Here is a 57,462-nt window from a genome sequence, read left to right on the forward strand (position 1 = left end):
TGATCACCTACGCTACAATCTCCTGACCGCGCAGTACCACCTTCCTTCCCTGATCACGTTCGCCGAAACCGCTGATCACCTTCACCGAAATCCGCAGCACAATCCGGTAGCCAAGCGGAAACGGCCGCACAAACCACCGCCTGATAGCACATGCTGCGCGAGACGCTGGAATACTGGCGGCATAGAGCCCCTCCTCCTGCAAGTGCCGACAATTGCCTACGCTCAGCTCTCTTGATCCGCGAAGCACGCGGGAGGTACGTAATGCGGTCTTTCGCTACCTCTCTTGTCCGCCAACTTCAGAAGTTCGAGCAATGGAGGCCAATAGGGAGAGCCGCGATATGTTGGAATGAACGCAATCCGGCCGCGTGCCGCAGGCTAGAGGTCTGGTGTCTCGCCATGGGTGTATGGCGGTACTTCTGCATCATCATTCGTGGCGGCCACTTGTTATCTCTCCACTTCGGTGCAAGAGTACACATTCACGATGTCTCTCCGTGGCTGCTTATCGCCGGAATGAAATGTAGGTGCGCCTGATTGCAGCGCATTTGTATCCTGGCGGTCACTGAATACCAAGGGTTGTCACCCTGCGAGTAGCGCGCATGAATGCTCGTCGACGACGCCGAACCCCCGCGGCCACCTTGCTGAGGTGCCTTGCAGTGCATGTACACGTTCGGGGACATGAAACATGAGTCAGCACGAGCAAACGATCAGGATCTTTGACCATCCCGGCGCCGGAGGACGCAAAGCCAGGGCAACGCCGAAAGGTCGAGCGATCGATCCAAAGGCGGCCCTCGACATTGCGCTATTGCTTGGCGAAAAGTCGCGGCGACGGGATCTGCTTATCGAGCATCTGCATCTGATTCAGGACACGTACAAGCAGATCTCGGCCGCTCACCTGGCGGCGTTGGCAGACGAGATGAAGCTGGCGTTCTCCGAGGTGTTCGAAACAGCCACCTTCTACGCGCACTTCGACGTCGTCAAGGAAGGTGACCCGGCGATTCCCCCACTGACTATTCGCGTTTGCGACTCGCTTACCTGCGCAATGTTTGGAGCGGAGAAGTTGCTGGCGGAACTGCTCGTCGCATCTGGACCCGGCATTCGCATCGTTCGCGCACCATGTGTCGGTCGATGCGACACGGCTCCCATGGCAGAAGTCGGCCACAATTTCGTCGATCACGCGAACGTTCATGACGTGATGGAAACCGCCAGACGCAATGACGCGCACGTCCGCTTGCCAACGTATGTTGAGTACAAGGAGTATGTATCAGCAGGCGGATACCAACTGCTGAGCCGGCTGCGTTCGGGTGCGCTTGCGACGGAAGACCTGTTGAAAGTGCTCGACGATTCGAGTTTGCGCGGCCTGGGCGGCGCGGGCTTTCCTGCCGGCCGGAAATGGCGTTCGGTTCTGAGCGTCCAGGGCCCGCGCCACATGGTGATCAACGGCGACGAGAGCGAACCCGGTACCTTCAAGGATCGCTACTACCTGGAACGTGATCCTCACCGTTTCATTGAGGGCACACTAATCGGTGCCCATGCTGTCGAGGCAACCGAGGTGTACATCTACATCCGGGACGAGTATCCGGCGGTGCGTGAAATCCTCGCGTGTGAAATCGACAAACTCCCACCCGGTGGTCCGGTGCTGCATCTTCGACGCGGTGCGGGCGCCTACGTCTGCGGTGAAGAATCATCGCTTCTGGAAAGCATTGAAGGCAGGCGGGGATATCCGCGCCACAAGCCCCCATACCCCTACCAGGTTGGCCTCTTTGGCCGCCCCACGCTTATCAACAACGTCGAGACCCTGTTCTGGATACGCGACATTGTTGAAAAAGGTGCCGACTGGTGGAAAGCCCACGGTCGCAATGAGCGCCATGGGCTGCGCAGCTATTCAGTATCCGGACGCGTGAAGAATCCCGGGGTCAAACTGGCCCCCGCCGGCCTCACCATTCGCGAACTGATCGATGAATGTTGCGGCGGCATGGCGGACGGGCACACCTTGCGGGCCTATCTTCCCGGCGGAGCCTCCGGCGGCATCCTGCCCTCATCCATGGACGATATTCCGCTCGATTTCGGCACGCTGGAGAAGTACGGATGCTTCATCGGCTCTGCGGCGGTAATCGTTCTCTCCGAGCACGACGACATCAAGCAAGCCGCGCTCAATCTCATGCGGTTCTTCAAAGACGAGAGCTGTGGCCAGTGCACCCCTTGCCGGGCAGGTACGCAGAAAGCGGCACTACTCATGTCCGAAGACGTCTGGAATCAGGAGTTACTGGGCGAACTGAGCCAGGCGATGCGGGACGCATCCATTTGTGGATTGGGGCAAGCGGCCTCGAATCCACTAACGAGCATCATCAATTATTTCCCTGAGTTGTTTCCGGCCCGGGAGCGCGCGCCATGAAGGCCATCCAGTTTGAGCTCGACGGGAAGATGGTTGAAGCGGCGCCCGGTGAAACGATCTGGCAGGTCGCCAATCGACTTGGCACTGAAATCCCGCATTTGTGTTACTCGCAGGAGCCTAATTATCGTGCGGACGGCAACTGTCGCGTCTGTATGGTCGAGATTGAGGGCGAGCGCGTTCTGGCTGCTTCCTGCATGCGTGCCCCCGCGGTTGGCATGAAAGTGAAGTCCGCAAGCACGCGTGCGGTGTCTGCCCGGAATATGGTGATGGAACTGCTGCTCGCCGATCAGCCTGCGCGCGTCACGTCGCACGATCCGGACTCGAAGTTGTGGCAATGGGCGGACAAGATGGGCGTTGGCACGAGCCGGTTTCCGGGATCGAAACGCTGGGAAGGCGATGCCAGTCACCCCGCCATGCGCGTCAATCTTGATGCTTGCATCCAATGCGGCTTGTGCGTACGCGGCTGCCGCGAAGTTCAGGCAAACGATGTCATCGGCATGGCTTACAGAAGTAGTGGAGCAAAGGTCGCTTTCGACTTCGACGACCCCATGGGCGAGTCCACCTGTGTCGCCTGTGGCGAATGCGTCCAGGCCTGCCCTACCGGTGCATTGATGCCCTCCGCCCTGCTGGACGAGCATCAGACGCGCGTCAATTACCCGGACAGGCACGTCGATTCCTTGTGCCCTTTCTGCGGCGTTGGCTGTCAGGTGACGTACCAGGTGAAGGGCAACAGGATCCTATATGCCGAAGGCAAGGACGGCCCGGCCAACCACAATCGGCTATGCGTGAAGGGCCGCTTCGGATTCGACTATATCCATCATCCACATCGGCTGACGACGCCGCTGATCCGCTTGCCGAACGCGAGAAAAGACTGGACCGATCAGGTCGACCCCGCCAACCCGCATACCCACTTCCGCGAAGCGACGTGGGACGAAGCGCTCGACGTTGCCGCGCGTGGCCTCGCCAATATTCGCGATACGCAAGGCGCCAAGGCACTGGCCGGTTTCGGATCGGCGAAAGGTTCCAACGAAGAGGCCTACCTGTTCCAGAAGCTGGTACGCACCGGCTTCGGATCAAACAACGTCGATCACTGCACGCGACTGTGTCATGCGTCGTCGGTCGCAGCGTTGATGGAAGGATTGAACTCCGGCGCAGTGTCTGCGCCGTTCGAAGCGGCGCTCGACGCGGAAGTCATTATCGTTATCGGCGCCAACCCAACGGTGAACCACCCGGTTGCGGCGACGTTCATCATCAACGCCGTACGACGGGGCGCCAAACTGATCGTCATTGACCCGAGACGGCAAAGCCTGTCGCGGCATGCACATATGCACCTGGCGTTCAAGCCGGGGAGCGATGTGGCGCTGCTTAATGCAATGCTTTACACGATCATCACGGAGGGCCTGACCGATGACCGGTACATTGCCGACCACACTGAAGGCTATGAAGAGCTGAAAGAACGGATGCTTGCGTTCTCGCCGGAGAAAATGGAACCGATTTGCGGCGTTCCGGCCGAGTCACTGCGAGAAGTGGCGCGGCTCTACGCCAGGGCGAAGGCTTCCATCATCTTCTGGGGAATGGGCATCAGCCAACACGTGCACGGCACGGACAATGCACGATGTCTGATCGCACTGGCGCTGGTCACTGGTCAGATTGGGCGACCGGGAACAGGGCTGCATCCGCTGCGGGGACAGAACAATGTTCAGGGCGCATCCGATGCGGGGCTGATCCCGCTGTTCCTGCCAGACTACCAGTCCGTTGGACGGGCGGATCTGCGAGCACCGTTCGAGCATGTCTGGCACCAGGAGATCGATCCCAAGCCAGGGTTGACCGTGGTGGAAATCATGGGCGCGATTCATGCGGGCACGATCACCGGAATGTACATCGAGGGAGAAAATCCGGCGATGTCAGATCCGGATCTGCAGCACGCACGGCAGGCCCTCGCAATGCTCCAGTTCCTTGTGGTGCAGGACCTGTTTGTGACCGAGACTGCGTTTCATGCAGACGTGATCCTGCCGGCCTCCGCGTTTGCCGAAAAGGTTGGCAGCTTTACCAGTACGGACCGCCGCGTTCAACTGGCGCGCCAGGTCCTCGAGCCGCCGGGCGATGCGCGCCAGGATCTCTGGATCATTCAGGAGATTGCGAAGCGCATGGGGTGCGAGTGGAAATATCGTGGACCTGCCGACGTATTCTCGGAAATGGCGCAGGTAATGCCCTCGTTGAAAAACATCACGTGGGAACGCCTTGAGCGCGAGGGTGCAGTGACGTACCCGGTAGAGGGACTGGCAGTGCCGGGAAACGACATCATTTTCACTGGCGGTTTCCCGACAGCTAACGGCCGGGCAAGAATCGTCCCAGCCCACATCCGGCCACCAGATGAAATCCCGGACGCCGAGTACCCCATGGTGCTATCCACAGGTCGCATTCTTGAGCATTGGCATACAGGTTCGATGACTCGCCGTTCGAACGTGCTCGATGGCATCGAGCCTGAAGCCGTCGCCCTGATCTCGCCAGATGATATGCGCCGCCTGAGACTGCAGCCTGGCGAGTTCGCCCGCCTGTGGACGCGCCGGGGCACCATCGAAGTCAAGGTTCGCGCCGACAGGGACGTACCGGAGAACATGATCTTCATGCCATTCTGCTATGCGGAAGCGGCCGCAAACCTGCTTACGAATCCGGCACTTGACCCCATTGGCAAGATTCCGGAGTTCAAGTTTTGTGCGGTCCGAGCTGAACGTGCCAATGCTACGTGAGCGAACCGCGAGCTTCTAGCGTTCTTGACGTTCGCTGACGGCTCGTGGATGAACTCATAAGCATACAAACACCCGCTGATGGGTCTAGGCCGCCTGTGCTGATTGCACGCGTCAGCCGACCCGTAGGGAATTGCAAATCTGCGGCAGTATGCCGTGTCGCTGCACTCGCACCGTCAGCCCATGCTGCGCTGCTGTCTATCACCATGTGGCAGGGAACCCATCAACCCCAGGCAAGGGTACCAGGGACGGCGGGATTTCTTGGGCAAGATGCTACGAGATCCACCGTCTTTAAAGTCACCGTGTCAAGATGACCTCGCCGGCCGAGCTTGTGCCACATCAAAGAGCTAGGTCGTACCGTTCTTATATTGGATGAAGCGGTCGACCACACCAAAGGAGCAAGCAATGAGAGCGGACACTGAGTTCAAGAAGCTCGTGAGCGACGAGTTAGAGTGGGAGCATCGTGTCAGCGCCCCAAGCATCGGCGTGGAAGTTAATCAGGGAATCGTCAGCTTGTCAGGAAACGTCGAGAAGTATGTGGAGAAGCTTGCGGCTGAAAGCCCCGCCGAACGCGTCAGCAGAGTAAAGTGCGTCGTTCCGAAGGTTTCAGAAACGAGAGTGGTGGAACAGGTCGAAGCCGCCTTGCGTCCGCGGGCCGAGCGGGAGGCCCATCGTATCTCCGTTGAGGCCCCGTCTGGCGTCGTAACTTGGCGGGTACAGTCACGCCGCGTTGCGGCAGGCGCCGCGTGGTCCGGCCTCGGGCGTCGGCAATGTCATCAGTAACGTTCGGGTCCGATAGGTCTGCCGCTGCCGACTGGATGCGCGCCTGCGCATACTTCTATTGGTTTGAGTCGTATTTGGGTGCGCCGGAATTCCCTACCTCAGACGGCCTACTGCCTATGGAACCCAAGTTGCGTCAACGCGCAACTGCACATCAGTTGCGCTGCAAGGCGCGCTGGCTGGGCAACGCAAAGGCCCTCGGCGGTACAGAGGAAGACTTCAACAGCGCATGCATTGCTGTTCGTGGCGCATGGTACGGTCGCGACGACATCTTCATGCGCATTCGCGGAATGGCCTGCTCGATTTCGGAGCCAAACGTCGCAACCGTGATTGATGAATCACGAAGATTGGACGAGGAGGACAATTATGATCCCCTCTTTTGAGCCGGCTTGCGGAATTTCGCAAACTGGGGTCGGCAAGAGTGGCTTCCTACCGACATCATCACTGATGACAGAATCATCGGTAGGCGCCCGCTTCCCAGCCTTGATGGTCTACCGTTCCCCCGCAAAAGTCAGGCGCACGATGACCTGATCTACCTAGGTGCGCGCTCGTGCCCGGAGACGCGGGGGCAAATCTACCAGCTACGAATGTCAAGCAAAACTGGCACTTGTCTCCTTTCCTAAATTCTGCACGGCCTGCCCTCACCGCTCATCCATCGATCACATCCTTGATCACGCGGGGCCGAATCACGGCGTCCTTTAGCTCCATCTCGGTGTCCGCCGAGCCCGGCCTAGCGGCTTTCTCGGCCGGTGCGTCGGTGGGCAACCCAACCTTTCCCGCAACCTCGTTGAAGTGCGATACATCCTCTGCGTGCTGGGCATGCCGGCGCGCCGCCATCTTGACGGTAGCCGCCCCCGCCGTCGGGGGACTACCAACGGCTGCCAAGATCCGTTTACTGGCCTCCTGTGCCGTCCGGCCAGCCATGACAGGTGGCTTTGGATCGCCCTTGATTTCGTACGCCCGTTTCTCGCTGTTGAAATCGAGGTTCAGGAATTCGATGATCTCCAGATCGACGTCCTCGCCATAGCATTCCCTGGCCTGTCCACGCGCAGGTATCACCACGACCTCCTCGCCACGCACCCACAACGCACAATTCCCATAGGGCGGAATCAGGATCGGCGCCACCGTTGGCGATTGTAGGTCATTCGGATGCTCCAGTTGCCATTGCTTGGCGTACTCGGCGAGCGCGGCGGCCGCCTCGCACCCACAGTCGTCTTCGCGATTGCCACCATAGACGACATTGTCCTTGCGTATCACGCCGCGACGCAGCTTGCAGTGATAGTGCTTCGGCAGTGTGGCCCACAGCAGCGAGGTCTCGCTCCTGGGCGCACGGGCGTTGCCTCGCCTCGCCTCCTGCATGGCGGTGTGAATACCAACCCGTGTATTCGGAACCCGCCGCACCTGCATGCCCAATGTCAAGCCCGACCGGTCCGACTTCCACGCGGCGTTGATCTGCGCGATGGCGTCCACGACCATGCGCTCACAGCCACGCAGGGTCGCTTCGATTCTGTCGGGCGCCTTTCCGTGCCGTCTTTCCGTGCGATTGGCGATGAGTCGCTCCGTCGTAATGACACCGGTCGGGAACATCGCCGTCTTCGCTTTCACTGCCGCTCGCGTCTGTTGAATCAACCAGGTGTTTTCAAGGTCAGTCTCCTCGTCACGCACCCGCCGCTTGACCAGTCCGCCGGCCTCCTCCACATCCCCCTTGTCCTCCGGGACCCTCGTTCTGCCCCACGTCAAATCAATGTCCAGTTCATCTGCAGTCATCCTGACGAACTGATGGCCGCGTCCGGGCCCGCGGTCGATGAACGCTCCGTCGCAATCGCCAGAGACAATGCCTTGCGGTGTCTCCTCAAAGCCAAGCTGGCGCAGCCTCGGCCCTTTATCGGTCAACGCGTTATAGAGGGCATAGCAGTAACACAGGCTACTCTCCGGCCGGACCGTCAGGAACCACCCCACGATGCAGTTGCTGCGACGTTCGACCACGAGAATGAGCGTGGGCGGCCCCACAACGATCCGTTTTCCGTCTGCCTCCACGACGATATCAATAAACTCGAGCACGGTTGCGTCCATGTCCCAGATCACGAGACGCCCGTTGCACAGATCCGTCGCGTTGCCCCCCGTCGGTGAATGCGTCGCGGGCGGGAAGATCTCCTCGCGAAGATCTTTCAGCATCGCGCGCTTGTGCCGGTTGAGGATGTCTGCGGAGGGCAGCCGGATGGCGGCGATGCGCGGTGGGTCAGCGTCGTCGAGATGCCCCGGCACGTGACTGAAGCGACTGCGCATGTCGGCATAAAATCGCTTGCATTGCCGCAGCCTGATCCAGGCTTTTCCCCATGTGTCAGACTCGACGCGCGCCACCACAATAGCGGCCATGACTCGCGCTCGCCAGAACTCGTTGAACCGGCCCAGCGTGCATTGATGCAGGATCTCGTAGGCCGATCGTCGGCCCGGGCGCTGCTTTAAGCGGTCGTTCCTGGGAATCAACTTGCTGGCCTTCCGCTGTCCCGTACGGGGTATGATCGCCAGGTCGTCCGCGCCCTGACGGAGCCACTGCACAACCAGTCGCTTGACCCGGGCTGGGCGCTGCCTGAAACGATCGCTCACGAAGGCCACGGTGGCGGTGAATAGCGCGGGCTCAAAGAATAAGGCATTGGTATCGGGGATGCCCATCCGCCGGCTCTCGGCCTGCCCGATCTCCAGCAGCGCCGCAATCATCGCGCGACGCGTTGCCCAACGTTCGACATCGGCTGGTGCCAGTTTTGCGGCATGGCGTCGCGTGCAGGCCACCTCCTCCGTCTCGGGAATCTCGACGAGCCTTCCGCAGGCCATTTCCCGCGCGATCTGGTCGACCGGAAACGCGACCAGCGGAAAGCTGTCGTCTCGTGTCGCACCCTTCGCATCCAGCGGGGAAAAGGCCAGTCGGCCGCGGCGCGCGTCAAACGCCACCAAGCGATAGCGTCTGTCTTCGCCATTGCCGTCTGTCCATTGCAGCAGCCGATTGAGTTCGATCGGGCAAAGGGGCGTTTTCATGATGACACCTCCACCCTGACCAAATGCAACGCCCGGTGGGGCGCCAGTTCGTAGCGCGGGTCGATGCGGACAAGGCCCAGCGCAAGACTCGCGGCAAGCAGCTCGTAGGCGGCATCGAGACAGCACGGCAGCGCCGTTGCGATCCGCTGAAGGGTCTCCTCCAAGGTGCGGTGGTTGCGCGCGTCACGCAACCTCGCGGCGAACTGCACTGCATGGGGCCGCAGGGTATTGAGGTCACTGCGATGCAGCCACTGATAGCAGGTCATGGCGTTCTTGATTTCGATATTGGGCAGATCTTGTGGATGGAAGTACTCGAGCGTGACGTCGGTGTCGCGTAGCAGCGCTCGCGCCCGCAGCCATTCGCGGCGGTGGTAGCACAGTCCGTGCAGGTGCACGTGACCAGGCTTCGTCTTGAGTTCCACGCTGAGCATGCGGTGCACGACCGCGTAATCGTCGGCATACACGATCGATTGGCGCCCCTCACGCTGCAACCTCGCCACGTCGATCAGGGGATAACTGCAGCGGATTTCGCACACATACGGGCACATCTTGAGATGGAAATCGGCGCGCCACTGCGACGCGCTCTGAAAATAGAAGTGCTGTCCGCCGCGCAGATCGACACTGAAGCCCTGCAGGCCAATACCGACACGCTTGCCCTTGGCAAACAGATCGTGCTGGTAGGCGCTGCCCGTCAGCACGCCGAAGCGGTCGCGTTCTGGCATCTCGAGAATGGGATCGCACACACAGTACGTGGCAAGGTTCTGGTAACGCAGCGCCGGCACGTCCTCCCCACTTGGCCCGTCGCCGGTCCGGTCCTTGGCGCACGACCCGTCCCGCTGGTCATCGCCTGCCATGGCCAGCTCGCGCGGGCGATTTCTGGGATGGCGTGGCGGCGCCCTTCCTGGCTCCACGCTCGGTATTGGCCTCGCGGATCCGTCTCGTAATCCAGATGAGCTTGCTCTCCAGCTGGGTGGGGGTCAATGCATCAATCTCGCTGGACGAGAGATCCAACGCACCGGTGGCCAGCGCGGGATGGTCGGTCAGCTTGATCAGCAGATGGCGACGCTTCCACGCCTCTCCGGATTCCGCCTCGGCCTCCAGGGCTGCGACGAGTTTCGGCAGACGCGCCCGTTGCGTCGTATAGGTGGCGTAGCGAACGACCCCTTCGAGCAGCAGTTTCATGGTGATGGGCGGTGCATGCAAATCCCGATGCAGGGCCGCCGCCTTGTCATGTACGTGCTGTGCGTAACGCGCGTCGGTGACTTCCCAGCGTGCCTGCCGGCGCTCCGTACTGGAGAAATTCGCCGTCAGCCACGGCGACGCGAACAGGGTCAGGTACGTCAGCTCGTCGCGCCATGCGAGCTCGAGATCCGAAAGCCGCAGATGCGGGGCGCGCGCCTTGAGCGCCAGCGCCATGGCCTGATCCAGCGCCAGCCGCTCTGCGTCCGGGGTCAGCGTCTGCTGCAAGGCGGCTGCGGGCAACTTGCCCGGGTCGCTCGCCGCGCCGGCGACCGGCAGCAGGGCGAGCGCCGCTCTCGCCGAACCGAAAAGGGTGCGCAGCGCCATGATGTTGACAAGCGGGCTGCCCGACAAGCCATGCCCATGGACCACGCGGGCGCGGCTCGTCTCCCCCGCCCCCCGCAAGTGCAGCCTGTTGCCGGCCCCCAGATCTGCGTCGGGCTCGCGGTGGCACGAGCAATGGCCCGGGGCGGTGTCACACGACGCCAAGCTGCGCCCGTGCTGACAAATCAGGCTTTGCAGCGCCGGGCCGTTGACCCGCATCGGGTCGGCGGCCAGGACGGCCTGGAGATCCTTGGCCACCTCTAGCCACTCCGACTCGCGGGCCGCCACATGTCGGTCTACGCGCAGAGACTTGCCACATAGACAGCGTGCAGACGGTGCAAGGGGCAGACGGCGCGCGCGGTCGGTCCGCGCGCAGTCGGGGCACAAGCGCTGGATCGGCTCCTGATGGATCAGGCACATCTCCCACCCCAACAGCATGCCTTGGCGCAGCCAGATGCCCATCCCCAGGGACTGGAGCTGTTCGCGCAGGCACGACCGGCAGACGCCCGGCTTGAGGATGAAGGCATGCAGACTGGCCCGCAATAGCTTGACCGCCTGGTGGTCAGGCCCCAGGAGGGCATCGCGCAACAACAATTGTCCGACGTGGGGCGCTTCGAACGCCATCGCCAGGGGCAGAAAGCTATGCTGATAGGCCAGTTGGAGGGGCGGCTTTGCCTGTGCCTGCAAGATCGCGGACACCGCTTCGAGTTCCGTGCCGAACAGCGGCGCATCGGTACAATGCGCCAGCGTCGCAATCTGCGCCCGTCCGACCTGGCTCGAGGCGAGCAGGATTTTGGCGGCACGCGCCGCAAACGCGCTGCATAGCTCCTCCGGCTGGATGGGCAGCAAGGTCCCGAGCAGATGCTTGCTCATGGCGATCTCCGCGGCGGGTGATCGGGCACGTCACGCACACCAGTGCAACCGGCGGCATCGAGCAGGCGACGGACCCCCGGCCATCGCGTCATCCGCGCCAACGCGTACTCGTCGATGCCCATCAGCCGGCAAATCGCGCGCCGGGTGCACCGCCGCCGCAGGCCCGCGCGCACCTCGGCTTGCAGATGCGCCAGCGCCTGGCGCAGCCGTGCCGCTACGGCACGGCCCTGGCCCTTGGGTCCGGGATCCACCGTGCGGCTCCGCCCGGCCGGCCAGGCCACGGGCCGCTGGGTGGCCAGCCACTGCGCGTCATGCGCGCGCAGCCACGCCAAGGCATTGGGCTCGTAGCGCTGCAGCTGATTCGTCGACATCCACGGATAGCGCCATTGCACGCTCAGCCAGGCCGCCCGTGCCCGCTGGCGCAACCGTTCGGCGAACCCCGCGTCGCACAGCCCGCGATAGCCCCGCTCCCGGACAATGCGGTGCACCGTGGCCTGGCTGGTCCGGATCAGCGTCGCAATCTCCGCGCAGGTGCAGCCCCGCCCCAGCAACGCGGGAATCTCCTCGCGCTCGTAGTGCCGGCGGCGGTCGACCGGACAGGGCCCCGGACCACTGGCCTGCTTGACCGCCCATCCCGCACGTGCGTGGCCCGGCGCACGCAGGCAGACCGGCGATCGGCCGGCCGCCATCGTCCCGGCCAGAAAGCCATCCAGGAGCACGATGTACAACGGGTGTAGGCGTCGCTCCTCATCGTCCAGCCAGGCGCATATCCTTGCGCACCGCGTGGGGAGTGTCGCCAAACGCGTCAAGGGCGGTGGCAGCGCCGCCTGCGCGACAAATGCCTCGAAGTCGCGGCGCAATGGCCTCGCATGGTAGCGACCGTCGGGTCGGCAGTAGCCGGCCTGCGCCATCCGGGCCCGAAAGACGCCACGGGCCTGCTTTGGGTCCATCTGGGCCACAACGAAGCTGGACCGGGCAAAGGCAATCTCGGACGCCGAGGCGTCACGTGGGCGGCGATCGAGAAACCCGGGGCCCATTTCGGTCGCCAAGTGTAACGCTGTCTCGTGCTGCCAGCACACGGTGACACCCGGTGCATAGTGCGGATAAAAATCGGCCTCGATCCCGAACGTGCGCCACGCTTCGCCGCTGCAGGTGCCGCAGAGTTTGCGGGCCACCAGACCGCCGGCAAACCACGCGGGCAACTGCCAGTGCCGCACCGGCCCGCCCCCATCCAGCACCCGACTGTTGAAGGCGTCCAGCTCCCGACGCGCCAGCCCGATCGCGCAGAAGGCGAACAAGGTCCGCGTGTCACGCAATTGCTCGCCGGATCCCACCAGCCCGGCATACAAGGCCGCCAGCAGGCGCAAGGGGCAGTCCACCGTGCCGAAGGCCAGCCGCGTCATGCCCTGCGTGCGGCCCACGCCGGCGGCCTGTGCCAGCGGCGCGCGCAGCGCCCGCGCCAGGCTACTGGCCGACTCGAACGCCGGGCGTGGGCCCAGGGGCACGAAGGTCTTCTGTGAGGCCATCTGCACTATCGCCCCTTCTTGCGCTTCGGCAATACGAAGGCCAACTCGGGATCCTTGGTCATCGCCACCGGAAACCAGTCCCGCAACTCGCGCGCCTGCAAGGACTGCAGGGGCCGTTCATGGGTCGCGGTGAAGTGGGTCCAGCAGGCGAAGGGAACGGCCGCCGCGCCCCGACAGTTCACGAGGTGCAAGTCGTGCAATGCCCGATCGGCGGCCGCTCGCGACTCATGATGCAGGAGGCTCAGGTACTCGGTGAGCGCCGCCTCGATCCAGTCCCGCTGGCCAAAGCACTGGCGGGCCACGTCGAGCATCTCGCCCGGCACTTCGCCGGCCAGCCCCAGGGCGGACCAAGCCTGCGCGATGGTCGCGCGGGCGTCGGCGGGACCGAGCCTGGGAATCTCGTAGCACGGCTCCGGGAAAAGATGGCAGTACGCAGCCGTGAGCGGGCTGTGCAAAATGGCCGACGTGACGAACACGGCGACGGGGACGCCCCAGTCGCGAATCTTCTCCAGCAACCCCCACACTGCCGTCAGGCCAGTCGACAGATGCTGGCTGTCGACGCCATAGACCGCCAGCAGGCCGACATGCAAGCCGGCCAACACCTGGCGCAGGTGGCCTTCCTGCGCGCGCAGGTTGGTAAAGCGCTCGCTGCGATAGAGTTGCGTGTCTTCGAGGTCGTCAATCGCGTCGCAGATGTTCAGGTAAAGATCGGCCGGGTACGGCCGCTCTGGCATACGCACCGGCAGCAGCCCAATCTGCTCGATACTGGCATCCGTCTCGTGGATGGTGCCGTCGGCCAGTCGTTCGAACACATGCTTGTGTTCGAAAAAGGGACCAATCATGGCCTGCATGGCCCGCAACAGCTTCGCCACCTGCATGGTGCAGGGCGCGCTGACGAGGAGCGACTGGGGGATGGCATGCGTGGCGTTGCTGCGCGCCAGCTCCCGGTGGCCCCAGCCGTCCCAGCCCACCGCACGCAGATAGGTCCGGTTGATCTCCGCCAGCGATTCGCCGTAAGCCGCCGTGGCAAGCCAGATCATGGTCAGCATGCGCTCGGCCACCTCCTGCTCGGCCGCCGTGGGCACAAACACGCGGCCCAGGGCATAGCGCTGCCGCACCCATGGCGGCAGGCAGGCGCTGACGGCCTCGGGCGGCTCGACCTGCGCCGCGTCGATCAGGCGTGCCGCAAGCGTCTTGCGCGGCTGGCCCGGAGTCGGCAAGCGATCCAGCAAAAAGCTGCGCGGCGTGAGATCGGTGAAGAGCCGGGATGGCGGCAGCGGCGCGGCGGGTATCGCCACGTCGATGCGCCCGCGCGTGTTCATGGCCCTCCTCTGCCAGTCAAAAGCGCCGGCACGGTCTGGGAAGATCCTCGCTCCAGCTTAGTGCAGCCACGGCGCGAGGCCCGAATGGCACCACCACACAGGCGGGTAAGGCGGCTGTAGCGCATCGCTACCGGCGGCGTAGCTCCCGCTAGTGGGGCGCACTGGCCCACCAGCGCCGCATCGCCCCGTGTCGCCGAACGGCTTCCGCGCGCACGTAGCGCGATGTGGTGGCCAGCGACGCGTGGCCCACGTTCTGCTGCACCACTTCGATCGGGACGCCCCCTGCCAGGGCATGGCTCACATGGGTATGCCGCATCCAGTGCGTACTGGCGCGTTGCAGGCGGGCGGCCGCGGCGGCATCGGTGGGTGCAAGATGCGCGGCACACTGGGCGAAGAACCGCTTGATCTGGCGATGAAACGTGCTGGCGGCGATCGGCGCGGCCGGATCGAAGGCCCCCAGGCGCGCCCAGGGCGTGCGCTCCGCCCGGTCGGTCGCCGCCCCCAGCAGCGCGGCCCCTGCTGCTTGCTGGGGGTCGTCGGGCAGGCCGCGGGCGCGCAGATAGGCGCGGAGCTGGGCGATCCGGCAGGCCGCCACGGGCACCTCGCGCAGGCGCCCGCCCTTGCCGATCACGCTCAGCCACCACGCGTCACCGGCATCCGCGCTCCGCTCGCAGTGCAGGTCATCCGTGGTCGCCGCAACCAGTTCCGACAACCGCAGGCCCGTCTCGTACAGGAACGGCAGGGCGAACTGCAGCCGCTGATTGACCGAGGAGGCCGGCAAGGCCGCCAGCTCTCCCCGCACAAACACCCACTGGTCCGTGGCGAAGCTGCGCCCCGGATCCAGGTGCGGACGCACCGCGCGTGGCGCCCGCACCGCGCGCCACGGGTTGCCACTCAGATACCCCTGGTCGACCAGGAACGCATACAGGTTGCCGAGCACGGCGAGCGCATAGGCACACGAGGCGGGCGAGAGCGGTCCGGCCAGCGGCCGCCACCGCGCGCTCCAGCGGGGCTGGGCATGCGTGCTGCACCAGTCGGGCGGCGGTGCGAGCAGGAAGGCCCGATAGGCCACGGCGTCCTCGATCGTCACGGACGACAGCGCGCAGCGCCGCGCGAGCACCGCCCACAGCAGGAATCGCTCGGCCTCCTTGCGGTACGCCCGTTGCGTGCAGGTGAGCGAACCGCTCTGGCCGTCGCCCTTGCTGGCGAGCCACGCCAGCACCGCGTCCCGGTCGTTATCGGCCGCCAGCCGGCACTGCGCGCGCGGACAGCGGTAGGCCCCGGCGCGCCCGTCGAGGGTCACGGGCGGCGTGAACCGCTCGAGCGGCACGAATGGACTGCACGCGTGCTCCGCCAGCGGCGGCGCGGCGCCATCGGCCACGGGGTCGGGGTCCGGTACCTCGCCTAACGTGTCCGCGTGCGCGCGCAGGAACGCGGTGATCGCCCGGGCCTTGCGCGCGCCGATGCCGCGCAGCGGACGCCACCAGCCGGGTCCCCGGGTCCGCAGGCAATGCACCAGGTCCCCCAGGGTCGCGAGGCGCGCCCGGTGCAGCCGGGCGGCCACGGCGTCGACCAGCCACGCCTCGCAGCCATCGGCGGGCGACACCGGCTGGGCGACTTGCGCCTCGAGCGCGTGGATGGCGTCAAGCTGGCGCTGCAGCAGATGCAGGCGCCGCCGCTCGCGCGAGCGCATCGTGCCCCCGGGGGGTGCGGAGGGCGAATAGGCCGCCGCCCACGCCGCCAGCTGCTCGGCCTCGCCAAAACCGTCGAGCCCCTGCGCGGCCACGAAGGCGGCCAGGGTGGGGGGAGCATCCGGCGATGGCGGCGGTGCGAGCTCCAGGCGCAGCAGCCGGGCCCGGGCGAAGTCGCCGCCGCGCGCCGCCGCCGCGCCCAGTTCGGCACGCACCCAGGCTGCCATGCGGTGTACGCGCGGGCCGTCGTCGAAGGCGCCCGCGTCGCCCAAATAGCGCGCCCACATGGCACGCGGCGACAGGCCCTGCGCCACCGCACGCAGGAAGGCGAAGTGGCCGCGGTGCAGGCGCGGGCGCAGCACGCTGTAGGGACCACGCGGCGGTGCGGGCGCAGGCGAGTCAGGGGGCACAGACGCGGCCATGGCAACTCCAGGCGTCGGAGAGCGCACGGCACGGGCGGGATAAAGCACGCAGGCCGCAAGTGTCGGCCAATTTACGATAGCAGATAAGCAGAGTTATCCTGCAGTGGACCCGCGCATTTTGGGGGCCGCGTTGCACCCCAACCCGTTAGAGGTGATTTGAGAGTTTTTGCGGCAGAGTTTTTGAGCGCAGCAACCCTGCGCGAACTGTAGGTTGTTGCATTTATTTCGTCGCCGATGGCCTCACGTCGCGCTGTACGGTACGCGAGATTCTCTTCGTGAGAGCTGACGTCGGCGCAGCCTCCCGTCGCCGTTTAAGTCACCGCATCTTGGTGCTGACGGTGCTGACGAACCCGATAGCCATCGGGTACAGGGAACGACGCTGCCTACGTTAGCAATAAGGTTCAAAGCGCCTGGGTTCGCTCAGCACTGTGCCGCCGGTGACCGCTTGAACCGCAAGGTAGTACTCCGTCACCGCCAGCATTTGGAGTCCACCTGCTTCCTTTACGAAACCCTCAGGCACATCCGGATCAGACGTCAGACACCTCTTCTCCGCTTTCATTTCTTTCATGCCCCAGTTGACATAGAAGCGGAGTCGATCGGCCTCCTCCTTGAATCCGGTGAGTGCTGTGACCAATGCGTCCGAATCCAGCTCGAAAAGCGGTACCTCATCAATACGGTGAAGCGCCCGGCTGAATCGATCCGCATCGTAACTCTGGGCAAAGGCCACAAATCTAAAATCTGGACTTTCGCCCTCGAACTCGACAGACACGTCCAGACACTACTGGTAGAGGGCGTCCGCGATCGCCTTGACGGACGACCAGCGTCGCTTGAGCCGATCGCCTTCCAGTTGCCCCGCCAGTCGTCTGCTTTCGTTCACTTGACGCATGGCGAAGTAGCTTGCACCCAGTATGGTGGCGACCGAGCCCACAGCCTGAAACCAGGCGGCGACGGTCTGGCCGTCTTGACTACCGGGAAAGAACGCGGCGAGTTGGAGCGAAATAAGCGTCAAGGCCATAACGGCAGAGATAGCCATGAAGGCGCTACGATTTGCAGACACCCAACGTTTAGCCCCTTCAAGTACGGACATCTGTGATCTCTCCTATTTGTTCGCGGCAGCCACGCTAGGCCCCTCCCGACGATGGCGATAGACCACACTCACGGCGACGGCCGATCATGAAATCTCGTCGGACGCCGCAAGTGCGCCGATACCGGGAATTATCCTGCAGTGAATCCGTGCATGTCGTCAGGCTGGTCACGCCCAATGCTAGATCTCTCGGAGCTGTCCGAAGTCCAAACTTTCGATGCGCTGCTTCGTTTCAGCTCAATAGTCAACGGTCAGGGATGGTTGCACGTGGGGCGAGAGCATATAAGCGACTTTATCGGCGCTCTCTTGCCGCTGGGCGCAAGTTGGCACGTCTTCTGCAGCGGAGCTACCGGTCAACGACTTCAAAACACCCTACAAGAACTCTGCGTGTCCCACCATCAGCTGCTTGCTCACGAAGCGAGCGGACCGACATCGCTCCACGTCATCACGCCTCCCGACTTGACCGCGTACAGGACTCCGAATCCATGATGACGGTAGCGGAGTAAGACAACGGCCGATTCACCACCAAGTGAACTCACGCAAAAACGACCCGGCGTCGACGCCTAACGCCTGCAGCCAGTCGTGGAGTTCGACGACATCTAGTCGACGCTCCAGTGACTCGACCTTTGAGACGAATGATTGCGGTCGACCTAGTGCATCCGCCATGGACTGCTGGGTGGTCCCTGTAGATTTCCGGAGTTCAATGAGTTTGCGAACTATCGCTTGATAACGATCGTCGTGGATGGTTTTCATCCCCGCGATGCCATCATCTAATTAGAAATATCCCAAAACGGGATAATGTTCGCAGATTCCGGTAGAATGCACACTCACCAATGGCTTAGAGCAACAAGCGCTCACAACAGTCCACGTACCAGAAAGATATGCTACTGCTAGATTCCACTTGGACTGATCGAACGCCGGCCCTGCGCACGATGGCGTACCCGTTCATTCCCTTTCGCTATGCTGCGCTGTGTGGCCGCCTGCCGTGCTTTCTCTTGAAGCTGCGAATCGGTCCCAAGCACGATTCTGTCATACAGGCTCTTTTGATTTCCGGCGTTTCTGATTTGTTTGTTGTGCTTGAAGACCCTGCGTACTGCCGCGAAGGGAACACACTTTCGATACTCCATTTCCCCGAGCCCATGGAAGGAGAGTCGCCGCACCTCGAGCACGTTGCCGCCCTCAGGGTTTACTTGGCAGACGGTCGAGAAGTCGTTTGCTACGAAGACTTTGAGGGTCTGGAGCACTATCTGTTTCCGGAGGACACCGGCTTGCTCTGTCGCGACGGAACGGTGGGCGAGTATTTGTTTGCTACCGGGAAGGCCCAATAGCCTGTCGCGCCGCGCCGGCGTAAGTTCAATGAGTGGGACTGCCTACGCATGGACAAGCTAGATCGCCGTCAATTGAGACACTGCGTACCAGTCATCAATTCGGGTGGCCGCCCGGCCTATGTGCCACTGTCTTCGGTACCTCAACCTTGGCAAGATGAGCTTAGGGACATCATAAGGCGTGAACAGGTACCCATATTTTCCCTAGAGGGTCGCGGCGACTGCATGTTCGTTTGGGACTGGTCAAGCTGGCTCGATGATGAACTCTTCTGTCCTTTCTAGCGATGGTTAAGCGCCGCTGGAAGCAAGAGTTCCGTGAGAGGGACAGCCTACGCATGGACAAGCTAGATCGCGATCGTTTGGGATGCTGCGTACCGATCATCAGCTTTGAGGGCCGAACCGCCTGTGGGACTAGTTTGCCTGACTAAAAGGACCTCGTTGGAACCCAACGTGTGAACGCTCAGGCGCAATCCGTAGCAATCTCAGTAATATCAGCGCCCGGTGATATCAAAAAGAGCACAGATGGACACATTTTACGTTCCTTTAACAAGGTGCGAACATAATGAATTGGTGATGTCGGTACTCGAATGCACCAATCATTGCCAACAATGATGTGTGAAATTATTGGCATTTTTGTCGTTGTGCGTGACAAATAATCGGCGACAAAAAATGGAGAAGGTCGGTACGGCCGCCTCCAGCAAGGCGTGGCGGGCGATTGAACACCCTCCGTACCGACCTCAATGTCGCGACGTACCAACCTTATTGTCGCGATACACCGCTCATGGCGAGCGGAGCCCGAATCACCTCAAATACTGAAACAGGTTCATCCCCTGGATCTGCATGAACGATTGCTGGGCGCCCTGGAGTGCAGTCTGGCGCTGGTAGTACTCGGTGATGGCCGACGCGTAGTTCAGGTCCTGCAGGTCGGACAGCGCGGACTTGCTGTTCAGGTCGCGGTTCTGGCCGATCGTGTCCAGCGCGTCGAGTTCCTGCATGCGCGAGCCCACCGACGACCGGACCGTCAGCACGTTGTCGAGCGAGTTGCCCATCTGGCGAATGCCGGTAGCCAGCACGTTCTGCAGGTTGGCGTTGGCGGCATCCGTGTTCGCGCCGGTGTCGATCGGCTTCTTCAGCGCGCTGATGACGTTCTGCAGGTTCGCGAAGATGTCCGCGCCGGCCTGTTGCGCGGGCACGGCCGTTAGCGAATCGCCAGCGGCCGGCGTGCCCTTGACCGTGAACGATACGCCGCCCACGTTGATGGGCGTGCCATCAGAGTAGGGCTGCGCCGTGCCAATCGCGGTGCCCGTGGTGGCGTTCGACACCTGGTACTCCATTGCCCCGGTCGTGGCATTGGGCTGGAAGGTCAGCTTCAGCGGCGTGCCATAGAGCGGGTTGGTCGGATCCGAAACGGAGATCGGCCCATACGTGGCGGTACCGGCGTTGCCGGCATTGCCATTGAGCACGTAGCCGGCGTTGGTCGTCACGCTCATGAAGACCTCGGCGCCGGTGTTGCCCGATTCCATCTGGCGCGCGACGTCAACCTGCAGCAGCTGATGGCTGTTGTCGCCCTGGTACACAGCCGCGCCGGCGGCGTTCTTCGCAAACGGTACCGTGTTGGCCTGCAAGCCCGCGAACAGGTAGTTGCCGTTGCCGTCGTCGGCGTTGGCCAGGCCCATAAGCTGATCGTACTGCCCCTGCAATGCCGTGGCCAGCGACGCGCGGTCGGTGTCACTCATCGTGCCGTTACCGGCGTTCACCAGCAGCGACTGGATATTCTGGATCGTGGTCGTGACCGACTGGAGCGTGTTCTCCTCCAGGCCCAGCGATGCATTCGCCTGCTTGCGGGTCGTGGCGTACTGCCCGTTCACGGACTGGGCCTGGGCGACACCCAGTGCGCGCGTGGCAGCCACGGGGTCATCAGACGGTGTCAGGATGCGGCGGCCGGTGCCAAGTTGCTGTTGCACATACAGCAGCTTGGACTGCTGGTTGTTCATCGAGGCCAGGCCTTGCTGGTACAGGGTGGAGGTAGCGACGCGCATGGCGTGATTCCTTCGTATCCGTTTGAACTAACTGTCAGTGGAGAACGTGGCCCGGTCAGCCGATGCTGAGGAGCGTGTCGATGATCGTGCTGGCCGTCTGGATGACCTTCGCATTCGCCTGATAAAGCTGCTGGAACTTGAGCAGGTTCACCGTTTCCTCGTCCATGTTCACGCCGGACACCGACTGCTGCGCCGACGTAACCTGCGTGGTGATGCTGTCCTGCGACTCCGAGGCAATGCTTGCCGACTTGGCATCGCTGCCCACCTGGTTGACCAGCGACGCATAGGCGTCGTTGAAGCTGGACGTGCCGTTGATCGTCTTGGCGGTCTGCAGCTTGGCCAGCGCCAGGGCGTTGCCGTTGTCAGCCGTCGCGCCGGAGTTGCTCGACAGCGTGAACGTGTCGCCCGCCTTCGGCGTGCCGTCGAAATGGAAGGTCAGCCCACTGAAGGTGTAGTCGGTGCCGGTACCGCTGGCGGCAGTGCTGGTCGGGGTCACTACGTTACCCAGGGCATCGGTGAACGTGTAGCCGGCGCCCGTGTAGGTCGCCGTGATCTTGCCCGACAGTTGCGTGAAGCCCTGCGCCACGCCGCTGAGCTTGGCCGTGCCGGATCCGGTGTTCTGCGTGCTGGCGTCGGCGCGTGCCGGCGAAGCGGCGGCCACCTTGGCCGGGTCCGTGATCAGCGTGCCGAAGCCTGCCGCGGCATTGCGTGTCGGCTGGATCAGGAACGAATCGTTGGCGCTCATCGGTCCGTTGAGACTGACGGAAATGCCGTCCGCGGAAATGCCGCTCAACGAGGTCGACGTCGCCACGACGGTGTTGTCCGACAGACGCGTCAGCGAGTAGTTCGTGCCGTCGAACTTCAACGAGTAGTCGCTGGTAGTCAGGCTGCCGGCGTTGGTGATCGTGGCCGTGGCGACCGCGTTCGACTTATTGTTCGCGTTCGCGTACGTCGTCGGCTGGCCCAGCGAGAAGAGATCGGTGCCCGTTGCGCCGTTCAGGTCGATACCGAGCTTGTGCTGGTTGTTGAACACCTGGCCAATCGCCAGCGACAGGCGGCCGATGGCGTTCTGCGCCTGGTCGAGCGACTGGCTACGGAAGCGCAGCAGCCCGCCAATCGAGCCACCTGTCACCGAACCATCTTCCGACTGCACCGTGTTGCCGTTGGGCAGCGTGTAGCCGATCGTGATGCGGCTCGGGTCCGCGGCCGACGGCACTGCGGTCATATCGTACGATTCGGAGCCCATCACCAGCGGCTGGCCGTTACCGACGAAGACGTTATACGTATTGCCATCCTGCACCACGACCTTCGCGCCCACCAGCTTGGTCAGCTCGGACACGGCCTGGTCGCGCTGGTCCAGCAGGTCGTTGGGAGGCTGTCCGCCCGATGCGGCGGTCAGTTGCGAGATCTGCTTGTTCAGGCTGGCGATCTGCTTGGTGTAGTCGTTAACCTGACGCACCGACGACGTGAGCTGCGTGTTGATGCCGTCCTGAAGCTGCTTGAAGTAGTCGCTCGACGCCTTGACCTGGCCGCTCAGTGCCTGGGCGGCGGACAACATGCCTTGCCGCGCCGCGGTGTCGCCCGGCGTGTCCGATACCGTCTGCACGGCGGCAAAGAACTTCTGCATCAGCGGGGCCAGGCCCGCGTTCTGGTCAGCCAGCAGGTTGTCGATCTGGGATATCTGGCTCGAGAACGTGGACAGCTCGCTGCTGGCCGATGTGGCCGTGCGAAGCTGGCCGGTCAGGAAACCGTCGTAGACGCGCTGCACGGTAACAGTGCTGGAGCCCTGGCCGAAGAATCCGGAGCCCGTGAACTGGCCGCCGGCCGACGCGATGATCGTGCTCTGGCGCGTGTAGCCCGGAGTCGCGGCATTGCTGAAGTTGTGGCCAGTGGTCGTCAGCGCGTTCTGCGCCACGTTCAGGCCCGACAGACCGATATTAAACAGAGACATGTTTGTCTGACTCCGGATCGAATGGCAAGCCGGCGGCACACGGCCGACGGCGGTGGATGTGCTGAATAACGGCCGGAACGTCGCTCAACTTTAGCGCTGTGAATCGTGAAGATGCGGGGTAGTTGTGAGCGCGTACTCTCGTGAAGAATTGCTTCCACAAACGCCAATAGCGCGACTGACAAGCGCCGCGCCATGCAGGTTCACCGATTGTTTTCTCCCCTCGCCCACAACGCGGCATAGGGGACCAACCCGCTATCGCAATGCTTCAGGTTGAAACCTTCTTCATGATCCGGACGAGCTTCTCGCCGTAGGCCGGATCGGTGGCATAGCCCGCGCGCTGCAAGCCGTGGGCGGCCTCGTCGGCGCTGTTTGCCGCCACCACGCCCGCGTAACGCGGGTTGGAGGTCAGCAGCCGCGCATAGTCATTGCAAGCCTCTTCGTACGAGCCATAGGCTCGGAAGCGGGCACGCACCTTCTGCGGCTGGCCATCGACGTATTCGGTGGTCAGTATCTCCGTCGTCGGGCCCTTCCAGTTCGCACCGGCCTTGATACCGAAGACGTTGAACGACGTCGAGCCATCCGCATTAAGGATCTCGCGACGTCCCCAGCCCGATTCGAGCGCGGCCTGGCCAACGATCAGCTTGGCCGGCACGCCCGATGCGCGCGACGCGACCATGGCCGGGCCCGCCATGCGGTTGACGAAGCTGCTGATGTGTTCGGGTGTGTCGTTGGGCAGTTGTCCCAGTTGGGACTGGCCATTGCCCTGCCAGTCGGCCTGATTCTGGTACTGGCGCACGCCGGCGGTCGGGTTCCACGCCGGGCCGGGCAACGTCGTGCCCACCGGCAATGCCGGGCCATCGGCATCGGTCGCGCCACGGCCGTCAAGCAGCCCGGCCATCTGGGCATCCTGGATGCTTGCCGCGGTGACCCCGCCAGCCGTAGCCATGTTCGGCGGCAGTTGCTGGCCCGTGGCGCGCGCAAGCTGCCGGATCATGACATCGGCCAGGCCGATACCACGTGTGGAGAGCTGTTGCGACAGCTGCTGGTCCATCATCGACATGTAGAGCTTGGTCTGCTCGTTGTCGAAGAGGCCGTCAGACGGCGTCGCGTCACGCATGCTCTTCAGCACCATGTTCGTGAACACGGCTTCGAACTGCCTGGCGGCGGCCTGCAGCGAACCGCTGTTGTTGCCGGCGCGCGCCTGGTTCTTGAGCGCCTCGAACCCTTGCGTGTCGAGCGCGAAGCGCTGCGAGATATCGGACTGCCCGGAGAGCGTCGCGCCCGTCATCAGATGATCTCCAGCTCGGCGCGCAGGGCGCCCGCGGCACGCATGGCCTCCAGGATCGTCTGCAAGTCGGCCGGGGTCGCGCCAAGCGCGTTCAGGCCCTTCACCACTGCCGCCAGCGATGCGCCGGCCTTCACGATCTGGAGTGATCCACCGCCCTGCTTCAAGTCGATCTGCGACACCGGCGCCACCACGGTCTGCCCCTGGCTGAACGGCCCCGGCTGGCTGATGACCGGCTGCGTATTGATCACGACCGACAGGTTGCCGTGCGCGATCGCGCAGTCTTCCACGGTCACGGCCTGGTTCATCACGATCGAGCCGGTGCGGGCATTCAGGATGACCTTGGCGGCGGCCTTGGCCGGCGTCACGTCGAGGTTCTCGATCCGGGCCATGAATCCCACGCGCGCCGAGGGCGCCTGCGGCGTGCGCACCTGCACCACGCGGCCATCCATGGCGGCGGCAGTTCCCGCGCCCAGATTGCGGTTGATCGCCTCGACCACGCGCTCGACGGTGCCGAAGTCGGTGTCCTTGAGCTCGAGGTTCATGAAGCCGCCTTCCGGCTGGAAGGAAGGCACGGCGCGCTCTACGATGGCGCCGTTGGCGATGCGGCCCACGGCGAGCTGATTGATCTGCACCTTGCTGCCGTTGGCCGACGCACCCGCGCCGCCCACCAGCATGTTGCCCTGCGCCACGGCGTACACCTGCCCGTCGATACCCTTGAGCGGCGTCATCAGCAACGTGCCGCCACGCAGGCTCTTGGCGTTACCCATCGACGACACCACCACGTCGAGCTGACTGCCAGGCTGTGCGAACGCCGGCAGCGCTGCGGTCACCATCACCGCCGCCACGTTCTTGAGCTGCATGTTCTTGCCCGCTGGCAGCGTGATGCCAAGCTGCGACAACATGTTCTGCAAGCTCTGCGTGGTGAACGGCGTCTGCATGGTCTGGTCGCCGGTGTTGTCCAGCCCCACGACCAGGCCATAGCCCACCAGCGGGTTGTCGCGCACGCCCTGGAACGTCGCCAGGTTCTTCAGGCGTTCCGCATGTGCGTGGCCAAAGCCCAGGCCCAGGAAGAGCGCGAGCAGCAAGCCAGCAAGAAAGACCGCACGACCTGAGCGGGAATGAAGGCCGGGCGGGGTGCCCAAAAGCGAGCCTGGCTTGTGGAAAGGCATCGGAGGCAAAAACATGGCGGAATCAGAACGGAAGGACATTGAGGAAGAAGCGCTGCAGCCAGCCCATGTTCTGTGCTTCGTCGATATACCCCTTGGCGGTGTACTCGATACGCGCGTCCGCCACCTGGGTGGAGAGCACCCCATTGTCGCCAGTGATCGTGCGCGGATTGACCACGCCCGAGAAACGAATGAACTCCGCGCCCTGGTTGATGGCCATCTGCTTTTCGCCGGACACCACCAGGTTGCCGTTGGGCAGCACCTCCAGCACGGTCACCGTGATGGTGCCGTTGAACGTGTTGTTCGCGGAGGACCCGCCGCTGGCCTTCAGCGTGTTGGTACCGCCGATGTCGGCGTTCGAAGCGGAGCTGAACAGCCCAGCCAGCGCGCGCGGCACCGCGTTGAAGCTCAGCGTGCTGTTGCCGGCGCGGCTGGCGTTGGAGCCCGAGTTCTTGCTGGCGTTGATGTTCTCCGTGATCACGATGGTCAGGATGTCACCAACATTACGTGGCCGCCGGTCCTCGAACAGCGGATTGCCCGCCGCGTAGGAAGACGCAAAGATCGAGCCCGTGGGCGCGCTCACCGGGCGCGATTCGGCGCGCGCTGTGGTGGGCAGTTGCACGAGCGGCTCCTTGGGCATCATCGCGCAGCCGCCGCTGGCCAGCGCGGCCAGGCCGACGATGGCGTGTGCGACGAATGCGACGATGCGAGAGCCAGAGCGAGTGGCGGCCATGGTCATTGCCATTTATCCCATCTGGGTCAGACGCTGCAGCATCTGATCCGACGTCTGCACCGCCTTGCTGTTGATTTCGTACGCGCGCTGGGTCTGGATCATGCTCACCAGTTCTTCCACCACGTTCACGTTCGACGCTTCGACGTAGTTGTTCTGCAGCGTGCCTGCGCCGTTCAGGCCCGGCACCGTGGTATTCGGCGCGCCCGAGGCATCGGTCTGCACGTACAGGTTCTCGCCCATGCTTTCCAGCCCGGTCGGGTTCGGGAAAGTGGCGAGTTGAAGCTGGCCCACCGTGGCTGCGTTGGTCGAGCCCGGCTGCATCACGGTCACCGTGCCGTCACGCGCGATGTTCACCGAGGTGTAGTTGGCCGGCAGCGTGATGGCCGGATTGATCACGAAGCCGCTCGACGTGACCAGCTGACCGTTCTGGTCCACCTGGAACGAACCGTCGCGCGTATAGGAGGTGGTGCCGTCTGGCATCGTCACCTGGAAGAAGCCGTTGCCGATGATGGCCACGTCCTTGGCGTTGCCCGTTTGCTGCGGGTTGCCTTGCGTGTGGATACGCTCGGTTGCCACGGGACGCACACCGGTACCGATCTGCATGCCGGACGGCAGCACCGTCTGGTCCGACGACATCGCGCCCGGTTGGCGGATCGTCTGGTACATCATTTCCTCGAACACGGCGCGGCTGCGCTTGAAGCCCGTGGTGGACACGTTGGCCAGGTTGTTCGAGATCACGTCCATCTGCGTCTGCTGCGCATCAAGACCGGTCTTGGCAATCCAGAGAGAGCGGATCATGGTGTTCCTTGTCTTAGCTTATCCGCGCCGGCTTCAAGCCCGCGCGCTTCAATTGTTGGAGAGCAGCGCGTTGGCCCGCTGATCGTTGCTGTCGGCGCCCGTGATCATCTTCATCTGCATTTCGAAGCGACGCGCGTTGGCGATCATTTCCACCATGGACTCGACCGGGTTGACATTGCTGCCTTCCAGCGCGCCGGAGATCACGCGAACGTTGGGGTCCTGCTGAAGCGGGTCCACGCCCGGACGCAGGCGGAAATAGCCGTCGTCACCGCGCGCCAGCCCTTCGGGCGGCGGCGTGACGACGCGCAGCTTTCCTACCTGGGCCAGGCCGTTCGCGGCCTCGCCCGGGCCACGCGCGGTCACGGTTCCGTCGGTACCGATCGACACCGTGGAACCGGGCGGAATCCCGATCGGACCGCCGTCGCCCATGACCGGCAGGCCCAGCGAGGTCTGGAGCTGCCCGTCCGGCGACACCTGCAGCGATCCCGCTCGGGTGTATGCCTCGGAGCCGTCCGGCATCTGCACCGCCAGCCAGCCGTTGCCCTGCAGCGCCACGTCCAGGTTGCGGCCCGTATAGCTGAGCGGACCGGCTTTCATGTCGGCGCCTGGCGTCGAGGCCAACGTGAAGGCGCGTGTCTGCGTCTCCTGCCCCACCACCGGCACGGCGCGGTACATGTTGACCTGCGCCTTGAAGGCCGTTGTGGAAGCATTGGCCAGGTTGTTCGATACCGCGGCCTGCTGGTCGAGTATCTGCTTGGCGCCCGACAGGGCGGTGTAGATCATGCGGTCCATGACGCTGCTTGAAGTTCAGGCTGAGATCAGAGGTTCACCAACGTCTGCATGACCGTGTCCTGCGCCTTGATGGTCTGCGCGTTGGCCTGGTAGTTGCGCTGGGCGACGATCAGGTTCACAAGCTGGCCGGACAGGTCCACGTTCGACTCTTCCACCGAGCCCGACTGCAGCGTGCCCATCGAACCGCCGGCCACGCCGAGCAGTTCCTGGCCCGAGGCGCCGGTGGCGGACCACACGTTGTTGCCTTCCGGCTTCAGGCCTTCGGCATTGCCGAACGCGGCCATGGCGATCTGGCCCAGCGACTTCGTCTGCTCGTTCGAGAACGAACCGAGAATCGTGCCGTCTGACTGCACCGAGAAGCCCAGCAGCGAGCCCGACGTGAAGCCGTTCTGCACGATGCTCTTCGGGTCGTTGTCCGCGCCGAACTGGGTGGTGCCCGACAGATCCAGCGTAGCCGTCATCGCGGCGGCGCCATTGGCGGCCGGCAGCGTGACCGTCGGCATCGTGGTGGCGCTCGGCGCCTTGAGCATGCCGTTCGCATCGAACGACAGCTTGACCGTCTGCAGCACGTTGCCGGACGCGTCGGTCACGTTCATGTCCCAGTCCGTGCCGCCGAATGCGTTGGGCGGTGCCGGGGTCGTCGCCGGGATGCTCTTGCCGAAGTACGCGGTGAGCTGCTGCTTGTTGCCCAGCGAGTCATACACCGTCATCGCCGTGCTGTAGTTGAACATGGTCGAGTTCGGCAGCACGGGCGGCGTGGCGCCCGGCGTGCTGACGAACGCGTTGGTCGGTACCGTGCTGCGCGAATCGAGCTGGAACTGAGCCTTGATGTTCGTGGTGGCCTGCGGCGGCATCTGCGCATTGCTGATCACGATCGGCTGCGGCGCCACACCGCCGGCCGTGGTGCCAGCCGGGTAACCGGTGACCTGCAGGCCCGACGCATTGACCAGGCGGCCATCGTCCAGACGCTGGAACTGGCCATTGCGCGAGTAGTACACCCCGCCGTCCGTGCTGGCCAGACGGAAGAAGCCGTTGCCGTTACTGATGGCCACGTCGAGGTTGCGTCCGGTCGACGAGATATTGCCGTTGGTGAACGACTGCACCACCGAATTCACGCGCGTGCCCAGGCCGATCTTCGAACCTGCGTAGACATCCGCGAACTGCGCGGTCGATTGCTTGAAGCCAACCGTGTTCGCGTTGGCGATGTTGTTGCCGATCACGTCCAGGTTGGACGCCGCGGCGTTCAGGCCGCTTACCCCTTGACCAAAACCCATGATTAACCCCTATGTAGGCTGTCGTTCGTGAAATGCCCGCGCGTATGCCGGACCGGGTGATATGTAGATGCGTTCAGGAAATACGGCGTACGTCGTCGACGCTGGCAGTCTGGCCGTTGCCGAGGTCGACCAGCACGCCCGAACTGTCGCCGCTGATCGCTTGCACCTTGCCGTAGACCAGCGACACCGGCTTCACGTCCTTGCCGTTGGCTGTCGCGGCCACCTTGAAGCTGTAGTCGCCATCCGCGACGGCGTTGCCCTGGTCGTTCTTGCCGTCCCAGGCGACATCCTTCACGCCAGCGGTCTGGCCCTTCATGTCGATCGTGCGCACCACGTTGCCGCTGGCGTCGAGCACCTGCACGGTCACGCTGTCTGCGGTCGAAGGAATGTCCACGCCAATCTGGCCCGGCACGCCGCCGGACACGCTCACGGCAGAGCCCGGCACCATCACGGTCTTGCCGATCAGGTTGGCGGAGTCCATCGCACGGCTGGCAGCGGTCTGCTGCAGCAGCTGAGTCATCGTGGTGTTCATCGTCTGCAGGCCGCTGACGGTGCTGATCTGCGCGAGCTGCGAGGTGAGCTGCGAGTTGTCCAGCGGATTGAGCGGGTCCTGGTTGTTCATCTGCGTCACCAGCATCGTCAGGAACTGGTTCTGCAGATCGGCGGCGCTGGCGCTGCCGTTCTGCAGCGCCTGGTTCACGGCCGAAGTAGTGCTGCTGCCAACGTTGGAAGTGGTGGTCATGGTGGGTTCCGGCTAGTCCTGGAGATTCGGAAGGTTGGGCTTCACTGACCGATGGTCAGTGTCTTCAGCATCATGTTCTTGGCGGTGTTGAGCACCTCGACGTTGGCCTGGTACGAACGCGATGCGGAGATCATGTTGACCATCTCTTCCACCGGATTCACATTGGGCATCGTCACGTAGCCGTTGGCGTCCGCGAGCGGATGGCTCGGGTTGTGCACCATGCGTGCCGGCGCGGTGTCTTCCATCACCCCAGCCACCTGCACGCCGCCAACATCGCTCTGGCCGGGCGTGGGCGCCATCTCGAAGATCACCTGCTTGGCGCGATACGGCTGCCCGTTCGGGGCCACCGCGCTGTCCGCGTTGGCCAGGTTCGAAGCCGTCACGTTCATGCGTTGCGACTGCGCGGCCATCGCCGAGCCCGCCACATCGAAAATGCTCATCGTTCCCACGGCAGTCTCCGTCAGCTCTGGATCGCGGCCAGCATCGTCTTGATCTTGGAACTCATCACCGTGAGGCCCGCTTCGTAGTGGACGGTGTTGTCGGCAAACGCCACGCGCTCGGTATCCATTTCAACCGTGTTGCCGTCGATGCTCGACTGCAGCGGAATGCGGTAGTCGAGTTCATGGCCGGTGGACGTGGGCGCCTGCCCCGGCAGGTGACGCACGGACGTGGTGGACAACGACGTGCCCTCGCTGCGCTGGCCGCGTTCCACCGACTGGGCCAGCGTGCTGGCGAAGTCGAAGTCGCGGGCCTTGTAGCCCGGCGTGTCGGCGTGCGCGATGTTCGAGGCAATCACCGATTGCCGCTGTGTCCTCAGGCTCAGGGCGTCCTGCTGGAAGCGGAACGCTGCGTCAAGTTTGTCCATGATGTCTGCCTTTCCTGCGTGGCTTCAAATGGCTGCATTACGGGGAGAACGCCGTCGCGCCGCCAGGTATACGTGTCCGGCACCGCAGTCGGGCTTCTTCAGGGTTGCCATCTTAGGGGCCGGGTTGTCACGCCAATCGCTGGAATAGGGACGGGAAACCCGCGCATTTCCGCTGCGGTCTCTCGCGACACGCTGCCTACAATGAGCCCCACTGAATGACAACGGCGCATCGCGCACGGGCGGCGCGCCACACTTACATCCTTGCTGGGATGAACGCCATGAATCTCTATCGCCAGGCCGCCGCGCTGTTGGCGCTGGCCGGCATTGCCATGAGCCAGCCAGTGCTGGCCGCGCCCGCCGTTGCCACGCCTGTGACGGCACAAACCCCATCCACACCGTTTGTCGATGACCCGGCCCGCGTGGCCGTGGAGCAGTTCCTGCTGCGCCAGGCCATCGGCCTGCCCGGCAAGGTCAGCGTCCAGGTGGGAACGCCCTCGGGCGGCCGCGCGCCGGAGTGCGTCGATCCGCAACCGTTCCTGCCGCCCGGCGCGGCGCCTTATGGCCGCGTCAACGTGGGATTGCGCTGCGGTGGCGACCGGCCGTGGACCCGCTACATGCAGGCGCGCGTGTCGGTGCTCACTGACTACTATGTGGCCGCGCGCGCGATGGGCCCGGGAGAAACCATTACCGCCGCCGATCTCGAGGTCCGTCAGGGCGATCTGGCCATGCTGCCGCGCGCCGTGGTGACCGACCCGTCGCAGGTGGACGGCGCCGTCTCCGCCAATCGCATCGCGGCCGGTTCGCCGATGCGCACCGACCTGGTCCGGAAGCCGATTGCGGTGAAATCGGGCCAGACCGTCAACGTGACCGTGGAAGGCGATTCGTTCCAGCTCAGCAGCGAAGGCAAGGTGCTGACCGACGCCGCCACCGGCAACATGGTCCAGGTGCGGCTGCGCAACGGCCAGGTCGTCAGCGGGCTGGTTCGCAGCGGCGATACGGTCGTGCTGCAGCAATAAGTCGATGAAAATTGCGGCTTCGGCACTTTTCGCCGTGGCCTGAAGTCACCGGAAGTTAGTCGTCACACGGGCTGGAGGCCTTGGCACAACAGGAAAATGGCAGCGTCACAACCGGCACGGGCCGGGCGTGCGAAAATGCCGCGGAACTGTCAGGCGATCGCGCCGCACCACACCGGAAATACCTAAAGTTTCCGGCGGCGCATCCGATAAGCCAGAGGAACCCAGCAAGGATTTCACCGTGAAGATCAACAATTCCCCCTCGTCCCGGCCCGCCGAGCCGTCGGCATCCGAAGGCGGCGCCCGTCCGGCCGCCAGCGGTGCCGCCGCGTCGTCGGATCCCACCGCCCTGACCGGCGTGCGTGTCAGCCCGCTGGCCGCGCAGGTTCGGGAAATCGGCACGCGCCTGCTGCAGGACAGCGACAGTGATATCGATGTCGCCAAGGTTGCGGAAGTGCGCAAGGCGATTGCGGAGGGCCGGATCCAGATCGATCCCAGCAAGATTGCCGACGGCCTGCTCGCATCGCTTCATGAGCTAAGCCAGGGCGGCAGCAAACCCTGAACTTCACATGACCCAGGCAGCCCTGATCCAGACCCTTTCGATTGAAGCCGGCGCCATTGCGGCCTTTGGCCGCGCCCTTGCGGATGAACGCGAGGCTATCAAGCGACAGGACTTCCAGGCATTGACCGATCTGCTCGGCAAGAAGATGGAACTGGCTCAGGCGCTGACCCGCGCCACCGCCGCGCGCGAGGCGCAGATGATCGCGCTGAAGCTGCGCGTGGGCGCCGGCGGACTGCTGATCGGCGGCCCGCTCGAACCCGGCGTGGCCGAAGCGTGGCGCAAGGTGGTGTTCTTTGCCCACAAGGCCCGCGACGCCAACGAACTCAACGGTGCCATCGTCAACGCGCACCTGGAATTCACGCAGGAAGCGATCCAGGTACTGCGCCAGGGCGGTGCCGGCCCGAACGAAATGTACGGCCGCAATGGCAAGGCAAGCGCCACCGCAGGCGGCGTCAGTCTGGCCGCTGGCTGACACACACCTCGACCGCGACGGGTGCGGCCCCGCACCCAGGTATTCCTGCGCCGGGATGTAAACATTGCGGAACCCGGGTTCCGCTCTATACACTCGAAGCGTTCACTTTTCGGTGATCGCCATGTTCGAGGCCCTGCGAAAGACAACCAGCGCGCTGTTCGACCCCGACCGACGATTCCGTCAGGCCCGCATCTTTCACGCCATGCGCGTGGCGCTGGCCCTGCTGGTCTCGATTGCGCTCACCACCGGCATTCACATCCCGCACGGTGAGTGGGCCACCATCACCGTTCTGGTCGTCATCGGCGGCCTGCAGCACCACGGCAATATCCGCCGGCGCGCCGCCGAGCGCGGCGCCGGCACGGTGATCGGCGCATTCCTCGGGCTGCTTCTGATCCTGCAGGAAGCCTATTTCCACATCCCCGTACTTACCTGGCTGCTGCTGGCCGTGATCTGCGGCTACTGCGCTTACCACGCCGTGGGCAAGGGCGGCTACATCGCGCTGCTGGCGGCCATTACCGTCGTCATCACGGCAGGCCATGGCAACCAGCATGTCGAGGATGCCCTGTGGCGCACGCTCGATGTGCTGATCGGCACGGTGATCGCGCTGGCCTTCTCGTTCGCGCTGCCTGCCTATGCGTCCTACTCCTGGCGCTTTAAGCTGGCCGGCATGCTGCGGAGCTGCGCGGCCGTGCACGCGAAGATCGCGCGCGGGATGCGGGACGAGAAAGAGCGGCAGCAGGACATGATGAAACTCTCGGCGTCGCTGGTGCAGTTGCGCAGCCTGATCCCATCGGTCGCCAAGGAAACCGGCGTGCCAACGGCCGATCTCGAAGAGGTACAACACAGCGCGCGGGTCTGCATCAGCGCGCTGGAAATGCTCGCGGCCATCGACCCCGTGGCGGCCGAGCCGACGGACGAGGAACGCCACATCCGCGATCTGCTGCTGGAAATGGCCAGCGCGCTCGAGTCCGGCGACGAATCCATGGTGCAACTGAACCTGCCGCTGCCCGAACCGCATCCGGATGACCCCTCGATCGGCCACAGCTCCCATACCTTCCTGACGCTGCACCTGGCCGCCGAGATCGGTCATCTGCGCGATCACCTTGCACAAATGGCCCGGCAGAGCCGCTTCCCGTACAACGGCACGCACTGAGCGACCGGCCCGTGATGTGGATTCCAGTGAATGCGTCTGGCCGCCCATCCAAATCGTAAAAATGAACTTTGAGTCACACGGATGAGGTGTTATTCCCGAGTCCGCCAGTCGGACTCTTCTATAAGATATAAGAATGATGGTTTTTCATCGATTCCTGTCATTGGCTAAATCGATGATTTTGAACGCAAATGGCAGCATGAAGACGGGGTGATAGCCAGACCGATGGTGAATGCGGCTGCATACATTGCGTAAATTTCACATGAAGGATTGCACCTCCGCCATGCAAAATCAGGCAAAATTCGAGTCTTGCCTCGAACCGCGACCCGGAAGAGGCATTTCCCAACCCGAATCTGATGCGAGATAAGCGATGAGCAACCAGCAGCCAACCATCATTTACACCCTAACCGACGAAGCTCCGCTGCTGGCCACCAGTGCCTTCCTGCCCATCATCCGCACGTTCGCTGGCCCGGCCGGCGTGAACGTCGTGACCAGCGACATCTCGGTCGCTGGCCGTATCCTGGGCGAATTCCCCGAATTCCTGACCGAAGCACAGCGTGTGCCGGACAACCTGGCCGAACTGGGCAAGCTCACGCAAGACCCGGACACCAACATCATCAAGCTGCCGAACATCAGCGCCTCGGTGTTCCAGCTCATCAGCGCGATCAAGGAACTGCAGTCGAAGGGCTACAAGATCCCCGACTTCCCCGAAGATCCGAAGACCGAAGAAGAGAAGGCCATCCAGAAGCGCTACTCGAAGTGCCTGGGCAGCGCCGTGAACCCGGTCCTGCGCGAAGGCAACTCGGACCGCCGCGCGCCTGCCGCCGTCAAGAACTACGCCCGCAAGCACCCGCACAGCATGGGCGAGTGGAGCATGGCCTCGCGCACGCACGTCGCCCACATGAAGCACGGCGACTTCTACCATGGCGAAAAGTCGATCACGCTGGACGGCGCACGCGAAGTCCGCATGGAACTGCTGACCAAGAGCGGCAAGACCATCGTGCTGAAGCCGAAGGTCGCGCTGCTGGACGGCGAAGTCATCGACAGCATGTTCATGAGCAAGAAGGCCCTGCTGGACTTCTATGAAGACCAGATGGAAGACGCGCGCAAGACTGGCGTCATGCTGAGCCTGCACGTGAAGGCGACGATGATGAAGGTGTCGCACCCGATCGTGTTCGGCCACGCCGTCAAGGTCTTCTACAAGGATGCGTTCGCCAAGCACCAGAAGCTGTTCGACGAACTGGGCGTGAACGTCAACAACGGCCTGGTCGACCTGTACACCAAGATCGAAACGCTGCCGGAATCGAAGCGCGAGGAAGTCATCCGCGACATGCACGCCTGCCACGAACATCGCCCGGAAATGGCGATGGTGGATTCGGCCAAGGGCATCTCGAACCTGCACGCGCCGAACGACGTGATCGTCGACGCATCGATGCCGGCCATGATCCGTATTGGCGGCAAGATGTGGGGCGCGGACGGCCGCACGAAGGACACGAAGTGCCTGATTCCGGAATCGACGTTCGCCCGCATCTATCAGGAAATCATCAACTTCTGCAAGACCAACGGCGCGTTTGATCCGGTGACGATGGGCACGGTGCCGAACGTCGGCCTGATGGCCCAGAAGGCCGAAGAGTACGGTTCGCACGACAAGACGTTCGAGATCCCAGAAGACGGCGAAGCCCGCATCGTCGACAACGCCACCGGCGAAGTGCTGACCGCCCTGACGCAGCAGGTTGAAGCAGGCGACATCTGGCGCATGTGCCAGGTCAAGGACGCTCCGATCCGCGACTGGGTGAAGCTGGCCGTCACGCGCGCCCGCAATTCGGGCATGCCTGCCGTGTTCTGGCTGGACCCGTACCGTCCGCACGAGGCCGAGCTGATCAAGAAGGTGGAAACGTACCTGAAGGATTACGACACCAACGGTCTGGAGATCCAGATCATGTCGCAGGTTCGCGCCATGCGTTACACGCTGGAGCGCGTGATCCGCGGCCTGGACACCATCTCGGTGACCGGCAACATCCTGCGTGACTACCTGACCGACCTGTTCCCGATCATGGAACTGGGTACCAGCGCCAAGATGCTGTCGATCGTGCCGCTGATGGCGGGTGGCGGCATGTACGAAACCGGCGCGGGCGGTTCGGCACCGAAGCACGTCGCACAGCTGGTGGAAGAGAACCATCTGCGTTGGGACTCGCTGGGTGAATTCCTGGCCCTGGCCGTGTCGCTGGAAGAGCTGGGCATCAAGTCCGGCAACGAACGCGCCAAGATCCTGGCCACGACGCTGGACGCCGCCACCGGCAAGCTGCTGGACAACGCCAAGAGCCCGTCGCCGAAGACCGGCCAGCTCGACAACCGCGGCAGCCAGTTCTACCTGGCCATGTACTGGGCCCAGGAACTGGCCGCGCAGAAGGGCGACGCCGAGCTGGCGAAGATCTTCGCGCCGCTGGCCAAGACGCTGACGGACAACGAGTCGACCATCATCGGCGAACTCGGCGCTGTGCAGGGCAAGCCGGTGGACATCGGCGGCTACTACATGCCGGACGCCGCCATGCTGGAAGCCGTGATGCGCCCGAGCCAGACGCTGAACTCGGCGCTGGCGGCAGTGAAGGCCTAAGTCGCGCTCGCCTCGCCGCTGGCCCGGTAGTTCTGGCTGGCGGTGGTGGTTGAAAACAGAAAAAGCCCCGGAGCATTCCTGCTCCGGGGCTTTTTCTTTGATGCTCTGCCGACTTAGGGGCGGGCTAACGCGCCGTCGGTCCCCACCTCGCGATCACGCCATCGCCGCCTGAATGGCCTCGGCGCAGATTGCCTCGTGCCGATCCGCCGAGCCGAAGATCAAATCCGCAACAATGGCGCGCTTGTAGTAATGGCCGATCACGTACTCATCGGTCATGCCGATGCCGCCGTGCAACTGAATGGCCTGCCCGCAGACGTACCGGGCAGCACGGCCGACAAACGCCTTGGCCTGCGAAACCCGGTGCAACAGCGTGGCTTCGTCCTCATGGTCGATGGCTGCCAGCAGCGAGAACAGCATCGAACGCGCCAGCTCCATCTCCGCGGCCATGTCGGACATGCGGTGTTGCAGCGCCTGGAAGCTGCCGATGGGCACGCCGAACTGCTTGCGCACCTTGAGGTAATCCGCCGTGACCGCGACGGCTTTCTCCATGCCGCCCACGAGCTCCGCGCACAGCGCCGCCGTTGCGTGCGCCAACCCGTGGCGCAGCGCACGCAAGCCTTCGCCAGGCTCGCCGAGCATGGCCGAAGCCGGCACGCGCGCGCCATCGATTTCCAGCTCCGCCGCCCATGTGCCGTCATGTAGTGGCAGCGCATGGCACGTCAGACCCGGCGTGCCGGCGTCGACGAGAAAGAGCGTGATCGCGGACGGCTCCCCACTATCTGCAAGGCGCGCCGACACGATGAAGGCATCGGCATCCACACCGCCCAGCACCAGCGTCTTGGTGCCACGCAACGTGTAGCCGTCCGGGCCAGCCTCGGCGCACGTCGAAACGATTTCCGGCATTCCACGCGCATCGGCCTCGCTGTACGCAAGCGCGTAGCGCCGCGCCCCTTCGGCCAATGGTGGCAGCAGTGCCTCTCTCTGGCTCGGCGTGGCTGCGGCCAGCAGGGTCTGCGTGGCCAGCACGCCGCTACCCAGAAATGGCTCCAGCACCAGGCCACGCCCGAGTTCCTGCGCGATCAGGGCGGTGTCGATCACCGAACCGCCCAGGCCGCCGCAAGTCTCCGGCAGCGCGGCGGCCAGCCAGCCGTTCTCGGCAAAGGTCTGCCAGTGACGGGTACCGCCAGTCTGGCCCGCCTGGATCAACGCGGTGCGGGCTTCGAATGCATATGCCTTCTCGACGAAGCGGCGGGCGCTGTCCTGCAGCATTTGCTGCGCATCATTCAGCTTGAAATGCATGGATATGGAACACTCGTGTCGGGTCAGAACTGAAACAGCGACTTGGCGATGATGCCGCGCTGCACTTCGCTGGTACCACCGTAGATCGTGGTGGCCCGCCGGAAGAGCATGTCGGCCGCGATGGACTGCGCCACCTCCTGCATCGGCAGCGACCGGGCGCCTGCCGTGGCCGCGTGCGATCCCGGGTACGCCACCGCGCCATGGTCGCCCAGCGCCTCGACAAGGAACTCGCTCATCTTCTGCTGCAGCTCGGTACCTCGCACCTTGAGGATCGAACCCATCGCGTGAGCAGCGGGACTATGGTCCGCCTCCATGGCCGCCACACGCTGCACCATCACCGTGATCGCCTGCAACTCCGCCTCCAGGCGCGCCAGACGCAGGGCAAACTCGTGCCGGCCGATCAAGGTCCCGCCGCCCGCCCCCCGCGTGGCAGCCAACGCACGCAATTGCCGCTGGAAGCGCTGCAGCGTCGGCAGGTCCGCCGTCGACGCGTGCTCGTTGTTGAGCAGGAACTTGGTGAGCTTCCACCCTTCGCCCTCGGCGCCGACGAGGTTGCCCACGGGTACCCGCACGTCCTCGAAGAACGTCTCGTTCAGATGATGCGCCCCGTCGATGCTGATGATCGGCCGCACGGTAATGCCTGGCGTCTTCATGTCCACCAGCAGGAAGCTGATGCCGGCCTGCTTCTTCACCTGCGTGTCGGTACGCACCAGCAGAAAGATCCAGTCGGCTTCATGCCCATAGCTGGTCCAGATCTTCTGACCATTGACGACGTAGTGATCGCCATCGCGCTCGGCGCGGGTCCGCAGCGAAGCGAGATCCGACCCGGAACCCGGCTCGGAGAAGCCCTGACACCACATCCGCTTTCCGGCGAGGATCGCCGGCACGTGGGCGGCCCGCTGCTCCGGCGTGGCGAAATAGTTCAGCACGGGCCCCACCAGCTTCTGCGCGAAGCCATCCTGCGTCGGCGCGCCTGCCGCGCTGCACTCCTCGTCGAAGATCAGCCGCTGCGGCACGGTCCAGCCAGTACCGCCGTGCTCGCTGGCCCAGTACGGCGCGCCCCAGCCCTTGGCATGCAGGATGCCCTGCCAGCGGGCCAGATCCGCGCGTGGGGAGCGAAAGCCACCCTTGCGGCGCGGCAGGTCGGGGGGAAGACTCTCGCGCAGGAACTCGCGCACCTCCTGCCGGAATGCCTGCAGGCTGGGGTCGGGTCGGAAATCCATCTGAAGCTCTCCTGATCAAGCCAATGGACTTCACAGTAAGCGGCCAGACGTTGAAAGACAGCCCCCCGCTACTGGTGGGGGGGCAATATGCGCCTGGCCCGGTCGCCGCATGACTTCGCTATTCCATATGCCAGGTCTCGCCGGAAGCACTACACTAATCCACACCCGCAGACTCTCCAGACGAGGCCCACCATGCAGGCTCCCGACACACGGCGTTCCATTCGCCTCTACGTCCTCTGCCTTTGCATCCTTGCCTGGCTCGGCGGCTGCGCGGCGCTGACGGGTCAGGAACCGCTGCGGGTTGCCGTGGCTGGTGTCGAACCGATACCGGGCGAAGGGCTGGAGATGCGCTTCAACGTCAAACTGCGCATCCAGAATCCCAACGATGCGCCGATCGAGTACAACGGGGTGTCACTGGAACTGGACCTGAACGGCCAGTCCTTCGCCAGCGGTGTCAGTGACCAGAGCGGGACCGTGCCCCGGTTCGGCGAAACGGTGATCGACGTGCCATTGACCGTCCCCGCGTTCTCCGCCGTGCGTCAGGCATTCGCCTTCGCTGGCGGTGTGAGTTCGGGCAACATTCCATATGAAGTGCGCGGACGACTGGCTGGCGGCTTTGCTGGCGGCACGCGCTTCACCGATCATGGAAAGCTGTCGCTGCCGACGGGGGGGACTTAAGGCTGATCCCACAAGTCAAACGCCCCGAGGCATCGCTGCTCCGGGGCGCCGATCAAGCACGATTATCTTCCGCTGATCACCTCAGGCAAGCTCCTGCACCAGCGTCTCGCCTTCGACTTCCTCGTCTATCGCATCGACCTCGCGGCCCGGCAGGCACAGGTTGAGCACCACGGCCACCAGCGCGCCGACGGTGATCCCGGAACCGAATACTTCCTTCACGAACGCAGGCAGCTTGGCAAGCAGATCTGGGCGGATCGTCACGGCCAGACCGCAGCCGATCGACACGGCGATGATCAGGCTGTTGCGCTTGGTCGGTGCGGAATGGCCCAGCATGCGGATGCCGGCCGACACGATCATCGCGAACATCATCAGGCCCGCGCCACCAAGCACGGGCTGCGGAATCGTCACCACCAGCGCGCCGAGCACCGGGAACAGTCCCGCAAGCACCAGCATCCCGCCCGTCAACGCCACCACATGGCGGCTGGCGACACCCGTCAGCGAGACCACGCCCACGTTCTGCGCGAACGTCGAGACGGGAGGGCTAGACAGCAGCGCCGCGAAAGCGGAGCCGACACCATCGCAAAGAATGCCGCGCGCCAGCGTCTTGCCAGGCATAGGCGTGCGCGTCGCCGAACCTAGCGCCATGAACGTGCCGGTCGTTTCAACGATGGTGACCAGGAACGCCAGGGACATCGCGGCGATACCGGAGATCGGGAACTTCATGCCGAAGCTCGCGGGCTGCGGCAGCGCGAAGACCGGCGCATCGTGAAGCTGCGAGAAGTCCACCATGCCAAGCGCCAGACAGATGAGGTAGCCGATCATGATGCCGAGCACCACGGCCGACGCCGACACGATGCCCTTGCCCCACTGAACGAAGCCGATCACGAGCAACAACACGATGCCTGCAATCGCCAGTGAGCCGGGCGCCGCGTAGTTGGCGCTACCTGCGCCACCCGCTGCCCAATCTATTGCAACCGGTGTCAACGACAGGCCGATCATCGTGACGACGACACCTGTCACCGTGTGCGGAAACAGCTTGCGAATTGTCGGCATGAAGAAGCTGCCCACAATCATCACCAACGATCCCGCCAGCGATGCGCCGAGAATGCCTGGCACACCATGCTCGAGGCCAACACTGATGCCGGCGCCAACAAACGTGAAGCTGGTGCCCATGACGCAGGGCAGCCGAATGCCGACGGGACCGACACCCTTGCACTGGATGATCGTGACGATGCCGGAGCCAAGCAGCGCGGCATTCACAAGCGCGACGATCTGATCTGGGGGAAGTTTGAGCGCGCCGCCCAGAACGAGCGGTACGGCGATGATGCCGCCAAGCGCGGCGAGCAGATGTTGTGCGGCAAGCAGCACGGTCGTCAGGATCGGTGGACGATCCTCGACCTTATAAAGCAACGTCTCCATGCTTCAGGGTCTCCTCGGTTGATCCGGTCATAGCCGAATTTGTCCTCGGGTTTTTATCACAGAACCTGTCGCTTTTGCATACAATTTTTGTAATACAAATTATGCATCCTAATGGCGGAAACGAAATCCTGCATCGGCATCGCCTTGCCAAACAGCCACCCTTGCGCGTATCGCACGCCGCGCGCCATGAGATAGTCCGCCTGTTCCTGGGTCTCCACGCCTTCGGCAATCACCGCGACGCCGACGTCCTTCGCCATGTCGATGATGTGCGCCACGACATGCCCCCTGACCGAGTTCGTGCCGATGGCCGACACGAACGATTTGTCGATCTTGATGTAGTCCACGTCCAGCGAGCCAAGGTACGAGAGTGACGAATAGCCCGTGCCGAAATCATCGATCGCTACGCGAATACCAAGCTTGCGTAGCCGCTCGATGTTCGGGATGACGCGGCTGGCTTCGAGCAGCACACCTTCGGTGGCTTCGACCATCACGCCGTCAACGCCACACGCTTGCCTGACATCGGCAACGCGTTGCGCGATCGCGCGAGCGGCCAGATCCTCGGCGGACAGATTGACCGAGAAGTACATTGCACGGGCAAGGTCCCGCGGAATTTCCTGTGCGTCGGCGACGAGCAGATCGAGCATTCTGTTCGTGAGCTTCCTGATGCGGTGATGCCGCTCTGCCAGCGGGATGAACTTGTCGGGTGGGATCCACTGCCCATCATGGCACCAGCGCATCAACGCTTCGGCGCCGATCCATTTCCCGCTTTCCAGTTCGACGATCGGCATGTACGCGAGGGACAGTTCATCGTCACGTAGCGCACGATCAAGCTGCCGCAGCAACCCATGTCGCCGACGCAGCCCCAGGCGCGTGAGCGCCGCGAGCGCACCGCCGAGCAACGCGCCGAACGGTACCAGCCACATCGCGAAATTCCGCCAGTTGGTGTGGAGCGCGCTGGCCGGGGACATCACGACAGCTGCATAGTCACGCGAGGGAGAGAGGCTGACCGACCCCGTGGCGCCTCGGTGCTGCCACGTGATTGTGCCGCGTTCCCGAATCAGTGGCGGCATGCCGTCAAGGTCTATCGGGTCGCGTTGCACGACGATCTGTCTGTTGGAAATGGCGACCAGGGCGATCGCGAAGCCGCGACCGCCGCCGCCGGTGTCGAGAAGCATGTCCGGCAGCGCCAGGCTCGAATAGCCGGTGACCGAATCAGTCAGCGCAATGTATCGCCGACTCTCATCGAACGGCAACTTCACGGACGTACGCACCCATTTGCCAAGACGGCTTCGGTAGGCCGGCGGACCGATCGGGATACCCACGTCCCCGTACCCGTATGACGAGCATTGCAGCACGTTGCCTTCGACATAACCCACCACCTGCAGATAGCTTGCGCCGACGGCGAGGTTGCGCATCAGCGCAACGTTGTCCGGGGAACATGGAGATGTGGCGCCATGCCGCCTCAGGGCCGCATTGATACGCAAGTTCTGCTCGCTGAAGACATGGACCCGGTACAGGACCTCCGCAGCAAGGATGCCGGTGTGCAGCTGCTGCTCGCTCAGCGCGAGGCGGTAGCTCATCCAGACAGAGGCACAGACGGGGAGCATGAAGGCTAGTGCAAGCGCCGCATAGGTCACGATCCTTGTTATCAGCCCCCTCATCCGCACCTCGATTCGTTTTTTTTGAGCCGATCAATCTATGCACTACGGCGGTTCGACGCTTAACCACTGGGGACAATAGCTTGACGGCTGGGGACATGACACCGGTGCATTTGAGAAATGACATATTGATGCTCAATAAAGTCCGCCCGGCATCCGTTAGCGCTTCGGATCGGGATATGGGGCGTTCCCCCCCGGCTGTTCTCTCGCCCGCTCCCGACCGTCAATGACAACAATCGAAGGCCACACAGGAGGACAACAATTCATGCGCCTGCTTCGCGGTATGACAATTCAACGCAAGCTCATCCTGAGCACAATCACCTGCCTCCTGCTCGTTGTGACAATGACCGCGATGCTCATCCTGTGGCAGATCAGCAAGGGGCTGCAGGAGCGCGTGGTCGATCTGGAATTGCCGGCCATCGTCGGCGAGATTCGCAATGACATGCTGCATCAGATCGCACGCCCGTTGGCCGCCGCGCAGGCAATGGCCGGCAACACGATGCTGCGTGACTGGGAGAGCAACGGACTCGCAGACGACTACGTGCCGACGTGGCGCCGCTACGCTGAGGAGATCAAGTCACGCAATCAGGCGGACGCGGTCTTCTGGGTATCGGCCAGCCAGGGCAAGTACCTCACGGAGAAAGGCGTGGACCGCACCGTGCAGGCGGATTCCGCCGGGGACAAATGGCTCTTCGACTTTCTCTCACGCGGCAAACCCTACGAGCTGTCGCTGGACAAGGATCGCAATTCGGACAGCTATATGCTGTTCATCAACGCGCGCGCGGAAGCCGGTAGTGGCAAGCTCGCCGTGGCGGGTCTGGGGCTTTCCATCAATCATCTGGCCGAGACGATCAACGGATATCGCCTGGGCAAGACCGGCTCGATCTTCCTGGCTCGCGCCGATGGCAAGGTACTGATGCATCGCGATGCGAAACTGGCGGAGGCCGGCACGCCGTTGGCGGACCTGCCAGGCTTCACCACCGATGCCGCGCGGGCGCTGCTCGCGCGGCAGCCGTTCGCGCACACGGAGGTTGATGCCCCCGAAGGCAAGCGAATCGTTGCGGCATCCTATGTGCCCGAACTGGACTTGTACGTGGTGGCGCAGGTGCCCAAGTCCGAGGTTCTCGAAGAGATTCGCCACTCGTCGATCATCGCGGCCGTGACCGCGGGCCTGTCGGGCAGCCTGCTCGGCGTCATCGTGCTCTACTTCGTGATTCGTGCGCTGATGGCGCCGATCGGTCGCGTAGCCAGCGCGCTCGACGCGATCGCCACGGGCAACGGTGACCTGACCCAGCGCCTGCCGGTGGACTCGCAGGATGAAGTTGGCCGGCTTGCGGATGCCTTCAACCGCTTCGTCGCATCGCTGAATCGCACGATCGGAGATGTCCGGCAAGGCGTGGTGGCCATCGCGGATGCGACACGCGAGATCGCGCAGGGCAATCACGATCTGTCCACCCGCACGGAGAATCAGGCGGCGGGCGTGGAGGAAACCGCCTCCGCCACCGAACAGCTCACGGCCACCGTGGCCACCAACGCGGACACCGCGCGCCGCGCGAGCGCGCTGGCAGCCTCGGTATCCACGGACGTGCGCCGCAGCGGCGAGATGATGACCAACGCGGTATCGACCATGGAAACGATCACGCATAGCGCGGGCCAGATGTCGAGCATCATCGACGCCATCGAGGGCATCGCATTCCAGACGAACATCCTGGCGCTCAATGCAGCCGTGGAGGCCGCGCGTGCCGGCGAGCATGGTCGCGGCTTTGCCGTGGTGGCGGGAGAAGTACGGGGACTGGCACAGCGCTCGGCAAACGCCGCCAAGGACATCAAGACGCTGATCGTCGGCACCGAGGAAGCCGTTCGTACCGGACGCTCGCTCGTCAATGAAGCCGGCGATGCCATGCAGCAGATCGTGCCGGCGATGCAGCAGGTCAGCACGCTGGTGGAAGAGATCGCGGAGGCCAGCGGCGAACAGAGCCGCGGCCTGGGCGAAATCAATCTTGCGATTACCGAGATGGACAGCACCAACCAGCAGAATGCCTCGCTGGTGGAGCAGGCGGCCGCCGCCGCGAAATCGCTCGAGGATCAGGCGACCGTGCTCAATCGCGTGGTCGCCGTGTTCAAGCTGGACGAGCGCCTGCTGCAGGCCTGATCAGCCGGCCCTGCGCGTCCATTCCGCGTAAAGATCCGGGCACGATGCCAGCCGCACCGGCATGTACCGGATCTTCATCGACTGCTCGGCGAACGGCTTCGCCAGGTCAGCATAGATGGCCGCGGTGGAAAGACCGTATGGCTCGCCATCGTCGTTCGAATAGGCGTAGGTCACCTCCTTCACGCCCGCCATCCGCATCGCCGCCATGCACATCGGGCAAGGATGTCCGCTGGCATACACGGCACAGCCATCCAGACTGGGGCTGCCGAGCTTCTGGCTGGCGGCGCGGATGGCCGTCAGTTCCGCATGAGCGGTGGGGTCGTTGGTGCTCAGGATCTGGTTGACGCCGGTGGCGATCACTTCACCGTCCTTCACGATGACGGCCCCGAACGGCCGGCCACCCTGTTCCAGGTTGGCGCGAGCCAGCTCGATGGCTTCGCCCAGATATCGTTCCGCGTGATTCGTGTTCATGTTGCTTCCTGCTCTTTATGGATTGCCGCTCTGGCGGCGGGCCAATGGTAACCGCGGACGGCGCATCCTCGCTTCGTTCGCTTATCGCACATTTGCATTGCAGCGCATCCGTTTTTGACCGTCGTTGACACGCCATTGCCTGGACGCGTCCCCGATAATGACCCGCGCCGATCCCATCGGCTGCATATGTTCCGCCATGCGGACGTAATAAAGAGAATCAAAGTAGGAGATGACGTCTTGCGTATCAAGCATCAAGCATCGCGCATTGCGCGCGTTGTAGCCATTGCCGTAGCCGGCCTTTCCATCCACCACGGCGCCATCGCCGCCGACGCATGGCCGGCCAAGCCGATCAAGGTGATCGTGCCCTATACCCCGGGTGGCTCCACCGATACCGTTGCGCGCGTGGTGTTCGAGAAGGTTTCACAAAGCCTTGGCCAGCCGATCGTGATCGAGAACAAGCCGGGCGCCAACAGCACGCTGGGCGTCGGCGTGGTGGCCCGTTCGGCGCCCGATGGCTACACCTTCGTGTCCGTGCTGGCCGCGTACAGCGCGAACATGTCGCTGTATTCGAAGCTGAGCTACAAGCCCACCGACCTGGCGCCGGTCGCCGAGATGGCCGAGCTGCCGCTGTTCCTGTTCTCCAGCAAGAAGCTGCCGGTCAAGACCGTGGCCGAACTGGTCGACTACGGCAAGAAGCATCCGGATACGCTGACGTTCGGCTCCAGCGGCATCGGCAGTTCGGCGCACCTGACGGGCGAGCGGCTGGCGATGGAATCGAAGGTCAAGATGACCCACATTCCGTACAACGGCAGCGCCCCGATCCTGCCCGCGCTGGTCTCGGGCGAAATCTCGATGGCGTTCGATCCGCTACTGGTGCCGATGCCCCACGTGAAGTCGGGCAAGATCAACGTGCTGGCCGTGGCATCGGCCAAGCGCTGGCCGAGCGAGCCGAACATCCCGACGATGGAAGAGTCCGGTTTCCCGGGCTTTGTGATGAGCTCCTGGACGGGCCTGCTGGCACCGGCAGGCACGCCGCAACCCATCATCGACCGGATGGCGAAAGAGATCGCCGCCGCCACGCGTAACCCCGACGTGACGAAGAAGCTGACGGAGCTGGGCTTTATCCCAGTTGGCGGCACGCCCGAGGAGTTCCGCAAGCTGATCGAACGCGATACGTCGCGCTACGGGCAAATCGTGAAGGCTGGCAAGATCACGCTGGACTGACGACTGCCAGGTACGGGCGCCAGCATGGTGCCTGTGCCTGCGCCTGTGCTTGTACCTCTGCTTATGCCTGTATCCGCGCGGTGCGGGAAGTCTCTCCGCGTCGCGCGTTGCTTCAATCGCCCCACCCTACTCGTTCCGGCCCCACGCGTCCGGCCAGTCTCCCTGCCGGCCGACATAGGCATCCACCGCGCTGCCCACCGTCGGGTGAAAGCGGTCCTCGCCGATCACGTCCATCAGTTCGAAGCGCCGCAGCTTGTCACGGACCGGGTCCTTCATCTCCGCAAAATGCAGGGCGATACCGTGCTCGCCCAGTGTGCGACTCAGCTCGCGCAGCATGTCAGCGGACGTCACATCCACGCTGGTCACCGGCTCCGCGGCCACCACCACGCGATACACGGGGGCTGGGGACTCGTCGATCGCTTCCTGCAGGCGTTCCTGGAACAGCTCGGCATTGGCGAAGAACAACGGGGCATCCCAACGGAACAGCACAAGCCCGGGAATCCGCTTGCCGTGCGGATAGCGCTCCAGGTCATGGTAGCCGCGCAGGCCCTCGACTTGTCCGAGTATCGCGTAGTGGGGCCGCCAGCCGTCCCAAAGGAATTCAATAATGGCGAGCACCACCGCAAGGCCGATACCGGGAATCGCACCGAACACGGCAACCGCCACGAAGCAGACCATCGAGAGCCAGAACTCCCATTGCTGGATGCGATAGATCCGCTTCAGATCCGCGAACTCGAACAACCCTAGCGCGGCGGCAATCACCACTGCCGCGAGCGCGCTGTTCGGCAGATAGCGCATCAGGTCAGGCGCCACCACCAGCAGCGCCGCGACAGCCAGCGCGCCCACCACGCCAGTCAACTGGGTCCGCGCGCCGGCCGCCTCGGCCACCGGCGTGCGTGACGCGCTGCTGCTGATCGGGAAGCCCTGGAAAAAGCCTGCGGCGAGATTGGCGGCGCCAAGGCCAACCATCTCCTGGTTCGGGTCCACGCGGTGATGGTGCCGGGCCGCGAAGCTGCGGGACAGCACACTGGTATCCGCGAAGGCGATCATCGCCACGGCGCAGCCACCCGCCACGATCTTGACGAAGTCGAGACCGCTGGCCCAAGGCACCGCGAAGGCCGGCAAACCCTGCGGGATCGAACCCAGCACCTTCACACCCATCTGGTCCAGGTTGAACAAGATCACGCACAGCGTTGCCACGATCACGGCGATCAGGATGCCCGGCACGCGTTCGAAGCGCTTGAGCGCGAGGATCAGCACCAGGCTACCTGCCCCAACCGCAGCGCTATACCAGTTGACCTGGCCGGCAACCAGCGCCTGGCCCAACAGCACCAGTTCCCGCAACGGCCCGGTGTCCTCCACACGGATGGCGAAGATCTTCGGCAACTGGCTGACCAGCACCGTGAACGCAATCCCGTTCATGTAGCCATAGCGAATCGGCTTGGACAGCAGCTCGGTGATAAAGCCCAGCCGCAACAGACCCATGACGATGCAGAACAGCCCCGAGACGATCGCCATCATGCTGGCCACCGCGATCGCGCGCGCCGGATCGCCACCGGACATCTGGACGACCACTGCAAGCACCGGCGCCGCCAGCGCCGAATCGGGGCCGAGCACGAGAATCCTGCTGGGACCGAATACCGCATAGGCAAGCAGCGGCACGATGGTCGCGTAGAGGCCGTAGACGCCTGGCACGCCTGACGCTTCCGCATAGGCAATGCCAACCGGCACGAGCATCGTCGTCAGGACCAGCCCCGCCGTCAGGTCCCGTGGCAGCCAGCTTGCCTGGTAGTCCCGGGCCATCGCCACGCCCGGCAGCCATCGCAGCCAGGAATTGGGGATCCGCGCTTTACGCGAGGCGCCTGGGTTGCGGCCGTCGGATAGCATGGTCGGTCCTCTTTTCTAGTTGCGATGCACCGTGGGGATTCGGCAAGACTTGGCCATACATCCCTAAGCATAGATGTGGATCATCAAACCCGCGCGACTAGTCGCTCCACCCGTTCGGCCACGAAATCGCGCAGACCGCGCAGCAGCGGCGTCAGTTGCGAACGCCCCGCCACGACCATGTACAGCGGCGATGCTTCGGCCGTCCATTCGGTGCACAACGCACGCAGGCGACCCGCCGCGAGATCGTCGGCCACATCGAACCAGGCCTTGTAGGCGATGCCCTTGCCGGCCAGCGCCCAGCGGCGCACGGCGTCCCCATCGTTCGAAACATTGGCCGGCTTGACGCGCACGGTCAGGGTCTCGCCGTCTTCGCGCGCGAAGCGCCAACGATCATGCACGTCATCGCCAAACATGTAGCAGAGACAGCGATGCGCGGACAGGTCATATGGCGTTTGCGGCATGTCGTGACTGGCGAGATAGCCCGGCGAAGCGCATAGCACCCTGTGGATGCCCGTTGCTACCGGCACCGCCACGAGATTCGAATCCGGCGGGTCACCATAACGGAAGGCCACGTCGACGGGATCGCTGTAGATATTCGCCATGCGATCCGTCAACTGCAGCCGGAATTCGACCAGGGGATGGCGGTCCTGGAACGCATCGAGCCAGGGCAGCAGCAGGTTGCGTCCGAAGTCAGACGGGGCCGACAACCTGACCACGCCCTGGAACGCCTGGTTGCCGGTGACCAGATCCCGGCTTGCCTGCTGTAGCACCTCGAGCGCGGGCCGGCATTGCGCCAGGTACTGCTCGCCCTCGCGGGTCAGCCGCATCGTGCGTGTGGAGCGCACGAACAACTGGACGCCCAGTTCGCCTTCCAGCCGCTTGAGCGCCGCGCTGGTGGCCGCCGGCGTCAGGTCCAGCGCCCGCGCTGTGGCGGACAGGCTGCCGTTATCGGCGGTGCGCACGAAAATATCGAGTTCCTGAAGCAATCTCATGGGCGTCGAGGCACAGGGCCGATCTGAGGTGATTTTCAAATTTTATTTGAATACGGGTACAAGTGAAGCCCGGTTTTTCAATCGACTGCGTAGTGGGATCATTCACCATCCCCACCACTTCGAAGGACGCGCCATGGAACCCGCACATCCCGCCAGCCCGCGCGAAGCCTGGCAGTTCGACCACCTCAACGTGTCGATCGGTGCCGATCATGCGTTACGCGCCCTGTTCGAAGGCGTGATGGACATGCATCCCGGGTATCGGCCGCCATTCCCTTTCCCGGGCTTGTGGCTCTATGAGGGCGACCAGGCCATGGTGCACGCGGTGGACGACGACTCGCTGTCGGCCAGCAGCGGCGAAGTCCGCATGGGCCATATCGCGTTCCGCAGCCAGGCCAGGGCGACAGACGTCATCGCCCGCCTGCAGGCAGCCGGCCTGCGTTTCCGGGTGGCCCATGTTCCCGCCGACGGCACCATCCAGATTTTTGTGCCACTGCCCGGCGGACTGGTGGTCGAGCTCGATGTGCCGGGCGATCCGGACATCGCCACCAGTCACCAGTACAGCGCCGAGCGGCGCGCGCCGGACGCAGGCGACATCTGAATTCGCTAGCCGCGCCAGGTACCCGTTATCCCCCCTTCCCCAACATCGCATCCACCTGAACGAGGAAACACCATGAAAGCCATGAAGCTGTCGGAGATGATCGCCACCCGCCATACCGTGAAAGCGTATGAGCCGGGCCGTGCCATTCCGCAAGACGTCATCGACGAACTGCTGGCTGTGCTGCACAAGAGCCCGTCATCCGTGAATTCGCAACCGTGGCACTTCGTGGTGGCGTCCACGCCGGAGGCCCGGGCACGCGTGGCGCGTGCCGCCAGCGGTGGCTACAGCGCCAATGCGCCGAGGATCGAGAATGCCTCGCATGTGATCGCGCTGGCCGTGCGCGCCGACATGGACAACGCCCACCTGAACAAGCTGCTGGAAGCCGAGGAGCGTGATGGCCGCTTTACCGCGGAAGGCGCGAAGGCGGGGCAGGACAAGGGACGTCGCTATTTCGTCGACCTGCACCGCTTCGCGTTTCGCGACGTCCAGCAGTGGATGGCGAATCAGGTCTACCTGGCGCTCGGCAGCCTGCTGACAGGCGCCGCGGTACTTGGCGTGGATGCCACGCCGATGGAAGGCTTCGACCGCAACATCCTCGATACGGAACTCGGCCTGCGCGAGCGTGGCTATACCAGTCTCGTGCTGGTGTCGCTCGGCTACGGCAGCGAGCAGGACTTCAACGCTGACCTCCCCAAGTCGCGGCTCGGCAAGGAAGAGGTCTTCACGTTCCTGTAACGGGCGCCACTGAGAACGTCATTAGGGGCGTCATTAAGGGACGTCAGTAAGCGACGTCAGTAAGGGACGCCAGCACGACGATGCTGGCGTCCTTGCGTGGGGATACACACGCGGATGGGTTCCTGTTCATGCCTCGTTCGGCGACAGCCACGCCGAGCGCGGCGCGGCGTCTCCGGCGCGCGGGTCGCGCTGCAGGATGCGAGCAAATTCGTCGAGGTCCGCCTTGGCCTCACCGGTGGTCACCTGCTGTTGCAGCAGCACCATGACCGGATGCGGTGGACGGCCCATCGCCGTAGCCACCTCTTCGGCCGCACGGAATCCGCCGCGCGCGGCCATTACCGCGATCGCCGCCAGCGGCCCCTTGTAGCTGCTTTGGTCCTGCAGGAAGCTCCGCATCGGCGCCGCCAGATGCTCCACCCAGACCGGCGCCATCACCACCACACTGCCGCAGGTATCGAGCGGCGGACCGTCATAGCGATAGCCAACCTTGCGGCCCAGCCGATTGTCCAGGACACAACGCAAATCTCCCCACCAGCCCGCCCGGCTGACCGCGTCACGCAGTTCGACTACGCGCCAGCCCAGGCGCGAGCCGAGCATTTCGGCGGCTTGTCGCGTGGTGCCGGTGCGGGAGTAAAAGATCACGAGGTTTTCAGCCATGTTGTCTCCTGATTGCCGAATGGATGGCGCTGACAGATTTCATCTGTCAGCCTAGCGGCAGACGTTGTCACGTGTTTGACGTACGTCAATCTGCGATCAGGCCTAGTGTCTAGACTCGAGACACAATCTTGCAGTTCAGACCCAAGAGGCCGTCATGCATCGCAACACGTACTTCCTGGCCATTGCCGCCGCAGCCGTGGCATTGACCTCGCTTCCAGCCAGCGCGCAGAAGAACTACACCGATGGCGGCGACCTCTACGGCGGCGCGCACGCGCCGGTGACAAAAGACGCACAGGCACCCGCCAAGTCTGGCAAACACAAGAATAGTGCTTCCCGCAGCGGCAAGTTCGATCCCTATTCGGAAGGTGCGCAGACGAAGTCCAATCTGACTCCGCAGAAAAAGGGCGCTAACGACGCGGCGCACGCCGGGAAATTCGACCCATACACCGAAGGCCAGGCTGCCAAGCAGTAACCCGCGCCAAAGCCACGCATATCCGTCACCCCTCCCACCTGACTGGAACGCTCATGCAAAAAAACGCTGGAACCCTTGACCGCCTCGTGCGCGTCGCCATCGGAGTCGTGCTGATTGCCTTGACCCTGACGGATCAGATCGGCGTCTGGGGATGGATCGGCGCGGTGCCGCTCGTGACCGGTCTACTTGGATACTGCCCGCTCTATCGCGTGTTCGGCTTCAACACCTGCCCCATCACTCGCCGCGGCAGTTGACCACCAAACCCTGAGGCGACATCGTCGCCTCAGGAATCGGGCAAACCGCGAACCTGTCGGATATCACGTTCCGCAGCCACTGGTTGCCCACCTCCCGGTGACGGGTAGCGTGCCAGAACACGTTGACACTGATCTCGGATATCTTCACCGGACACGGCGCGGAAACCAGGTTGAACAACACCAGCGCGCGCTCCGCATAGGCCTGTGGCACCACTGCGATCAGATCGGTCGATTGAAGGATATGACCTAGCGCCGCGAAATGCGGCACGCTCAGCCGCGAGCGCCGCGTCACACCCGCCTGCTGGATTGCCGCATCCACCCTGGTGTGGCCCGTGCCTTCCGCGCTGATCGACACACGATCCGCCATGGCGAACGCTTCCAGCGTCATATCCCTTCGGCCAAGCGGGTGCCCATTCCGAAAGATGCACACGTACTGCTGCGACAACAGCCGGCGCTGGAAGAAGCCCGCTGTCAGGCCTGGCAGGAATCCGATCGCCAGATCGATACAACCACTTTCCATCGCGCCCTTGAGTGAGTCGCCGTGTATGCACACCGTGCTGATTTTCACCCCTGGCGCCAGTTTGCCAAGCCGCTCCATCAGGCCTGGCAAGAGATAGATCTCGCCGATATCGGTCATCGCCACGGTGAACGCTCGCGTGCTCGTCAAGGGGTCGAACGTGGCGCGTGCGTTGAGCGAGTGGTGGATGGCATCGAGCGCTTCGGTGATCGGCCCGGCTAGCGTGCCAGCAAGCTGCGTGGGGATCATGCCTTTCGACGTCCGCAGAAACAGGTCATCGTCCAGCAATTTGCGCAGGCGATTCAGCGCATTGCTGACAGCTGGCTGGGAGATCCCAAGCGTCCGCGCCACGGCGGACATTTTGCGTTGACGCAATAATTCATTGAATACGACAAGCAGGTTCAGATCGATGTCCTGCAGTTCCATTACTACGTCTCCACCCTGATTTATCAGGCACTACCGCTGCATTATCACTAGGGGTGATAGTGCAAATCAACCAGACCCCTATTGTCAACGCTGTAGTAAACGGCACCATGGTGCCCGGACAAAAAAGCAGCAAAGACTGCGCTGTGGACGTTCGATCCAATCACCGTATTCCGCGACGCCGGCACGCGACCGACGCAAGCCGATACGACAGGCCCCAAGCCGCATCACCGCCGAATCCGGCAAGCGCAAACTGGCAACGCCAGTCTCGTAGAACCTGAAGCAAACGTCCGTGGCATTTCCCCACCCTCGGTGGTGTGCCACGACATGGAGATTGAGGATGACTACCGTCGAAACCTGGCAGCAAGTACTGTTGCTTTACGCCGATTACACTGCCGCGCTCGATAACAAGCAATGGGAAAAATGGCCCGATTTCTTCTTAGAGCAATGTGTCTGCAAGATGCAGTCGCATGAGACTCATGTATGCGGCTTGCCGATGGCAACACCAGCTTTCGAGAGCTGTGGACTGCTCACGGAAAAGGCATGTACGAACAGAATGGTCGCCCAGGATTCCCATTACAGGCAGCAAGTCGGTATTCCGCGCATTCTGGAGGACAGTGGTAGCCAGATCCGCATCGAGACCAGCTATGCGATCTTCCGCACCACGTCCGACGACACGTCGGCCATCCACAGCGTCGGACGCTACCTGGACACCATTGCGCGCACCGACTCAGGCCTGAAGTTCGCGTCGCGCGTCTGCATTCTTGAAAGGAGGGCGATTCCGGACTTGCTGACAGGCCAATGCATAAGCCATTGAGCCAGCGCATCAGCCACACGACATGCGAATCGAATCATTTGCCCGGGCCGGTGCTTCCATCCCATTGGGCGCCGGACAGGCGGTAGAGCACATGCCTGGCGAGGCGATCCCCCGAAGGCAGTGCCGGATGATCGAAATCGTCGCTGGCCGCGTGATGCATGCCAAGCCGCTGCATTACCTGTTCCGATCGCTGGTTGATCGCCGCAGTGAAGGACACGATCTCGGCAAGCCGCAACGCGCCGAATCCGAAATCCAGCGTCGCGCGAGCCGCCTCCGTGGCATAGCCGCGTCCCCAATGCTCTCGCGCGAGACGCCAGCCAATCTCCACACATGGCCCAAATGGGGGAACCCACGAGGGTATCGCCAGTCCGGTGAATCCGATGAAGGTCGACGTTTCGCGCAACTCAAGGGCCCACAGCCCGAAGCCATGCTGCGCGTGATGCTGACGGATACGGTCCATGAGCGCATCGCTCTGGGCATCGGACAGCGTCGACGGAAAGAACGCCATGATCTCTTCGTCCGCATTGATGGCGCGAAACGGTACGCGGTCTTCCTCGCGCCACTGACGCAGGCGCAGGCGAGCGGTGGGGACAGGTTCCATGTTCAGCAGGCTCCGTCTCTTCGGATCTTCGGGTTCCAGAGGGTTCGCGGTCACACGACCAGTCGACCAGTCACCGATGCCCAGTCACCCAGCGTCAAGGCTCTCGAACCGACTTGCAGCATGGCACGACGGCAGGCCGATCATGCCACCATTGTCAGGCCGCGTGGAATTGTTCTCCACGTCACCCGGTGGCAACGGATGGGTAGCGCAGAGTAGCGCACATGAATCGGCCGCTGAAACCAGGATGCCCTGTTCTGAAGGTCTCCCCGAATGATCTTGATGGCGCCGCCTAGAACTCCACCATGGCAAAGTCCTCCTTGCCGACGTCGCACTCGGGGCAGCGCCAGTCGGCAGGAATGTCCTCCCAGCGCGTGCCGGGTGCGATGCCGTCCTCGGGCAATCCGGCCGCTTCGTCATAGACCCAGCCGCAGATGATGCAGACCCACTGCTTGAATTCGCTCTCGGCGTTTGCGGCAGGCTCTTCTTCGGCGTTTGCCTTCGTGCGGGCGGGCGCGATGTCAGCCTGCACGGACGGCCCTTCGAGACTGAACACCAGCGGCGCGGTGGTACCCGACGCGGCTCGTGCCAGATGTGCCTGAAGCTGCGCCAGTAGAGCCTGGGCCTCGTCGATGGTCAGGTCCACCCAGTACGGATCGCCTGCGGCGTCGTTCAGGCGTTGCGGAGAGAACTGGATTTCGACGGAAGTGCCTTTCTTGTACATACGGAAACCGAGCGGGGGCTGGTGCGAGTCAAAAACAGCCTCGCACATGGCGGCATTGCACCGGAATTCAAGCCCCCGACATCGTCCGGTCAGGACTTCGCACTCCATGAAGCGCTGCCGCTACCGGCCACCGAGTACAGCGCACCCGGCGCATTGCGCGTCTTCTGGAAGTCTTCAAGGGACTGGCCACGCATCGCCGCGTAGATATGCAGGTTCGAGACACCGCAGACCGCGCCGAGCTTCTCCAGCAGGAAGAAAATCACGCCGTAGTGGATCATGCCGCGCCAGTCGCGGCGCGTGATCATGTCGCGCTCTTCCGGCGTCAGTGCCGCCTCGTCGTAGGTTGCCACCGGATCGGCGCGGAATCGCTCGCGGAATGCCGGATCGATAAGCTGATGCAGATAGCGGTTGATCCGGTATGCGCGCACGCTGGTTTCCAGCGTGAACGGGTACGTCCCGTCCAGTTGCTCGATCCCGCGCAACTGATGACCGATGTGCTCGCGCTGGCGTTCGGCACGCGCCTCTCGCAGCGTGGGGTCGTCGGCGGATTCGTTCTCGTAGACCGCCACGGCGATGCCGGTCATCGACGGCAGATAGTAGTCACGATGCAGGCAGCGGACACGGCTCGACATCGCACCACGCATCACCATCCACATGACCACTTCCGCGCTCTCGAAGCCGCCTCGCTTCGCGTACTCGGCATGGGTGATGTCTAGCAGCATCTCGGGATCGGATTCGAACAGGTCGAGGAACTGGTGATCCCACGCGGTATTGTTGAAGCCAGCACGCTCGCCATGCACCTGGTGCGACAGACCACCGGTGGCGACGATCGCCACCTTGAGGTCTTCCGGGTAGCTCTCCACCGCGCGGCGGATCGCCTGTCCGAGCTTGTAGCAACGACGCGCCGACGGTGCCGGGAACTGCAGCACGCCCACCTGCAGCGGCAGGATCTTCACGGGCCACTCGCCCTCGTGCGGCAGCATGACCGACATCGGCGAGAAGCAACCATGATCGAGCGGCTTGTCCTGGAAGAACGACATGTCGAACTCGTCGGCCACCAGCGATGCGCCGACGTGCCGCGCCAGTTCGACGTGGCCGCGCGCCGGCGGCAGGTTGCGCGGGCCACCGCCCTCATCGGCAGCGTGGTAGGTATCGCCGATACCCAGCGCGAAGGCCGAGTAGTGATCGAAGAAGAACGACGTGACGTGATCGTTGTAGACAACGAGCAGCACGTCGGGCTTTTTCCTGGCGAGCCACTCGCTCACTGGCGCATAGGCCGCGAAGATCGGCGCCCAGGCGGGGTCCTGCTGCTTGCCCGCGTCGAGCGCGAATCCGATGGTTGGCGTATGGGATGAGGCGATTGCGCCGATGATGGTGGCCATGGCAATACGTCAAGCGGTTACGGCGCGAGGCTGCGCCTTCGTGGAAACAATGGAGATCGCCGCCATGGTCGCCGGAACGGCCAGGATGGCAATCACCGCGCTGAAACTCCAGCCCATCGACAGCAGCACACCGCCCGCCATGGAGCCGGTGATGCTGCCGAAGCGGCCGATGCCGAGCATCCAGCTTACGCCAGTGGCACGCACCGGCGTGGGATAGCACTGCGGCGCGAAAGCGTTGAGCCCGGTCTGCGCGCCGCTCATGCAGAAGCCGGCCAGCAGCACGTAGAGTGCGAACATCGACGACGTGACGCTGCCCGAAGCCAGCATCAGGATGAACATCGCGCCCAGCACATATGACACGCCGATCACGCGATGGGGCGCGAAGCGGTCCATGCAGTAGCCCACCACCAGTGCGCCGACAGTACCGCCGAGCTGGAACAGTGCCGTCAGGTTGGCGGCGCGCTCGATCGGCAGGCCGGCGTCCTTGATCAGCGTGGGCAGCCAGCCGCTCAGCAGATAGATCACGAGCAGCCCCATGAAATACGTGATCCACAGCGCCAGCGTCATACCGCGATAACCCGACGACAACAGCGTGCGCACGGGTTGCTTGCCGGAAACCGGCGGCTCGCTGATCGTGAACACGGTGTCATCGGCCACCACGCTGCCGATCACGCGGCGCAGCGTGCGGGCGATTCGCGCCGGCGAGATATTACGGACCACCATGAAGCGCGCCGATTCTGGAATCAGCATGATGTAGAACGGCAGGCAGATCAGCGGAATCGCGCCACCGGCGATCAGCACCGCGCGCCAGCCATGATGCGGCAGAAGCGCGGCGGCACCGAAGCCCACCAATGCGGAGCCGAGGTTGAAGCCCGTAAACATCGTCGCCAGCAACATGCTGCGCGAACGTTCCGGCACATACTCGGAGAGCAGCGTGGTCGTGCTCGGCATGGCCGCGCCCAGACCAAGGCCGGTCAGGAAGCGCAGCAGCGACAAGGTTGCCGTGCCATCGGCGAATGCGCTCAGCAGATTGAACACGCCGAACAGCGCGATGGAACCGACCAG

Annotated in this window: 52 protein-coding genes (1 of these 52 only partly in view); 19 read left to right on the top strand and 33 right to left on the bottom strand. The window is 63.5% G+C overall.

Going from position 1 to position 57,462, the window contains the following annotated elements:
* The 5 genes from RN01_RS34605 to RN01_RS12890 all read left to right on the top strand — a co-directional run.
* On the top strand, positions 1–235 hold a 235-nt coding region (locus tag RN01_RS34605), incomplete at its 5' end, for a hypothetical protein (RefSeq protein ID WP_231582273.1).
* Between the two features lie 447 nt (positions 236–682).
* Positions 683–2,392, top strand: coding sequence for an NADH-ubiquinone oxidoreductase-F iron-sulfur binding region domain-containing protein (locus tag RN01_RS12875; protein ID WP_017514748.1), 1,710 nt, complete (start codon positions 683–685; stop codon positions 2,390–2,392).
* Positions 2,389–5,142 (top strand): formate dehydrogenase subunit alpha, encoded by a 2,754-nt coding sequence (gene fdhF / locus RN01_RS12880; protein WP_024570577.1) that lies wholly within the window; start codon positions 2,389–2,391, stop codon positions 5,140–5,142. Before RN01_RS12875 ends, fdhF begins: the two co-directional genes overlap by 4 nt.
* Positions 5,143–5,544: 402 nt before the next feature.
* Entirely contained in the window at positions 5,545–5,922 is a 378-nt protein-coding gene (locus tag RN01_RS12885; RefSeq protein ID WP_024570576.1) for a BON domain-containing protein, read from the top strand.
* A gap of 116 nt (positions 5,923–6,038) precedes the next feature.
* Positions 6,039–6,302: a hypothetical protein gene (locus RN01_RS12890; protein WP_017514360.1), complete on the top strand. Its 264-nt coding sequence runs from the start codon at positions 6,039–6,041 to the stop codon at positions 6,300–6,302.
* Between the two features lie 265 nt (positions 6,303–6,567).
* Here RN01_RS12890 and RN01_RS12895 read toward each other — a convergent pair whose 3' ends face one another.
* The 9 genes from RN01_RS12895 to RN01_RS12935 all read right to left on the bottom strand — a co-directional run bounded on the left by RN01_RS12895 (position 6,568) and on the right by RN01_RS12935 (position 18,186).
* Complete coding sequence (locus RN01_RS12895; protein ID WP_017514359.1) at positions 6,568–8,952, bottom strand: hypothetical protein; 2,385 nt, start codon at positions 8,950–8,952, stop codon at positions 6,568–6,570.
* The gene (locus RN01_RS12900) at positions 8,949–9,734 is read right to left on the bottom strand and encodes a hypothetical protein (RefSeq protein ID WP_133258063.1); all 786 of its coding nucleotides are present in this window, start codon (positions 9,732–9,734) and stop codon (positions 8,949–8,951) included. The genes RN01_RS12895 and RN01_RS12900 overlap by 4 nt, the downstream gene beginning before the upstream one ends.
* Positions 9,735–9,792: 58 nt before the next feature.
* Positions 9,793–11,388 carry a hypothetical protein gene (locus RN01_RS12905; RefSeq protein WP_017511013.1) on the bottom strand — a complete coding sequence of 532 codons (1,596 nt, stop codon included), beginning with the start codon at positions 11,386–11,388 and terminating at the stop codon, positions 9,793–9,795.
* On the bottom strand, positions 11,385–12,914 hold the full coding sequence (locus RN01_RS12910; RefSeq protein WP_035836051.1) for a helix-turn-helix domain containing protein: 1,530 nt from the start codon (positions 12,912–12,914) through the stop codon (positions 11,385–11,387). The genes RN01_RS12905 and RN01_RS12910 overlap by 4 nt, the downstream gene beginning before the upstream one ends.
* A gap of 5 nt (positions 12,915–12,919) precedes the next feature.
* Entirely contained in the window at positions 12,920–14,236 is a 1,317-nt protein-coding gene (locus tag RN01_RS12915) for a hypothetical protein (protein ID WP_017511010.1), read from the bottom strand.
* A gap of 148 nt (positions 14,237–14,384) precedes the next feature.
* Complete coding sequence (locus tag RN01_RS12920) at positions 14,385–16,349, bottom strand: phage integrase family protein (RefSeq protein ID WP_017511009.1); 1,965 nt, start codon at positions 16,347–16,349, stop codon at positions 14,385–14,387.
* A 388-nt stretch (positions 16,350–16,737) separates the two neighbouring features.
* Positions 16,738–17,118, bottom strand: coding sequence for a hypothetical protein (locus RN01_RS12925; RefSeq protein WP_017511008.1), 381 nt, complete (start codon positions 17,116–17,118; stop codon positions 16,738–16,740).
* 9 nt (positions 17,119–17,127) lie between these two features.
* A complete protein-coding gene (locus tag RN01_RS12930) occupies positions 17,128–17,436 on the bottom strand; it encodes a hypothetical protein (protein WP_017511007.1) in 309 nt (102 codons plus the stop codon).
* 516 nt (positions 17,437–17,952) lie between these two features.
* Positions 17,953–18,186: a helix-turn-helix domain-containing protein gene (locus RN01_RS12935; protein WP_017511006.1), complete on the bottom strand. Its 234-nt coding sequence runs from the start codon at positions 18,184–18,186 to the stop codon at positions 17,953–17,955.
* Between the two features lie 128 nt (positions 18,187–18,314).
* On the opposite strand from RN01_RS12935, the gene RN01_RS12940 reads away from it, so the two are divergent.
* The gene (locus tag RN01_RS12940; protein WP_017511005.1) at positions 18,315–18,761 is read left to right on the top strand and encodes a hypothetical protein; all 447 of its coding nucleotides are present in this window, start codon (positions 18,315–18,317) and stop codon (positions 18,759–18,761) included.
* Positions 18,762–19,558: 797 nt separating this feature from the next.
* Here the strand turns inward: RN01_RS12940 and flgL are convergent.
* From flgL to flgB, 11 genes are all read right to left on the bottom strand, one after another.
* Positions 19,559–20,797 carry a flagellar hook-associated protein FlgL gene (flgL, locus tag RN01_RS12945; RefSeq protein WP_011518262.1) on the bottom strand — a complete coding sequence of 413 codons (1,239 nt, stop codon included), beginning with the start codon at positions 20,795–20,797 and terminating at the stop codon, positions 19,559–19,561.
* A gap of 55 nt (positions 20,798–20,852) precedes the next feature.
* Positions 20,853–22,748 (bottom strand): flagellar hook-associated protein FlgK, encoded by a 1,896-nt coding sequence (gene flgK / locus RN01_RS12950; protein WP_017511004.1) that lies wholly within the window; start codon positions 22,746–22,748, stop codon positions 20,853–20,855.
* A gap of 265 nt (positions 22,749–23,013) precedes the next feature.
* Complete coding sequence (gene flgJ, locus RN01_RS12955) at positions 23,014–24,036, bottom strand: flagellar assembly peptidoglycan hydrolase FlgJ (RefSeq protein ID WP_017511003.1); 1,023 nt, start codon at positions 24,034–24,036, stop codon at positions 23,014–23,016.
* On the bottom strand, positions 24,036–25,220 hold the full coding sequence (locus tag RN01_RS12960; RefSeq protein ID WP_024570478.1) for a flagellar basal body P-ring protein FlgI: 1,185 nt from the start codon (positions 25,218–25,220) through the stop codon (positions 24,036–24,038). Before RN01_RS12960 ends, flgJ begins: the two co-directional genes overlap by 1 nt.
* A 7-nt stretch (positions 25,221–25,227) precedes the next feature.
* Positions 25,228–25,941: a flagellar basal body L-ring protein FlgH gene (flgH, locus tag RN01_RS12965; protein WP_011518258.1), complete on the bottom strand. Its 714-nt coding sequence runs from the start codon at positions 25,939–25,941 to the stop codon at positions 25,228–25,230.
* 6 nt (positions 25,942–25,947) lie between these two features.
* Positions 25,948–26,733 carry a flagellar basal-body rod protein FlgG gene (flgG, locus tag RN01_RS12970; protein WP_008641159.1) on the bottom strand — a complete coding sequence of 262 codons (786 nt, stop codon included), beginning with the start codon at positions 26,731–26,733 and terminating at the stop codon, positions 25,948–25,950.
* A 48-nt stretch (positions 26,734–26,781) separates the two neighbouring features.
* Positions 26,782–27,525, bottom strand: a complete 744-nt coding sequence (gene flgF, locus RN01_RS12975) for a flagellar basal-body rod protein FlgF (RefSeq protein WP_011518257.1) — start codon at positions 27,523–27,525, stop codon at positions 26,782–26,784.
* Positions 27,526–27,551: 26 nt separating this feature from the next.
* On the bottom strand, positions 27,552–28,799 hold the full coding sequence (gene flgE, locus RN01_RS12980; RefSeq protein ID WP_011518256.1) for a flagellar hook protein FlgE: 1,248 nt from the start codon (positions 28,797–28,799) through the stop codon (positions 27,552–27,554).
* Between the two features lie 73 nt (positions 28,800–28,872).
* Positions 28,873–29,541, bottom strand: a complete 669-nt coding sequence (locus RN01_RS12985) for a flagellar hook assembly protein FlgD (protein WP_017511001.1) — start codon at positions 29,539–29,541, stop codon at positions 28,873–28,875.
* Positions 29,542–29,582: 41 nt separating this feature from the next.
* Positions 29,583–29,990, bottom strand: a complete 408-nt coding sequence (flgC, locus tag RN01_RS12990) for a flagellar basal body rod protein FlgC (protein ID WP_011518254.1) — start codon at positions 29,988–29,990, stop codon at positions 29,583–29,585.
* An 11-nt stretch (positions 29,991–30,001) separates the two neighbouring features.
* Positions 30,002–30,409, bottom strand: a complete 408-nt coding sequence (flgB, locus tag RN01_RS12995) for a flagellar basal body rod protein FlgB (RefSeq protein WP_024570479.1) — start codon at positions 30,407–30,409, stop codon at positions 30,002–30,004.
* A gap of 275 nt (positions 30,410–30,684) precedes the next feature.
* Here flgB and flgA point away from each other — a divergent pair, with 275 nt between their 5' ends.
* From flgA to RN01_RS13020, 5 genes are all read left to right on the top strand, one after another.
* Positions 30,685–31,422 (top strand): flagellar basal body P-ring formation chaperone FlgA, encoded by a 738-nt coding sequence (gene flgA / locus RN01_RS13000; RefSeq protein ID WP_024570480.1) that lies wholly within the window; start codon positions 30,685–30,687, stop codon positions 31,420–31,422.
* 238 nt (positions 31,423–31,660) lie between these two features.
* Positions 31,661–31,981: a flagellar biosynthesis anti-sigma factor FlgM gene (gene flgM / locus RN01_RS13005; RefSeq protein ID WP_017510998.1), complete on the top strand. Its 321-nt coding sequence runs from the start codon at positions 31,661–31,663 to the stop codon at positions 31,979–31,981.
* Between the two features lie 7 nt (positions 31,982–31,988).
* Positions 31,989–32,453, top strand: coding sequence for a flagellar protein FlgN (locus RN01_RS13010; RefSeq protein WP_008641151.1), 465 nt, complete (start codon positions 31,989–31,991; stop codon positions 32,451–32,453).
* Positions 32,454–32,574: 121 nt separating this feature from the next.
* Positions 32,575–33,606, top strand: a complete 1,032-nt coding sequence (locus tag RN01_RS13015; RefSeq protein ID WP_017510997.1) for an FUSC family protein — start codon at positions 32,575–32,577, stop codon at positions 33,604–33,606.
* A gap of 367 nt (positions 33,607–33,973) precedes the next feature.
* Positions 33,974–36,217 (top strand): NADP-dependent isocitrate dehydrogenase, encoded by a 2,244-nt coding sequence (locus RN01_RS13020; RefSeq protein ID WP_024570481.1) that lies wholly within the window; start codon positions 33,974–33,976, stop codon positions 36,215–36,217.
* A 153-nt stretch (positions 36,218–36,370) separates the two neighbouring features.
* On the opposite strand, the gene RN01_RS13025 is transcribed toward RN01_RS13020, so the two are convergent.
* Together RN01_RS13025 and RN01_RS13030 are read right to left on the bottom strand one after the other, a co-directional pair.
* Positions 36,371–37,516, bottom strand: a complete 1,146-nt coding sequence (locus RN01_RS13025) for an acyl-CoA dehydrogenase family protein (protein ID WP_017512619.1) — start codon at positions 37,514–37,516, stop codon at positions 36,371–36,373.
* Between the two features lie 23 nt (positions 37,517–37,539).
* Positions 37,540–38,739: an acyl-CoA dehydrogenase gene (locus tag RN01_RS13030; RefSeq protein WP_017512618.1), complete on the bottom strand. Its 1,200-nt coding sequence runs from the start codon at positions 38,737–38,739 to the stop codon at positions 37,540–37,542.
* A gap of 192 nt (positions 38,740–38,931) precedes the next feature.
* Between RN01_RS13030 and RN01_RS13035 the strand changes: the two genes are divergently transcribed.
* Entirely contained in the window at positions 38,932–39,417 is a 486-nt protein-coding gene (locus tag RN01_RS13035; RefSeq protein WP_017512617.1) for an LEA type 2 family protein, read from the top strand.
* Between the two features lie 81 nt (positions 39,418–39,498).
* On the opposite strand, the gene RN01_RS13040 is transcribed toward RN01_RS13035, so the two are convergent.
* Both RN01_RS13040 and RN01_RS13045 read right to left on the bottom strand, forming a co-directional pair.
* Positions 39,499–40,836, bottom strand: a complete 1,338-nt coding sequence (locus RN01_RS13040; protein WP_011518245.1) for a nucleobase:cation symporter-2 family protein — start codon at positions 40,834–40,836, stop codon at positions 39,499–39,501.
* A gap of 56 nt (positions 40,837–40,892) precedes the next feature.
* A complete protein-coding gene (locus RN01_RS13045; RefSeq protein ID WP_231582274.1) occupies positions 40,893–42,443 on the bottom strand; it encodes an EAL domain-containing protein in 1,551 nt (516 codons plus the stop codon).
* A gap of 316 nt (positions 42,444–42,759) precedes the next feature.
* Between RN01_RS13045 and RN01_RS13050 the strand changes: the two genes are divergently transcribed.
* A complete protein-coding gene (locus RN01_RS13050) occupies positions 42,760–44,646 on the top strand; it encodes a methyl-accepting chemotaxis protein (protein ID WP_017512615.1) in 1,887 nt (628 codons plus the stop codon).
* Here RN01_RS13050 and RN01_RS13055 read toward each other — a convergent pair whose 3' ends face one another.
* A complete protein-coding gene (locus RN01_RS13055) occupies positions 44,647–45,117 on the bottom strand; it encodes a nucleoside deaminase (RefSeq protein WP_017512614.1) in 471 nt (156 codons plus the stop codon).
* 237 nt (positions 45,118–45,354) lie between these two features.
* Between RN01_RS13055 and RN01_RS13060 the strand changes: the two genes are divergently transcribed.
* Positions 45,355–46,341, top strand: a complete 987-nt coding sequence (locus RN01_RS13060) for a tripartite tricarboxylate transporter substrate binding protein (protein ID WP_008641121.1) — start codon at positions 45,355–45,357, stop codon at positions 46,339–46,341.
* A gap of 126 nt (positions 46,342–46,467) precedes the next feature.
* Here RN01_RS13060 and RN01_RS13065 read toward each other — a convergent pair whose 3' ends face one another.
* Both RN01_RS13065 and RN01_RS13070 read right to left on the bottom strand, forming a co-directional pair.
* Positions 46,468–48,228 (bottom strand): SulP family inorganic anion transporter, encoded by a 1,761-nt coding sequence (locus tag RN01_RS13065; RefSeq protein ID WP_017515394.1) that lies wholly within the window; start codon positions 48,226–48,228, stop codon positions 46,468–46,470.
* 83 nt (positions 48,229–48,311) lie between these two features.
* Positions 48,312–49,220 carry a LysR family transcriptional regulator gene (locus tag RN01_RS13070; RefSeq protein WP_039016676.1) on the bottom strand — a complete coding sequence of 303 codons (909 nt, stop codon included), beginning with the start codon at positions 49,218–49,220 and terminating at the stop codon, positions 48,312–48,314.
* A 133-nt stretch (positions 49,221–49,353) separates the two neighbouring features.
* Between RN01_RS13070 and RN01_RS13075 the strand changes: the two genes are divergently transcribed.
* Together RN01_RS13075 and nfsB are read left to right on the top strand one after the other, a co-directional pair.
* A complete protein-coding gene (locus RN01_RS13075) occupies positions 49,354–49,818 on the top strand; it encodes a hypothetical protein (RefSeq protein ID WP_024569332.1) in 465 nt (154 codons plus the stop codon).
* Between the two features lie 81 nt (positions 49,819–49,899).
* The gene (gene nfsB, locus RN01_RS13080) at positions 49,900–50,553 is read left to right on the top strand and encodes an oxygen-insensitive NAD(P)H nitroreductase (RefSeq protein ID WP_024569333.1); all 654 of its coding nucleotides are present in this window, start codon (positions 49,900–49,902) and stop codon (positions 50,551–50,553) included.
* Between the two features lie 126 nt (positions 50,554–50,679).
* Here the strand turns inward: nfsB and RN01_RS13085 are convergent, their stop codons facing one another.
* Positions 50,680–51,210, bottom strand: a complete 531-nt coding sequence (locus RN01_RS13085; RefSeq protein ID WP_017512007.1) for a flavodoxin family protein — start codon at positions 51,208–51,210, stop codon at positions 50,680–50,682.
* 154 nt (positions 51,211–51,364) lie between these two features.
* Between RN01_RS13085 and RN01_RS13090 the strand changes: the two genes are divergently transcribed.
* Positions 51,365–51,682: a hypothetical protein gene (locus tag RN01_RS13090; RefSeq protein ID WP_017512006.1), complete on the top strand. Its 318-nt coding sequence runs from the start codon at positions 51,365–51,367 to the stop codon at positions 51,680–51,682.
* Between the two features lie 53 nt (positions 51,683–51,735).
* Positions 51,736–51,936, top strand: a complete 201-nt coding sequence (locus RN01_RS13095) for a DUF2892 domain-containing protein (protein ID WP_008641111.1) — start codon at positions 51,736–51,738, stop codon at positions 51,934–51,936.
* Here the strand turns inward: RN01_RS13095 and RN01_RS13100 are convergent.
* The gene (locus RN01_RS13100) at positions 51,917–52,879 is read right to left on the bottom strand and encodes a LysR family transcriptional regulator (protein WP_017512005.1); all 963 of its coding nucleotides are present in this window, start codon (positions 52,877–52,879) and stop codon (positions 51,917–51,919) included. The two genes, RN01_RS13095 and RN01_RS13100, sit on opposite strands and share 20 nt — an antisense overlap.
* Before the next feature lie 337 nt (positions 52,880–53,216).
* On the opposite strand from RN01_RS13100, the gene RN01_RS13105 reads away from it, so the two are divergent.
* Positions 53,217–53,693, top strand: a complete 477-nt coding sequence (locus tag RN01_RS13105; RefSeq protein WP_017512004.1) for a nuclear transport factor 2 family protein — start codon at positions 53,217–53,219, stop codon at positions 53,691–53,693.
* A gap of 34 nt (positions 53,694–53,727) precedes the next feature.
* On the opposite strand, the gene RN01_RS13110 is transcribed toward RN01_RS13105, so the two are convergent.
* From RN01_RS13110 to RN01_RS13125, 4 genes are all read right to left on the bottom strand, one after another.
* The gene (locus tag RN01_RS13110) at positions 53,728–54,294 is read right to left on the bottom strand and encodes a GNAT family N-acetyltransferase (RefSeq protein ID WP_017512003.1); all 567 of its coding nucleotides are present in this window, start codon (positions 54,292–54,294) and stop codon (positions 53,728–53,730) included.
* 289 nt (positions 54,295–54,583) lie between these two features.
* A complete protein-coding gene (locus tag RN01_RS35015; protein ID WP_024569334.1) occupies positions 54,584–55,015 on the bottom strand; it encodes a rubredoxin in 432 nt (143 codons plus the stop codon).
* An 89-nt stretch (positions 55,016–55,104) separates the two neighbouring features.
* On the bottom strand, positions 55,105–56,397 hold the full coding sequence (locus RN01_RS13120) for a gallate dioxygenase (RefSeq protein WP_017512001.1): 1,293 nt from the start codon (positions 56,395–56,397) through the stop codon (positions 55,105–55,107).
* 9 nt (positions 56,398–56,406) lie between these two features.
* Positions 56,407–57,462, bottom strand: partial view of an aromatic acid/H+ symport family MFS transporter gene (locus RN01_RS13125; RefSeq protein ID WP_017512000.1) — the 3' portion only. The gene runs 270 nt beyond the window's last position; the window shows 1,056 of its 1,326 coding nt (coding positions 271–1,326); its start codon lies off the right edge, out of view; the stop codon is at positions 56,407–56,409.

Source organism: Cupriavidus sp. SHE (assembly GCF_000812445.1).
Classification (GTDB): Bacteria; Pseudomonadota; Gammaproteobacteria; order Burkholderiales; family Burkholderiaceae; genus Cupriavidus; species Cupriavidus metallidurans.

What these genes read in the sequence shown, in the direction of transcription:
- RN01_RS12875 (WP_017514748.1), top strand. Translation starts at nt 683, where the DNA reads ATGAGTCAGCACGAGCAAACGATCAGGATCTTTGACCATCCCGGCGCC.
- fdhF (WP_024570577.1), top strand. Translation starts at nt 2,389, where the DNA reads ATGAAGGCCATCCAGTTTGAGCTCGACGGGAAGATGGTTGAAGCGGCG.
- RN01_RS12885 (WP_024570576.1), top strand. Translation starts at nt 5,545, where the DNA reads ATGAGAGCGGACACTGAGTTCAAGAAGCTCGTGAGCGACGAGTTAGAG.
- RN01_RS12890 (WP_017514360.1), top strand. Translation starts at nt 6,039, where the DNA reads ATGGAACCCAAGTTGCGTCAACGCGCAACTGCACATCAGTTGCGCTGC.
- RN01_RS12895 (WP_017514359.1), bottom strand. Translation starts at nt 8,952, where the DNA reads ATGAAAACGCCCCTTTGCCCGATCGAACTCAATCGGCTGCTGCAATGG.
- RN01_RS12905 (WP_017511013.1), bottom strand. Translation starts at nt 11,388, where the DNA reads ATGAGCAAGCATCTGCTCGGGACCTTGCTGCCCATCCAGCCGGAGGAG.
- RN01_RS12910 (WP_035836051.1), bottom strand. Translation starts at nt 12,914, where the DNA reads ATGGCCTCACAGAAGACCTTCGTGCCCCTGGGCCCACGCCCGGCGTTC.
- RN01_RS12915 (WP_017511010.1), bottom strand. Translation starts at nt 14,236, where the DNA reads ATGAACACGCGCGGGCGCATCGACGTGGCGATACCCGCCGCGCCGCTG.
- RN01_RS12920 (WP_017511009.1), bottom strand. Translation starts at nt 16,349, where the DNA reads ATGGCCGCGTCTGTGCCCCCTGACTCGCCTGCGCCCGCACCGCCGCGT.
- RN01_RS12930 (WP_017511007.1), bottom strand. Translation starts at nt 17,436, where the DNA reads ATGTCCGTACTTGAAGGGGCTAAACGTTGGGTGTCTGCAAATCGTAGC.
- RN01_RS12935 (WP_017511006.1), bottom strand. Translation starts at nt 18,186, where the DNA reads ATGAAAACCATCCACGACGATCGTTATCAAGCGATAGTTCGCAAACTC.
- RN01_RS12940 (WP_017511005.1), top strand. Translation starts at nt 18,315, where the DNA reads ATGCTACTGCTAGATTCCACTTGGACTGATCGAACGCCGGCCCTGCGC.
- flgL (WP_011518262.1), bottom strand. Translation starts at nt 20,797, where the DNA reads ATGCGCGTCGCTACCTCCACCCTGTACCAGCAAGGCCTGGCCTCGATG.
- flgK (WP_017511004.1), bottom strand. Translation starts at nt 22,748, where the DNA reads ATGTCTCTGTTTAATATCGGTCTGTCGGGCCTGAACGTGGCGCAGAAC.
- flgJ (WP_017511003.1), bottom strand. Translation starts at nt 24,036, where the DNA reads ATGACGGGCGCGACGCTCTCCGGGCAGTCCGATATCTCGCAGCGCTTC.
- RN01_RS12960 (WP_024570478.1), bottom strand. Translation starts at nt 25,220, where the DNA reads ATGTTTTTGCCTCCGATGCCTTTCCACAAGCCAGGCTCGCTTTTGGGC.
- flgH (WP_011518258.1), bottom strand. Translation starts at nt 25,941, where the DNA reads ATGACCATGGCCGCCACTCGCTCTGGCTCTCGCATCGTCGCATTCGTC.
- flgG (WP_008641159.1), bottom strand. Translation starts at nt 26,733, where the DNA reads ATGATCCGCTCTCTCTGGATTGCCAAGACCGGTCTTGATGCGCAGCAG.
- flgF (WP_011518257.1), bottom strand. Translation starts at nt 27,525, where the DNA reads ATGGACCGCATGATCTACACCGCCCTGTCGGGCGCCAAGCAGATACTC.
- flgE (WP_011518256.1), bottom strand. Translation starts at nt 28,799, where the DNA reads ATGGGTTTTGGTCAAGGGGTAAGCGGCCTGAACGCCGCGGCGTCCAAC.
- RN01_RS12985 (WP_017511001.1), bottom strand. Translation starts at nt 29,541, where the DNA reads ATGACCACCACTTCCAACGTTGGCAGCAGCACTACTTCGGCCGTGAAC.
- flgA (WP_024570480.1), top strand. Translation starts at nt 30,685, where the DNA reads ATGAATCTCTATCGCCAGGCCGCCGCGCTGTTGGCGCTGGCCGGCATT.
- RN01_RS13010 (WP_008641151.1), top strand. Translation starts at nt 31,989, where the DNA reads ATGACCCAGGCAGCCCTGATCCAGACCCTTTCGATTGAAGCCGGCGCC.
- RN01_RS13015 (WP_017510997.1), top strand. Translation starts at nt 32,575, where the DNA reads ATGTTCGAGGCCCTGCGAAAGACAACCAGCGCGCTGTTCGACCCCGAC.
- RN01_RS13020 (WP_024570481.1), top strand. Translation starts at nt 33,974, where the DNA reads ATGAGCAACCAGCAGCCAACCATCATTTACACCCTAACCGACGAAGCT.
- RN01_RS13025 (WP_017512619.1), bottom strand. Translation starts at nt 37,516, where the DNA reads ATGCATTTCAAGCTGAATGATGCGCAGCAAATGCTGCAGGACAGCGCC.
- RN01_RS13030 (WP_017512618.1), bottom strand. Translation starts at nt 38,739, where the DNA reads ATGGATTTCCGACCCGACCCCAGCCTGCAGGCATTCCGGCAGGAGGTG.
- RN01_RS13035 (WP_017512617.1), top strand. Translation starts at nt 38,932, where the DNA reads ATGCAGGCTCCCGACACACGGCGTTCCATTCGCCTCTACGTCCTCTGC.
- RN01_RS13040 (WP_011518245.1), bottom strand. Translation starts at nt 40,836, where the DNA reads ATGGAGACGTTGCTTTATAAGGTCGAGGATCGTCCACCGATCCTGACG.
- RN01_RS13045 (WP_231582274.1), bottom strand. Translation starts at nt 42,443, where the DNA reads ATGCTCCCCGTCTGTGCCTCTGTCTGGATGAGCTACCGCCTCGCGCTG.
- RN01_RS13050 (WP_017512615.1), top strand. Translation starts at nt 42,760, where the DNA reads ATGCGCCTGCTTCGCGGTATGACAATTCAACGCAAGCTCATCCTGAGC.
- RN01_RS13055 (WP_017512614.1), bottom strand. Translation starts at nt 45,117, where the DNA reads ATGAACACGAATCACGCGGAACGATATCTGGGCGAAGCCATCGAGCTG.
- RN01_RS13065 (WP_017515394.1), bottom strand. Translation starts at nt 48,228, where the DNA reads ATGCTATCCGACGGCCGCAACCCAGGCGCCTCGCGTAAAGCGCGGATC.
- RN01_RS13070 (WP_039016676.1), bottom strand. Translation starts at nt 49,220, where the DNA reads ATGAGATTGCTTCAGGAACTCGATATTTTCGTGCGCACCGCCGATAAC.
- RN01_RS13075 (WP_024569332.1), top strand. Translation starts at nt 49,354, where the DNA reads ATGGAACCCGCACATCCCGCCAGCCCGCGCGAAGCCTGGCAGTTCGAC.
- nfsB (WP_024569333.1), top strand. Translation starts at nt 49,900, where the DNA reads ATGAAGCTGTCGGAGATGATCGCCACCCGCCATACCGTGAAAGCGTAT.
- RN01_RS13085 (WP_017512007.1), bottom strand. Translation starts at nt 51,210, where the DNA reads ATGGCTGAAAACCTCGTGATCTTTTACTCCCGCACCGGCACCACGCGA.
- RN01_RS13090 (WP_017512006.1), top strand. Translation starts at nt 51,365, where the DNA reads ATGCATCGCAACACGTACTTCCTGGCCATTGCCGCCGCAGCCGTGGCA.
- RN01_RS13095 (WP_008641111.1), top strand. Translation starts at nt 51,736, where the DNA reads ATGCAAAAAAACGCTGGAACCCTTGACCGCCTCGTGCGCGTCGCCATC.
- RN01_RS13100 (WP_017512005.1), bottom strand. Translation starts at nt 52,879, where the DNA reads ATGGAACTGCAGGACATCGATCTGAACCTGCTTGTCGTATTCAATGAA.
- RN01_RS13105 (WP_017512004.1), top strand. Translation starts at nt 53,217, where the DNA reads ATGACTACCGTCGAAACCTGGCAGCAAGTACTGTTGCTTTACGCCGAT.
- RN01_RS13110 (WP_017512003.1), bottom strand. Translation starts at nt 54,294, where the DNA reads ATGGAACCTGTCCCCACCGCTCGCCTGCGCCTGCGTCAGTGGCGCGAG.
- RN01_RS35015 (WP_024569334.1), bottom strand. Translation starts at nt 55,015, where the DNA reads ATGTACAAGAAAGGCACTTCCGTCGAAATCCAGTTCTCTCCGCAACGC.
- RN01_RS13120 (WP_017512001.1), bottom strand. Translation starts at nt 56,397, where the DNA reads ATGGCCACCATCATCGGCGCAATCGCCTCATCCCATACGCCAACCATC.